The organism is Bradyrhizobium guangdongense (assembly GCF_006483445.1).
Lineage (GTDB): Bacteria > Pseudomonadota > Alphaproteobacteria > Rhizobiales > Xanthobacteraceae > Bradyrhizobium > Bradyrhizobium guangdongense_A.
The window spans coordinates 1-57,671 of sequence record NZ_PPPT01000021.1; the positions used below are offsets into that span (position 1 = coordinate 1).

The 57,671-nt window shown below is 64.8% G+C and carries 46 protein-coding genes (1 of these 46 running past the window's edge); 16 read left to right on the forward strand and 30 right to left on the reverse strand.

What is annotated here, in order from left to right:
• Window positions 1-1,792, reverse strand: a 1,792-nt coding sequence (locus C2U70_RS03215) for a PAS domain S-box protein (RefSeq protein ID WP_186294038.1), incomplete at its 3' end; no start/stop codon positions are given.
• Between the two features lie 439 nt (window positions 1,793-2,231).
• On the opposite strand from C2U70_RS03215, the gene C2U70_RS03220 reads away from it, so the two are divergent.
• Entirely contained in the window at window positions 2,232-3,416 is a 1,185-nt protein-coding gene (locus tag C2U70_RS03220; protein ID WP_140976417.1) for an ABC transporter substrate-binding protein, read from the forward strand.
• Window positions 3,417-3,435: 19 nt separating this feature from the next.
• Here C2U70_RS03220 and C2U70_RS03225 read toward each other — a convergent pair whose 3' ends face one another.
• Window positions 3,436-4,122, reverse strand: coding sequence for a DJ-1/PfpI family protein (locus C2U70_RS03225; RefSeq protein WP_140976418.1), 687 nt, complete (start codon window positions 4,120-4,122; stop codon window positions 3,436-3,438).
• A gap of 148 nt (window positions 4,123-4,270) precedes the next feature.
• On the opposite strand from C2U70_RS03225, the gene C2U70_RS03230 reads away from it, so the two are divergent.
• Window positions 4,271-5,209 carry a GlxA family transcriptional regulator gene (locus C2U70_RS03230; RefSeq protein ID WP_140976419.1) on the forward strand — a complete coding sequence of 313 codons (939 nt, stop codon included), beginning with the start codon at window positions 4,271-4,273 and terminating at the stop codon, window positions 5,207-5,209.
• Between the two features lie 40 nt (window positions 5,210-5,249).
• Here the strand turns inward: C2U70_RS03230 and C2U70_RS03235 are convergent, their stop codons facing one another.
• From C2U70_RS03235 to C2U70_RS03245, 3 genes are all read right to left on the reverse strand, one after another.
• Window positions 5,250-5,546 carry a hypothetical protein gene (locus C2U70_RS03235; RefSeq protein WP_140976420.1) on the reverse strand — a complete coding sequence of 99 codons (297 nt, stop codon included), beginning with the start codon at window positions 5,544-5,546 and terminating at the stop codon, window positions 5,250-5,252.
• Between the two features lie 213 nt (window positions 5,547-5,759).
• Window positions 5,760-6,761, reverse strand: coding sequence for an alpha/beta fold hydrolase (locus C2U70_RS03240; RefSeq protein ID WP_140976421.1), 1,002 nt, complete (start codon window positions 6,759-6,761; stop codon window positions 5,760-5,762).
• 81 nt (window positions 6,762-6,842) lie between these two features.
• Window positions 6,843-7,391 (reverse strand): carboxymuconolactone decarboxylase family protein, encoded by a 549-nt coding sequence (locus C2U70_RS03245; RefSeq protein WP_140976422.1) that lies wholly within the window; start codon window positions 7,389-7,391, stop codon window positions 6,843-6,845.
• Between the two features lie 119 nt (window positions 7,392-7,510).
• Between C2U70_RS03245 and C2U70_RS03250 the strand changes: the two genes are divergently transcribed.
• Window positions 7,511-8,425 carry a LysR family transcriptional regulator gene (locus C2U70_RS03250; protein ID WP_140976423.1) on the forward strand — a complete coding sequence of 305 codons (915 nt, stop codon included), beginning with the start codon at window positions 7,511-7,513 and terminating at the stop codon, window positions 8,423-8,425.
• A 176-nt stretch (window positions 8,426-8,601) separates the two neighbouring features.
• On the opposite strand, the gene C2U70_RS03255 is transcribed toward C2U70_RS03250, so the two are convergent.
• Both C2U70_RS03255 and C2U70_RS03260 read right to left on the reverse strand, forming a co-directional pair.
• On the reverse strand, window positions 8,602-9,549 hold the full coding sequence (locus C2U70_RS03255) for an alpha/beta hydrolase (RefSeq protein ID WP_140976424.1): 948 nt from the start codon (window positions 9,547-9,549) through the stop codon (window positions 8,602-8,604).
• A 26-nt stretch (window positions 9,550-9,575) separates the two neighbouring features.
• Complete coding sequence (locus C2U70_RS03260) at window positions 9,576-10,355, reverse strand: SDR family NAD(P)-dependent oxidoreductase (protein ID WP_140976425.1); 780 nt, start codon at window positions 10,353-10,355, stop codon at window positions 9,576-9,578.
• Window positions 10,356-10,587: 232 nt separating this feature from the next.
• Between C2U70_RS03260 and C2U70_RS03265 the strand changes: the two genes are divergently transcribed.
• Window positions 10,588-11,595 carry a DUF2155 domain-containing protein gene (locus C2U70_RS03265; protein ID WP_186294039.1) on the forward strand — a complete coding sequence of 336 codons (1,008 nt, stop codon included), beginning with the start codon at window positions 10,588-10,590 and terminating at the stop codon, window positions 11,593-11,595.
• Window positions 11,596-11,613: 18 nt separating this feature from the next.
• Here C2U70_RS03265 and aat read toward each other — a convergent pair whose 3' ends face one another.
• The 10 genes from aat to C2U70_RS03315 all read right to left on the reverse strand — a co-directional run bounded on the left by aat (window position 11,614) and on the right by C2U70_RS03315 (window position 21,506).
• Entirely contained in the window at window positions 11,614-12,294 is a 681-nt protein-coding gene (gene aat, locus C2U70_RS03270) for a leucyl/phenylalanyl-tRNA--protein transferase (RefSeq protein WP_140976427.1), read from the reverse strand.
• A gap of 37 nt (window positions 12,295-12,331) precedes the next feature.
• The gene (locus tag C2U70_RS03275; RefSeq protein ID WP_140976428.1) at window positions 12,332-13,447 is read right to left on the reverse strand and encodes a sensor histidine kinase; all 1,116 of its coding nucleotides are present in this window, start codon (window positions 13,445-13,447) and stop codon (window positions 12,332-12,334) included.
• Window positions 13,444-13,884, reverse strand: a complete 441-nt coding sequence (locus tag C2U70_RS03280; RefSeq protein ID WP_140976429.1) for a response regulator — start codon at window positions 13,882-13,884, stop codon at window positions 13,444-13,446. The genes C2U70_RS03275 and C2U70_RS03280 overlap by 4 nt, the downstream gene beginning before the upstream one ends.
• Window positions 13,881-15,413: a sensor histidine kinase gene (locus C2U70_RS03285; protein ID WP_186294040.1), complete on the reverse strand. Its 1,533-nt coding sequence runs from the start codon at window positions 15,411-15,413 to the stop codon at window positions 13,881-13,883. The genes C2U70_RS03280 and C2U70_RS03285 overlap by 4 nt, the downstream gene beginning before the upstream one ends.
• 114 nt (window positions 15,414-15,527) lie before the next feature.
• Window positions 15,528-16,877, reverse strand: a complete 1,350-nt coding sequence (gene accC / locus C2U70_RS03290) for an acetyl-CoA carboxylase biotin carboxylase subunit (protein WP_140976430.1) — start codon at window positions 16,875-16,877, stop codon at window positions 15,528-15,530.
• An 81-nt stretch (window positions 16,878-16,958) separates the two neighbouring features.
• A complete protein-coding gene (gene accB / locus C2U70_RS03295) occupies window positions 16,959-17,447 on the reverse strand; it encodes an acetyl-CoA carboxylase biotin carboxyl carrier protein (RefSeq protein ID WP_140976431.1) in 489 nt (162 codons plus the stop codon).
• A gap of 36 nt (window positions 17,448-17,483) precedes the next feature.
• The gene (gene aroQ, locus C2U70_RS03300; RefSeq protein WP_140976432.1) at window positions 17,484-17,951 is read right to left on the reverse strand and encodes a type II 3-dehydroquinate dehydratase; all 468 of its coding nucleotides are present in this window, start codon (window positions 17,949-17,951) and stop codon (window positions 17,484-17,486) included.
• A 272-nt stretch (window positions 17,952-18,223) separates the two neighbouring features.
• Window positions 18,224-19,030, reverse strand: a complete 807-nt coding sequence (locus C2U70_RS03305; protein WP_140976433.1) for a DUF1236 domain-containing protein — start codon at window positions 19,028-19,030, stop codon at window positions 18,224-18,226.
• Window positions 19,031-19,265: 235 nt separating this feature from the next.
• Window positions 19,266-20,033: a DsbA family protein gene (locus tag C2U70_RS03310; protein ID WP_140976434.1), complete on the reverse strand. Its 768-nt coding sequence runs from the start codon at window positions 20,031-20,033 to the stop codon at window positions 19,266-19,268.
• A gap of 72 nt (window positions 20,034-20,105) precedes the next feature.
• Window positions 20,106-21,506 (reverse strand): M48 family metalloprotease, encoded by a 1,401-nt coding sequence (locus tag C2U70_RS03315; protein ID WP_140976435.1) that lies wholly within the window; start codon window positions 21,504-21,506, stop codon window positions 20,106-20,108.
• Between the two features lie 163 nt (window positions 21,507-21,669).
• Here C2U70_RS03315 and C2U70_RS03320 point away from each other — a divergent pair, with 163 nt between their 5' ends.
• Both C2U70_RS03320 and C2U70_RS03325 read left to right on the forward strand, forming a co-directional pair.
• The gene (locus C2U70_RS03320) at window positions 21,670-22,857 is read left to right on the forward strand and encodes a pyridoxal phosphate-dependent aminotransferase (RefSeq protein ID WP_140976436.1); all 1,188 of its coding nucleotides are present in this window, start codon (window positions 21,670-21,672) and stop codon (window positions 22,855-22,857) included.
• Window positions 22,858-22,974: 117 nt separating this feature from the next.
• Entirely contained in the window at window positions 22,975-24,312 is a 1,338-nt protein-coding gene (locus tag C2U70_RS03325; protein WP_140976437.1) for a dicarboxylate/amino acid:cation symporter, read from the forward strand.
• Window positions 24,313-24,385: 73 nt separating this feature from the next.
• On the opposite strand, the gene C2U70_RS03330 is transcribed toward C2U70_RS03325, so the two are convergent.
• From C2U70_RS03330 to C2U70_RS03345, 4 genes are all read right to left on the reverse strand, one after another.
• Window positions 24,386-25,618, reverse strand: coding sequence for an NAD(P)/FAD-dependent oxidoreductase (locus C2U70_RS03330; protein ID WP_140976438.1), 1,233 nt, complete (start codon window positions 25,616-25,618; stop codon window positions 24,386-24,388).
• A gap of 5 nt (window positions 25,619-25,623) precedes the next feature.
• Complete coding sequence (locus tag C2U70_RS03335) at window positions 25,624-27,120, reverse strand: amidase (protein ID WP_140976439.1); 1,497 nt, start codon at window positions 27,118-27,120, stop codon at window positions 25,624-25,626.
• A 163-nt stretch (window positions 27,121-27,283) separates the two neighbouring features.
• Window positions 27,284-28,024, reverse strand: coding sequence for an FkbM family methyltransferase (locus C2U70_RS03340; protein ID WP_140976440.1), 741 nt, complete (start codon window positions 28,022-28,024; stop codon window positions 27,284-27,286).
• 186 nt (window positions 28,025-28,210) lie between these two features.
• Window positions 28,211-31,273, reverse strand: a complete 3,063-nt coding sequence (locus C2U70_RS03345; protein ID WP_140976441.1) for an Rne/Rng family ribonuclease — start codon at window positions 31,271-31,273, stop codon at window positions 28,211-28,213.
• Window positions 31,274-31,975: 702 nt separating this feature from the next.
• Here C2U70_RS03345 and C2U70_RS03350 point away from each other — a divergent pair.
• The 6 genes from C2U70_RS03350 (at window position 31,976) to C2U70_RS03375 (ending at window position 40,716) form a co-directional block, all read left to right on the forward strand.
• Window positions 31,976-33,280 (forward strand): N-acetylmuramoyl-L-alanine amidase, encoded by a 1,305-nt coding sequence (locus C2U70_RS03350; RefSeq protein ID WP_140976442.1) that lies wholly within the window; start codon window positions 31,976-31,978, stop codon window positions 33,278-33,280.
• A 222-nt stretch (window positions 33,281-33,502) separates the two neighbouring features.
• Window positions 33,503-35,998, forward strand: coding sequence for a penicillin-binding protein 1A (locus C2U70_RS03355; protein WP_140976443.1), 2,496 nt, complete (start codon window positions 33,503-33,505; stop codon window positions 35,996-35,998).
• 107 nt (window positions 35,999-36,105) lie between these two features.
• Window positions 36,106-37,237 (forward strand): peptide chain release factor 2 gene (gene prfB / locus C2U70_RS03360; protein WP_140976444.1). Its coding sequence is split into 2 segments (ribosomal slippage): window positions 36,106-36,174 and window positions 36,176-37,237, totalling 1,131 coding nucleotides; the frame shifts between segments, so codons are not numbered across the junction.
• A 2-nt stretch (window positions 37,238-37,239) separates the two neighbouring features.
• Window positions 37,240-38,112: an NAD(P)-dependent oxidoreductase gene (locus C2U70_RS03365; RefSeq protein ID WP_140976445.1), complete on the forward strand. Its 873-nt coding sequence runs from the start codon at window positions 37,240-37,242 to the stop codon at window positions 38,110-38,112.
• Window positions 38,113-38,274: 162 nt separating this feature from the next.
• Entirely contained in the window at window positions 38,275-39,294 is a 1,020-nt protein-coding gene (locus C2U70_RS03370) for a hypothetical protein (protein WP_140976446.1), read from the forward strand.
• Between the two features lie 516 nt (window positions 39,295-39,810).
• Window positions 39,811-40,716 carry a DMT family transporter gene (locus C2U70_RS03375; RefSeq protein WP_140976447.1) on the forward strand — a complete coding sequence of 302 codons (906 nt, stop codon included), beginning with the start codon at window positions 39,811-39,813 and terminating at the stop codon, window positions 40,714-40,716.
• Here the strand turns inward: C2U70_RS03375 and C2U70_RS03380 are convergent, their stop codons facing one another.
• Window positions 40,717-42,828 (reverse strand): carbamoyltransferase C-terminal domain-containing protein, encoded by a 2,112-nt coding sequence (locus C2U70_RS03380; RefSeq protein WP_246666653.1) that lies wholly within the window; start codon window positions 42,826-42,828, stop codon window positions 40,717-40,719. It abuts the gene before it with no gap.
• 192 nt (window positions 42,829-43,020) lie between these two features.
• Between C2U70_RS03380 and C2U70_RS03385 the strand changes: the two genes are divergently transcribed.
• Complete coding sequence (locus C2U70_RS03385) at window positions 43,021-44,265, forward strand: ABC transporter substrate-binding protein (RefSeq protein ID WP_140976449.1); 1,245 nt, start codon at window positions 43,021-43,023, stop codon at window positions 44,263-44,265.
• Window positions 44,266-44,299: 34 nt separating this feature from the next.
• On the opposite strand, the gene C2U70_RS03390 is transcribed toward C2U70_RS03385, so the two are convergent.
• Both C2U70_RS03390 and C2U70_RS03395 read right to left on the reverse strand, forming a co-directional pair.
• Window positions 44,300-45,661, reverse strand: coding sequence for a M23 family metallopeptidase (locus C2U70_RS03390; RefSeq protein ID WP_186294041.1), 1,362 nt, complete (start codon window positions 45,659-45,661; stop codon window positions 44,300-44,302).
• 111 nt (window positions 45,662-45,772) lie between these two features.
• Window positions 45,773-46,465, reverse strand: a complete 693-nt coding sequence (locus C2U70_RS03395) for a peroxiredoxin (RefSeq protein ID WP_140976451.1) — start codon at window positions 46,463-46,465, stop codon at window positions 45,773-45,775.
• Between the two features lie 195 nt (window positions 46,466-46,660).
• Between C2U70_RS03395 and C2U70_RS03400 the strand changes: the two genes are divergently transcribed.
• The gene (locus C2U70_RS03400) at window positions 46,661-50,506 is read left to right on the forward strand and encodes a YhdP family protein (protein ID WP_186294042.1); all 3,846 of its coding nucleotides are present in this window, start codon (window positions 46,661-46,663) and stop codon (window positions 50,504-50,506) included.
• 238 nt (window positions 50,507-50,744) lie between these two features.
• Here the strand turns inward: C2U70_RS03400 and C2U70_RS03405 are convergent, their stop codons facing one another.
• The 3 genes from C2U70_RS03405 to tyrS form a co-directional block, all read right to left on the reverse strand.
• Window positions 50,745-51,182 (reverse strand): DoxX family protein, encoded by a 438-nt coding sequence (locus C2U70_RS03405; protein WP_140976453.1) that lies wholly within the window; start codon window positions 51,180-51,182, stop codon window positions 50,745-50,747.
• Window positions 51,183-51,382: 200 nt separating this feature from the next.
• Complete coding sequence (locus tag C2U70_RS03410; RefSeq protein WP_140976454.1) at window positions 51,383-52,636, reverse strand: MFS transporter; 1,254 nt, start codon at window positions 52,634-52,636, stop codon at window positions 51,383-51,385.
• Window positions 52,637-52,693: 57 nt separating this feature from the next.
• Complete coding sequence (tyrS, locus tag C2U70_RS03415; RefSeq protein ID WP_140976455.1) at window positions 52,694-53,947, reverse strand: tyrosine--tRNA ligase; 1,254 nt, start codon at window positions 53,945-53,947, stop codon at window positions 52,694-52,696.
• Window positions 53,948-54,106: 159 nt separating this feature from the next.
• On the opposite strand from tyrS, the gene C2U70_RS03420 reads away from it, so the two are divergent.
• Together C2U70_RS03420 and C2U70_RS03425 are read left to right on the forward strand one after the other, a co-directional pair.
• Window positions 54,107-55,210 carry an anhydro-N-acetylmuramic acid kinase gene (locus C2U70_RS03420; protein ID WP_140976456.1) on the forward strand — a complete coding sequence of 368 codons (1,104 nt, stop codon included), beginning with the start codon at window positions 54,107-54,109 and terminating at the stop codon, window positions 55,208-55,210.
• Between the two features lie 101 nt (window positions 55,211-55,311).
• Window positions 55,312-55,989: a glutathione S-transferase family protein gene (locus tag C2U70_RS03425; RefSeq protein ID WP_140976457.1), complete on the forward strand. Its 678-nt coding sequence runs from the start codon at window positions 55,312-55,314 to the stop codon at window positions 55,987-55,989.
• Between the two features lie 161 nt (window positions 55,990-56,150).
• Here the strand turns inward: C2U70_RS03425 and C2U70_RS03430 are convergent, their stop codons facing one another.
• The 3 genes from C2U70_RS03430 to C2U70_RS03440 form a co-directional block, all read right to left on the reverse strand.
• Window positions 56,151-56,663: a DUF1697 domain-containing protein gene (locus C2U70_RS03430; RefSeq protein WP_140976458.1), complete on the reverse strand. Its 513-nt coding sequence runs from the start codon at window positions 56,661-56,663 to the stop codon at window positions 56,151-56,153.
• 7 nt (window positions 56,664-56,670) lie between these two features.
• Entirely contained in the window at window positions 56,671-57,318 is a 648-nt protein-coding gene (locus tag C2U70_RS03435) for an alpha/beta hydrolase (RefSeq protein WP_140976459.1), read from the reverse strand.
• A gap of 328 nt (window positions 57,319-57,646) precedes the next feature.
• Window positions 57,647-57,671: the 3' end of a LytTR family DNA-binding domain-containing protein gene (locus tag C2U70_RS03440; RefSeq protein ID WP_140976460.1), read on the reverse strand. 926 nt of this gene lie beyond the right edge of the window; the window shows 25 of its 951 coding nt (coding positions 927-951); its start codon lies off the right edge, out of view — the gene reads right to left on this strand; it ends in the stop codon at window positions 57,647-57,649.

Below are 57,671 nucleotides of genomic sequence, written 5' to 3' on the forward strand. Positions count from 1 at the left end.
CGAGCACGACGTTGCCGCTCTCGAACATCAGCTTGCCGCCGTGGGGCATCGCGTCGCGGGCATTGATCGCGAGGTTGAGAAGCGCGGTCGCGAGCTGCGACGGATCGACGGTCGCATGCCACGCCTCCGCCTCCAGCCGCAGCGTGATCTCGATCTGCTCGCCGAGCGTCGGTCGCAGCAGTTTTGCCGTGTCCGCGATCAGGAAGTTGACGTCGACGTCGCGCGGCTCAAGCGGTTGCTTGCGCGAAAACGCCAGCAATTGCTGCGTAAGGTTCGCGCCGCGCGTCGCCGCGTCGTCGATCATCCTGGCGATCGCCGCAAGGCTGGGGCGGTCGGAAACGCCGTCGGCAAGGATCTCGATGGTGCCGACGATCACCGTCAGGATGTTGTTGAAGTCGTGGGCAACGCCGCCCGTGAGCTGGCCGATCGCATCCATCTTCTGCGCCTGCCGCAACTGCTCCTGGGCGGCCTTCTGCTCGGTGATATCGCGCACCGTGACGACGAACCGGCGCCCTTCATGATCGCTCGCGATCTCGCCGACGGCCCATTCCATCGGAAAGGCCGAACCGTCCCTGCGCCGTCCCTCGCGTTCGCGGCGGGCGTCGCCGATCCAGGAGTCCGCCGCCCGCGCGCCGTCGGCCGACTGGCCCGCAATTGCCCGATCCGGCAGGAGCAACAGTCCTCCGATCGCCTGGCCGACGACCTCCTCGGCGCGATAACCGAAGATGCGCTCGGCTGGTGCGCTGAAGTTGAGCACTATTCCGTTCTGGTCGATCAGAATGAGACCGTCGACGGAGTAGTCCATGATGGTCTTGAGCTCTTCGCGCGCACGGGCCTGAATGCGTTCGGCGGTCTCCGCAATGACGCGGGCGCGCGCGGCGCGCTCCTGATCGGCGCGAGCCGCTGCGACCTGATTTTGCATCCGGAACTGGCGTGCGAGCAGAAAGCCGCCGATCGCAAGCAGAAGGATCGCCGCGGTCGTGACCCCCGCGATCAATGCCGCGAGCTGGCGCCAGGACGACAGCACGGCGTCCTCTGCTTCACTGACGGTGACGACGAGCGGGTATCCCTGAACCGTGTGAAGTGCGACGACCGCGGCGGGGCTGGCCTTTCCGTCGGCGCTCGTGCGCAGCCTGCCTTCCTCCGCCCCTGCAATCGTCTTCTCGAAGAAGGCCTTGAGCTGCGGATTCAACTCGCCTGCGTCCTCCGGCGGCGGCTGCTGAACCAGCAGCATGCCGTCCCGCCGGTACAGCGAAATCGCTCCCTGCCTGCCCGGCAGCAGCGAGGCGAAGATCTTCTCGAACCGGTTTTTCGAGACCGTTCCGAGCATGACACCGAGAAACGTGCCGTCGGTCGCGCTGATGCGGTGAACGAGGAAAAGCGTCTGCTGACCGGTGACGCGATTGGTCTGCGCTTCCGTGATGATGTAGCCGCGATCCGGTTCGTCTCGGAGCTGCTTGAATTGATCGCGGTCGGCCGCGTTGACGTCCGGCGGCGGCCACGAGCGCGAGGAGTTGATAAGCTGCCCGCGGCTGTTGAGGACCGACAGGGCGTCGATGTCGGACGACACGGCGACCATTTCGCGGAGGACGTCGAAGATCGCAGGCGTTGCGACAAACTGCTCGAGTTGCTCGGGCGTTCGAATGCCGGCAGCCGAGAACCGCTCCTCGAGATTCGAAAGGTTGAGATCTGTGCTGAAGAAGATGCGGTGTGTATGGGTGGCGATGGCAAGGCTCAGCCGCGAGAGATTTTCAGCGGCGTCCGATAGCGCCTTCTGACGGGTCGCGAACATCGCAAGGCTCGCCACCACGCTCAGGCCGATCGCAAAGGCGGCGCAAATGGCTGCAACCCAGAGAATTGGTGCTCGTGCCCGCGATGGAGCCGGCTTGGCCTCGGTCGCCTCGGCGCAACGCGGAGGCTCCCCGACGGCTTGCGTTGACAGATTAAGCGCCGACATCGCGCCGCATTTCGTGAGGCTCCGGGCGAGAGACCACCTGACAGGACGCGCGGCTTGCCTGATCCTGGCCGCGAGTCGCAGTCTCACTTATTTGCACGGTTCGCCCGAAAGGCTCAATCGGCGCAACCAGTGCGCGCCTGGACGACATTCTGCCCAAGTATGATGATACCAAAGCCGAGTTGCGGCGGGTGGTTGAAGCGCCGTCAGCCGGACAGCCCGTCGCCAGCCAATCCGCCCGGTGCTATCGAGTGGTGCTGCGACGGGGCGGAATCACATGAGCCGAATTTCCGATGTGCTGGCAAAGCTGGTGCTTGCCCTGGCTTGGGGACTCCTGCCGTGGGCCACGCAATCAGCCGTCGGCGCCGACATCACCGTCGGCGTGATCGCCGGAGTTTCAGGCCTTGGCGCCTCCTATGGCGCGGGGATCGTGCAGGGTGCCGAAATGGCGGCGCGGGAGATCAACGCGGCCGGCGGCATCAACGGACGACAGATCAAGCTCGTCATTGCCGACGACACGACGACGCCGGCGCGCTCAGCAATCGTCATGCGGCGCCTGATCACATCAGGAGTCGACCTGATTGTCGGGGGATGGGGAAGTCCGCAGGTGATGGCCAACATGGACATCGCCGAGCAGGCAGGCGTGCCCTACGTCGTGGTGGGCGCAACCAACCCTGCCATTACGAATCCGCGCAACAGGTGGACGTTTCGGGTCATCCAGACCGATGCGGCGATGAGCGAGCACCTCGCGCAAATCCTGACCCGAGATCTCCGCCTCAAGCGCATCGCGGTCATCAGCGATTCCAACGATTACGGCACCGGCAATCGCGACATCTTCCTGGCGGCGCTCGACCGGCAGGGGCTGAAGCCTGTCGAGACGCAGTCCTATCAGAGTGCGGACAAGGATTTCTCGGCACAGCTCATCAGGATTCGCAGCGCTGCACCCGAGGCTATCGCGATTTTCGGGACCATTCCGGCCGCGCCTGCCATCATGAACCAGGCGCGCGAGCTCGGATTGAAGGGCCGCTTTGCCGGCACCGGCGGTCTTGCCAACGAGCTGCTGCTGTCGCTTGCGCCGACCGCTTCCAACGGCACGGTGGTTACGACCTATTTCAGCGAGGAGGTCGATGCCGACGCCGATGCCTGGGCCGCCCGCTACCGCAACGAGTTTTCCTCCGGTTCGGCGCCGGCCCGGCCGGTGCTTGCGGCCTGGGAGTATCGGGCGATCACCAGCATCGTTGCGCCCTGCCTGAAGAAGACCGGTGCCGAACGCGTGCCGTTGCGCGACTGCATCGCAGGCTGGCGGGGACGCGTGTTCGGTGTCCCGGCCGATCTGCACTTCGACCAGACCGGGCAGCTTGTTCAGCCGTCGGTCGTGGTCGAAGTTCGCGACGGAGATTTTCACTTGCTGAAGTCGCTTCGCGAGCCCGCGGCCGAGGCGGCCGGGACCTCGGCAAAGTGAAGAGGTCGCTGTTCCGCCTTCACATCACCCGTGCGGCCGCGCGCTTGTTGGCTTCCATGCGGCGGGCCTGCGACGCTGCGATCTTCTCCTTCATCAGCGCGACCACTTCGGCGGGGGCAGTGTCCGGCGAGCCCGCATTGAAGGGCGGTGCGGGATTGTATTCGAGCCGGAGCTGGATCGCTTCGGCGAGTGTGCGGTTGACGAGCAGTGACACCAACGTCAGCGCAAAGTCGATGCCGGCGGTGACGCCGCCGCCGGTGGCCCGGTTGCGGTCGATGCAGACGCGCGACTTGGTCGGCGTCGCCCCGTAGAGTCCCAGCGCCTCCATCGCGCTCCAATGGGTGGTGGCGCGGTAGCCCTTCAAGAGACCGGCGGCGCCGAGCACCAGCGATCCCGTGCAAACGGAGGTGACGAATTTGGCGCCCCCGGCCTGCTTGCGCAGGAAGGCCAGCGTCTCCTCGTCATTGACGAGGTCGTCGGTGCCGAAGCCGCCGGGCACGCAGATCACGTCGAGCTGCGGGCACTCGGCATAGGTCGTGGTCGGCGTCAGCGTGAGCACGGAATCGCTCGGCACCGGCTCGATGCGCTTCCAGATCAGATGCACGTTTGCGCCGGGCACGCTGGAAAACACCTGCACGGGGCCGGTGAGATCGAGCTGGGTGACGCGGGGAAATACGAGAAGTCCGATCTGAAGCGGCTGCGACATCGGTGGGCTCCGGGAACGTTGGCCTGAAGACAATCGGCTCGAAAGAATTTGCCTTGACGGAAACACGATGCCATGGTGCCATCCTGTCCGAAATGGCATAATTCCCTCATTTTAGGACATATCGTTTCAAGGCTTGGCGGACATTCCCATGATCGGCGTCCTGATCTTTCCGGACTTCCAGTTGCTCGATGCAGCCGGGCCCATCTCGGTGTTCGAGATTGCCGCGCGTTACACGGGCAAGGTGCCCGCGATCCGCGTGCTCGCGGTGAAAGCCGGCCCGGTGCGCAGCTCATCCGGAGCTGAGATGCTCGCGCGCGATCTCAAATCGGCCGGCGCCATCTCGACGCTGATCGTGGCGGGCGGCGAGGGGGTCAACATGGCGGCGCGCTGTCCGATCACGCTCGCCTTCGTGCAGCGTCTCGCCAGGCGCGGCGTTCGCGTCGCGAGCGTCTGCTCGGGCGCCTATGTGCTCGCCGAGGCGGGATTGCTCGACGGCAAGCGCGCGACCACGCATTGGGGACGGACGCGCGATTTCGTCGCGCGCTATCCCGGGATCAAGTTCGAGCCCGACCAGATTTTTACCCGTGACGGCGGCGTGTGGACCTCGGCGGGCATCTCCGCCGGCATCGACCTCGCGCTCGCCATGGTCACCGAGGATCACGGCGAAGCGGTCGCGCAGGACACCGCGCGCCAGCTCGTGCTCTATCATCGCCGCAGCGGCGGGCAGTCGCAGTTCTCCTCGCTGCTCGAACTGAAGGCGCCGAACGGCCGCTTCGGCCCGTTGCTCGCCTGGGCGCGCGAAAATCTCGACGCAAGGTTGACGGTCGAAGACCTCGCCGACCGCGCCGGCATGAGCTCGCGGCATTTTGCCCGCGCCTTCACCGCCGAGACGGGCACGACGCCCTCGAAGGCGATCGAGCGCCTGCGCATCGAGGTGGCGCGCGAGCGCGTGCAGTCGTCGAGCGAGGCGATCGAGCTCGTGGCGCAATCGACCGGCTTCCGCGATCCGGAGCGGATGCGCCGCGCCTTCATCCGCGCCTTTGGCCAGCCGCCGCAATCGCTGCGCCGCGCGGCGCGGGCGGTCTGACCGGCGGGGGGCGGCAGGGCCGCCCCCAAAGGCGTCTTGCTCAATTGTGCTTCTTCACGAAGATGCGCGCGCTCTGGACGGACTGAGCGGTGTGGATGCGTGCGCGTTCCAGCGGCGTGACGACGCCATCCGCCTTGGTCTGATTTTCCAGGTTCTGCACATGGGCCTGACCTTGAACCAGCTTCTGCGTTTCGCCATAGGTCAGGCGCCCCGAAGCAACGCCGTTGTAGATGCGGTGGGACTGCGCGTTTTGCCGCGCATTGATCCAGGGCGTTCCCGCAAAACTGGTTCCGGAGGTCACGGCAAGAACCAGCGTGGCAATGACGAGGGACTTCATGATCGTTCTCCTTTTTTGCGCTTCGCCGCTGAGGACGACACGTCCGCACTGTCGGCGAACGCATCGAGGATAGGGCCGTTGCTCACCCCGACTGTGCACGCCGTCACGTTCCCTGCAGTGTTCCGTCGTGCGTGAACTCCGGTTCCGCCAGCGCGCAGGGCTCGGCGATGGTCCGCCGCCAGCGCGCGCCGGCGGCGGCCTTCGAGCGATCGACTACTTCTTCGACTTCACGTTCTTGTCGTAGAAGGACACGATGTGCTCGGCGATGTAGGGAAGGTTGTCTTCGGTGGCGAAATGGCCCGCGTTGAGCCGGTGCATGTCCGCCTTGGGCAGATCCTTCAGATAGGCTTCGCCACCTTCCGGCGTGAAGAAGGGGTCATGCTCGCCCCAGAAGATCAACGTCTTCGGCTGGCGATCCCGCAGGAATTTCTGCCATTGCGGGTAGAGCTCGACATTGGTCCGGTAGTCGTAGAAGAGGTCGAGGTTCAACCGCAGGCCGTTCGGCTTGCGCATGAAGCCGTCGTCGGATTCCCAGGCGTCCTGGCTGATCAGCTCGGGGTGAGCGGCGCCGGCCAGATACACACCCTTGATGCCGTCATGGGTGTTGAAGGCCGCGAGCGGCGCTTCGGTCTCGGCGGATCGATTGACCCACAGCGCCTTCCGAAACGCGTCCCAGGCTGGCGAGAAGCCTGTCTCATAGGCATTGGTGTTCTGGATGATCAGCCAGTCGAGCGCCTGCGGATTGCGCCCGACGATGCGGAAGCCGACCGGCCCGCCATAGTCCTGCATGAACAGGCCGTAGTGGTCGAAGCCCTTGGCGGCGAGAAACTTCTCCATCGTCACGGAGATGGCTTCGAACGAGTAGCGGTAGGTCGCCGGGTCCGGCCGGTCGCTGTTGCCAAAACCCTGGTAGTCGGGCGCGATCACGTGGAAGCGCGGCGCGAGTGCGACGATGAGATCGCGGTACTGATGCGACGAGGACGGCCAGCCGTGCAGCAGCACGAGCTTCGGGTTCTTCGGATCGCCGGCCTCGCGATAGGCGATGTCGAGCCCGTCGACGGCGATCGTGCCGTATTTGACCTGATTTGCGGCGACCGTGGTCGTCGTTGCTGCGGTCGATGTTGCCCCGTGCGCCGGAGCGATGATCGCGAGCGAGCCGGCACTTGAGACGGCGGCGGCGAACAGCGCCGCAAGCAAGCGGAAACGGTTTGTCATGGTCTGATGCTTCATGTTCGAGAGGGGGAAGGGGTGGCGGTCACGATGCCGACACCCGGCCGGTTCGGCTGCGGCGCGCGTTCAGGCCGCGCGGGTCGCAACGACGGGAAAGTCGATGTCGGTCTTGAACACCTCGTTGAAATAGTTGGTCCAGGTGTTCAGTGCGACGTGAAGGACGATCTCGATCGCCTGGGCATCGCTGTAGCCGGCGAGCTTCACCGCTGCGAGGTCCGCCTCCGCGACGTGTCCGCGCGCGCGCGCCACCCTGGCCGCGAAGCGGACCGCGGCATCAGCCTTCGGGTCGTTCGATGCGCCATTGCGGTTCGCGGCGATCTCGCTGTCGTCGAGGTGGGCGGCGTTCTTGCCGAAATAAGTGTGCGCCGAGAGGCAGTAGCTGCAGCCGTTCACCTCCGCGACGGCGAGCGCGATGCGCTCGCGGGTGGCGGCCGGCAGCGTGCCTTTGCCGAGCGCGCCGGAGAGGCCGAGATAACCTTCGAGCGCCTGCGGGCTGGTCGATATCAGGCGGAACATGTTGGGCACCGAGCCGACTTGCTTGTTGACGGCTTCGAGCAGTGGCCGGGACTTTTCGGGGCCGTCGGCGATCGTGGCGGGGGTCGGGATGCGGGACATCTTGCGGTTCCTGTTGGTGAATTGGCCTGCTGGGCCAGTGCCGGGAACCTAGTGGCTTCCATTTTTGATAAATAGTGGCTATTAATTGGAGGGAACATTCCATTATTTGAAAGATTGAAATGGATCGTCTCGATGCCATGGCCGCGCTGATCGCGGCGGTCGATGGCGGCAGCCTGTCGGCAGCGTCGCGCGCCCTGGGCATGCCGTTGCCCACGGTAAGCCGGAAAATCTCGGAGCTCGAAGCTCACTTGCGCACGCAATTGCTGGTGCGGACCAGCCGCAAGCTCGTTCTCACCGAGGCGGGTCTTGCCTATGTCGCAGCGAGCCGACGCATTCTCGATGAGATCGAAGATGCCGAGCGCACGGCCTCGGGCGAGTATCGCGCACCGCGCGGTCATCTCACCATCACGGCACCGGTCGTGTTCGGCCGTTTGCACGTCGAGCCCGTCGTGCTCGACTTTCTCAAGGCCTATCCCGACATTGATGCGCGGCTGGTTCTGGCCGATCAGTTCGTCAACCTGGTCGACCAGCAGGTCGACGTCGCGATTCGAATTGGTGTGCTGCCGGACAGCAGCATGATCGCGACGCGCATCGGGCAGGTCGGCTGGGTGACATGCGCGAGCCCGCACTATCTCGAGATGAGGGGCACGCCGGAAACGCCGGCGGCGCTCGACCAGCACGACTGCATCATGTTCGAAGGTGTCTATTCGAACAATCTCTGGAATTTTGGACGCGGGAAGAAGGCCACGGTTCTGCCGGTTCGTCCGCGCTTTGCCGTGAATACCGCGGATGCCGCCATCGCAGCGGCGTTGGCATCGGCCGGCATCACTCACGTCTTGTCTTATCAAGTCGCCGGGGCCATCGCCTCCGGCGCGCTGCGCCTCATCCTGCGCCCGCATGAGCCGGAACTCCTGCCGGTGCACATCGTCTATGCCGCACAAACGCTGATGCCGCTAAAACTTCGCGCGTTTCTCGATTTCGCCGCGCCCCGGCTCAAGGCTTCGGTCCCAGATTTCGGCGGTCGAGGCCACTGAAGCGATCAATATCGATCGCGTGCGGGAATCGACATGAAGGATGGTGGGCTGGCTGGCATCTGATTTTCTATTGGGAAAGTTGTAGCCCGGATGGAGCGCAGCGCAATCCGGGGGCGTCACAGCATTGCGCGCGTTCCCGCATTCCGCTTCGCTGCATGCGGGCTACGACAGCGGTGCTAATTCAACCCCTTCAGCCACGCCCCGATCTCGCTCGCTGCGACATCGGCCTGCGGCAGCAGCTTGCCCATGGTGAAGAAGCCGTGGAATTGGCCGGGGAAGTGCCTGATGGTGACGGGCACACCGGATTGCTTCAGGCGCGCGGCGTACTCGGCGCCTTCGTCGCGCAGGGGATCGGCGCCGGCGGTCAGCACATAGGCCGGGGGCAGACCGGCCAGGGTAGCGGCGCGGGCGGGCGAAGCGCGCCAGTCGTCGACGTCGGCATCGTGCCGGAGATAGTGGTCGCGGAACCAGCGGATGACGGAGTGGGTCAGGAGCACACTGGTCTCGGGCTCGCTGTGCGAGGGATGTGTCCGCGCCAGTTCGGTGGCGGGGTAGATCAGAACCTGGCCGGCGAGGGCCGGGCCGTTGCCGTCGCGCGCGGCCAGCGCGACCACGGCAGCGAGATTGCCGCCGGCGGAGTCGCCGCCGACGCACAGGCGCCGCGCGTCGATGCCGAGCCGCGCTGCGTTTGCCGCGATCCATGCGGTGGCGGCGATGGCGTCGTCGACCGCGGCGGGAAATTTGTGCTCGGGCGCGAGACGGTAGTCGACGGAGATCACGATCAACTCGCCCGCGTCGGCGAGCTTGCGGGCTGCGACGTCATGGCTGTCGAGATCGCCGATCACCCAGCCGCCGCCGTGCAAAAACACCAGCGCGGGCGAAAGATCGTCCTGCTTGCGCAGTTGCTTCGGCACATAGATGCGCGCCGGAATGTCGCCCTGCGACGCCGATATCGCGAGCGCCTCGACGCGCGCCAGCTCGGGCGGCTCGGGATTGGTCGCAACTCCCGAGCGGGCATAATCGGCGCGTGCCTCGGCGGCGGTCAGCGTTTCGTAGGGCGGACGGTCGGCCTTGAGGAACGCCTGGTAGACCGCAGCAGCATCGGGATCGAGAACGACGGGCATGGGGCAGACCTGTGATGCTGGAGGGCTCAAGAGGCGACGCGCCCGCCATCGACCGTATAAGCCGAGCCCGTCACGTAGCTCGCTTCGTCCGAGGCCAGGAACGCGACGATGGAGGCGACCTCGGAGGGATCGCCGAGCCGGCGCGCGGGGATGCGCTCGGCGAGCTTTTCGTTCGGGATCGGCGCCTTGCCGGCATTGCGGCCGTTGACGATCGCGCTCAGCATGCGGCTCTCGATCAGTCCGGGGCAGACGCAATTGACGCGCACGCCGGTGCCGGAACATTCGATCGCGGCGCTCTTGGTGAGGCCGATCACCGCGTGCTTGGAGGCGCTGTAGACGGCAACCTCTGGCGTTCCGAGCAGGCCGGCGATGGAGGCGGTGTTGATGATGCTGCCCTTGTTGCGGCCGAGCATGACCGGCAGCACGTGCTTCATTCCGAGGAATACCCCGACCACGTTGACGTCGAGCACCCGGCGAAAGCTTTCGAGCGGATAGTCGGTGATTTTGCGGATGTCGCCCTCGATCCCCGCATTGTTGTAGAACACGTCGATCTTGCCGAAGCGGTCGACGCTGGTGCGGACATAGTCCTTCACCTCGTCCTCGCTGGTGACGTCGGCGGCGATGGCGAGCGCCTCGGCGGAAGCGGGTAGGTCGGCGATTGCGCTCTTGAGGTCGGCTTCGCGGCGATCGACCGCGACGACGCGGGCGCCGCGCGCGGCGAGCAGTTTTGCGGTGGCGCGGCCGATGAAGCCGGCGGCGCCCGTGACGACGGCAACCCGGCCGTCGAGACGAATGCGATCAGGCATGTGTCCCCCTTGATCCTGCTCCAGTTGGCCCGGAGACGCCCCGGGGTCCGTTAGCGGGCCCCTGGAGGACAACTATTCCATCAGCAGGGCGCTCTGGCCACCCGGCGGCGGTGCGGGGCAGGGTTGCCGCCCTTTCCCCGCCGTATTCCCCGTGTTAACCGGAAGGTCTGCGAGCGGCGGTAACCCCCTGTACAATGTCCCGAAACCCGATTCGCTGTTGAAGCCGCGCGAGATGTCTCGAAACCTTGTCCTGACCGGTCTTGCGGCCCTGCTCGCCGCCACAGCGATGACCATTGCTCCGCCTGCGCAGGCGCAGATCGGCACGATCTTCTCCGATCCGCCGCCGCGGCCGCCGGGTGCGATCCCCCGTGGCAATCAGCCACCCCAGGCCGCGCCTGACGACGACGAAGAGGTGCCGGAGTTGCCGCGGCAGGGCCGGCTGCTGCCGACGCGCCCGGCGCCACCGCCCTCCCAGCAGGGTGCGCTTCCCGGTGCCGTGCAGTCGCAGCCTCTGGCGCCGCCGCCGGGCACGACCGTCGTGCCCCAGAATCAGCCGCCGTCGGTTGCGGTTGCGCCGCCCAGCCCGCAAGCCGCGCCTCAGCCCGGCGCCAATCCGCTGCCGGGCCTGCCGCCGGGCCAGCGCCAGCCCAAGGGTGTACCGGGCCAGGTCCCGCAGACACCGGCGAGCCTGCAGCCGGGCGATGAGGTGGTCACCGAGCCGCCGGCGCAGAAGATCGTGAACAAGAAGGCGACCTTCTCCGGCCTCGACAAGATCACCGGTCGCATCATCAATTTCGACGAGGAGATCGGTGAGACCGTGCAGTTCGGTGCGCTGCGCGTCAAAACCGATGCCTGCTATACGCGCCCCGCGACCGAAGCCGCCAACACCGACGCCTTCGTCGAGGTCGACGAGATCACCTTGCAGGGCGAGGTGAAGCGGATCTTCTCGGGCTGGATGTATGCGGCGAGCCCCGGCCTGCACGGCGTCGAGCATCCGATCTACGACATCTGGCTGACCGACTGTAAGGAGCCACAGACGACGATCGCCACCGCGGCGCCCGATCCGGCGGTCAAGCCACCGGCCCCACCGCCGGCGCAGAAGAAGTCCGCGCCGCCGAAGCAGACCGTGCAGCAGCAGCCGCGTCCGCCGCAGCCGCCGCCCCAGCAACAGCCGCCACCTCCGCCTCCGCCGCCTCAGCAGCAGCCGGGCCTGTTCGGCTTCCCCGGCTTCGGCCGGTAACCAAGACGCTTCGCCCGATTATCGTCGCGTGGCGATGATCTCGAGCGCACGTGCGCCCGATATCGGCTGGTCCGGGGGCAGGCGCAGGAAATCCGCCGCTTCGCCCGCAAGCGCCTTGTCGAGCAGGGCGGTGTAGCGCCGCCGCGAGATCTCGACCGCGCCAAAGCTCTTCAGATGCTCGGTGACATATTGCGTGTCCAGCAGCTCGAATCCGCCGGCGATCAGGCGCGCCACCAGATGCACCAGCGCGACCTTCGAGGCATCGCGCACGCGGTGAAACATGCTCTCGCCGAAGAAGGCGCGGCCGAGGCTGACCCCGTAGAGCCCGCCGACGAGATCGTCGTCCTGCCAGACCTCGACCGAGTGGCAGTGGCCGAGCGCATGCAGCCCGCCATAGAGGTCGCGGATGCGCTTGTTGATCCAGGTGTCCTCGCGCCCGGCCTGCGGCGCGGCGCAGCCGGCAATGGTCGCCTTGAACGCGGTGTTGACGGTGACGCGAAATGCGTCCGAACGCACGGTCCGCGCGAGCCGCGAGGTAATGCGAAACCCGTCGAGCGGGATGACGCCGCGCAGCTCCGGCTCGACCCAGAACAGCGTCGGGTCGTCGGCGCTCTCCGCCATCGGAAAGATACCGCAGGCGTAGGCGCGCAACAGGACGGCGGGTGTGATTTCAGACGAGGCGGAGTCGCGCGAGGTCATCCCCAGAGAATAGCAGGATCGCGGCGCGCTTGCGAGATCAGCTCGCGGCGGCGTTGTTCGCCGCGCTCGACGGTGCGGTGGTGCGGCGGAACTTCAGCACGATCCGGGTGCCGGAATGCGCGCCATCGCGTTCGACGCTGGCATCGAGCTTGCTCGCCATCGCCGCGACGATGCGCTGGCCCATGCCGGTCGAGCGCGGATCGGCCTTGACGGCGTCGCCGACGCCGTCGTCGGCGATCGAGAGCAGCACTTCGTCGTCCCGCGCGATGAGCTCGACGTGAATGGGCCCGGCGCCGTCGGGGTAGGCGTACTTGACCGCGTTCATCACGAGCTCGTTGACGATGATGCCGACGGCAACGGCGCGGTCCGGATCGATCTCGACCGGCTCGGCCTTCAAGGTCAGGCGCGACATCCGGTTGCCCTCGGCGGAGCGGCGGAGATCCTCGAGCAGGGAATCCAGATACTGGTTCAGGACCACGCTCTTCAGATCCTGCGAGGTGTAGAGGCGCCGGTGCACCTGCGCGACGGCGGCGACGCGGCCCATCGCGTTGGTGAGCGCGGCCTTGACCTCGTCCTGGCCGGCGGAGCTAGCCTGCAGATGCAGGAGCGAGGCGATGATCTGCAGCGAATTGCCAACGCGGTGGTTGACCTCGCGCAACAGCAGCTCGCGCTCGGCGGCAAGCGCCGCATAGCGGTCGCGCGAGGCGTGGATCTCGGCTTCGGCCTCTTCGCGCGCCTTTTGCAGCTCGGCCTGGCGCAGCGCGCCGTCGGCTGCGACATGCAGGAGCGGGATGAAGTCGCCCTTGACGTCCTTGACGAGATAATCGGCCGCGCCGGCCTTCAGCGCCGTCACCGCGATGTTGGAATCCTGCGAGGCCGTCACGAAGACGACCGGCGGCGCGTGCGGGATCGCCATGATCTGCTCGAGCGTCTCGAGGCCATCGAGGCCCGGCATGTACTGGTCGAGCGCCACGACGTCGATGCCGCCTTCAACGTTGCCTTGAACGTTTCCTTGGCGGATGCGCTCGAGGCCTTCCTCGCCGCTCGAGGCAAGGATCACGTTGTAGCCGCGGCGCGTCAGGCCGCGTTCGACCAGCCGCGCGAGCGCGGCGTCGTCGTCGATATAGAGCAGCGTCGGTATGGTCTGGCTCATGTTGCGGCCGGCGGGACCTGGATCACGGAGAAGAACAGGCCGAGCTGCCGGATGGCATTGGCAAAATTCTCGTAGTTGACGGGCTTTGTGATGTAGACGTTGCAGCCGAGCTCATAGCAGCGCTTGATCTCCTGGGAATCATCCGTCGTGGTCAGCACCACCACGGGCGAGGCCTTGAGATATTTGTTCTCCTTGATCTGCCTGAGGATGTCGATCCCACTCATGTCGGGCAAATTGAGATCGAGCAGGATGAGCAGGGCGTTGCCCTTCTGCACCAGCCCGCTGCCGTCGGCGCCGAACAGGTGCTTCATGGCGTCGGTGCCGTTGCCGAACGGCACGATCTCGTTGTTCACGCCGGAACGGCGGATGTTGCGCTCGATCAGGCGCGCATGTCCCTCGTCGTCCTCGATCATGATGATGGTCACGGGTTGCGTCATCGGTCTCCTGTCCGTTTGCTGGCGGTCCAGTGGATCGGCAGCGTGATGGTGAAGGTACTGCCTTGGTTGAGCTCTGACGACACGGACATAGTGCCGCCGAGGCGCCGTACCAGTGCGCGCACATGGGCAAGCCCGATGCCCTGACCCGGTCTATCCTGGGTTCCGGCGCGGCGGAACAGGTCAAAAATGCGTTGATGGTCCTTGGCATCGATGCCGCGGCCGTTGTCGGCGACCTCATAGATCGCGTAGCCGAGCTTGGTGCGGCCGCGCACCGTGATCTCGCCGGGTTCGCCGCTCTTGAGATACTTTACGGCGTTGTCGATCAGGTTGGAGAAGATCTGCTCCAGCGCCAGCCGATCGCTGGTGATATCGGGCAGTTCGCCGATGCGGATTTCGGCGTTCGCTTCCGAAGCCTGATGGGCCACGGTGGATGCGATCGCCTCCATCAGTTCGCGCATGTCGATGCGGACAGGCTCGAACTCGCGCCGCCCTTCGCGGGTGAGGTTGAGGATCGCCGAGATCAGGCGGTCCATCTTGGCGATCGACGATTTGATGAAGCCCAGCGCCTCGGAGAAATCCTGCGAGAGCTGCTTGTCCGGCTCCTCCAGCGGGATGTCGCCGATGTCGGCAGCCGCGACTGGCGAGCCACCGGCGGGAATATGCGTGAGGCTGCCGATGCGGCGGAAGATGTCGCCGCCCATTTCCTCGAGCTCGCTGGTAAATCCCATGATGTTGACGAGCGGCGAGCGCAGGTCGTGACTGACGATATAGGCAAAACGCTGGATTTCGTCATTGGCCTCGCGCAAATCGGCGGTGCGCTCGTCGACCGTGCTCTCCAGATTGAGATTGGCGTCGCGCAGGCGTGCCTCCGCCTCGTCGCGCATCTGCGCGGACCGTCGCACCAGCAGGATCGAGATCAGCGCGAGCACCACGACGAGGCCGGAGCCGATACCGGTCAACGAAGCCGCGAGCGTCTGGCTGCGGTCGGCATTGAGGGTGCGCTGGGCAAACAGCCGTTCTTCCTCGCGCATCATCGCTTCCGCCGTGTCGCGGATCGTGGTGGTGGTATCGCCGGCGGCAGCCTCGCGGACCAGCGCCGTCGCCTTGTCCGGCTCATTGCGCGAGACGAAGTCCATCTCGCGCGAGAACTGCTCGAGCCGCGTGTCGACGGCAGCGCGGAGCCTCGCCATGCTGTTCCGTTGCTCCGGATTGTCTCCGATCTGCCGCGCGAGCTTGTCGAGCGCGGGCGGGATGGCTGCGACCGCCTTCTCATGGTCGGCGCGGAACTCATCGCCGCGTGTCAGGAGATAACCGCGGGCACCGCTTTCGGCACGGCGGACCTCGAGCAGCAGCGAATTCACCTGGTTCTCCACCTCGATGGTGTGGACGACCCATTTGTTGTCATCGCGGGCCTTGTTGACGAGGTAGACCGAGCCGGCGCTGATCGCGGTCAGCACCAGAAGGCCCGCCGCGAGAAGCAGGATCTGCCAAAATGCGCGCCGCCGCCTCAGATCGGGCGTTGGGGCCAACTCAGTTCGACGCTTAAGAATTTCCACTCCCCCGAGCGCACGAAACGACCGACAACGCCGCTGACGGCGTTGGGTTCCATGGGGGCGGGGAACTTTTCGAGCGCGTTGCCGGACTTAGTTGCCGGATTTGCCGGCCAGATACTGTTCCAGCCAGTGGATGTGGTAGTCGCCGTTGATGATGTCGTCCTCGCGCACCAGCGCGCGGAACAGCGGCAGCGTGGTCTCGATGCCATCGACCACCATCTCGTCCAGCGCGCGGCGCAGCCGCATCAGGCATTCGGCACGTGTCTTGCCGTGCACGATCAGCTTGCCGACGAGGGAATCGTAATAGGGTGGGATCGTGTAGCCCTGATAGACGGCGGAATCGATCCGGACGCCGAGCCCGCCGGGCGGGTGATATTGCAGAATCCGGCCGGGCGAAGGCCGGAAGGTTTGCGGGTTCTCCGCGTTGATGCGGCACTCGATCGCGTGGCCGATGATCGCGATATCCTGCTGCCTGGCCGGCAGATCGCCGCCCGCAGCGATGCGGATCTGCTCCAGCACGAGATCGATGTCGGTGATGCTCTCGGTGACGGGATGCTCGACCTGGATGCGGGTGTTCATCTCGATGAAGTAGAACTCGCCGTCCTCGTAGAGGAATTCGATGGTGCCGACGCCGAGATATTTCATCTCGCGCATCGCTTTCGCGCAGGTCTCGCCGATCTTGGAGCGCGCGGCTGCCGAGAGGACGGGTGAGGGGCCTTCTTCCCAGACCTTCTGGTGGCGGCGCTGCAGCGAGCAGTCGCGTTCGCCGAGATGGATCGCGCCGCCGCGGCCGTCACCGAGAATCTGGATTTCGATGTGGCGGGGCTTCTGCAGGTACTTTTCCAGGTAGACGGAGGCGTCGCCGAACGCGGACTTGGCCTCGTTGGCGGCGGTCGATAGCGCCAATTGCAGGTCGGCCTCGCTCTGGGCGACCTTCATGCCGCGGCCGCCGCCGCCGGCGGCAGCCTTCACCAGGACGGGAAAGCCGATCTCTCTTGCGATCGCCATCGCATCGTCCTCGGGGCCGACGCCGCCGTCGGAGCCGGGCACCACGGGGATGCCGAGCCGCTTGGCGGTCTTCTTGGCCTCGATCTTGTCGCCCATCAGGCGAATGTGCTCGGCCTTGGGGCCGATGAAATGCAGATTGTGCTCGCCGAGGATTTCGGCGAAGCGCGCGTTCTCCGACAGGAAGCCGTAGCCGGGATGCACGGCGTCGGCGCCGGTAATCTCGCAGGCGGCCAGCAGCGCGGGAACGTTGAGGTAGCTGTCCTTCGACGGTGGCGGTCCGATGCACACGCTCTCGTCCGACAGGCGCACATGCATGGCGTCGGCGTCGGCGGTGGAATGCACGGCGACGGTCGCAATCCCGAGCTCCTTGCAGGCCCGCAGGATGCGAAGGGCGATCTCGCCGCGATTGGCTATGAGGATCTTGTCGAACATGATGTCCTGTCGCGAATGGCGAGTGGCGAATAGCGAGTAGGGAACGGATAGGCCATTCGCTATTCGCTACTCCCCATTCGCCTACTCAATGATCACCAGAGCTTCGCCGAACTCGACCGGCTGGCCGTCCTCGACCAGGATCTGGGTCACGGTGCCGGCACGGGTCGAGGGGATCTGGTTCATCGTCTTCATGGCTTCGATGATCAGCAGCGTCTGGCCGACCGTGACCTTGGAGCCGACCTCGATGAACGGCTTTGCGCCGGGCTCGGGCGCCCAATAGGCGGTGCCGACCATCGGTGAGGTCAATGCACCCGGATGCTTCGACATGTCGGCCGGCGCCGCGGCCGCCGACGCGGAGGCGACGAGGGGCATTGCGGCCGCCGTTGCGACCGGCATGGGCATCGTCGCGGCGACGCTGATATTGCGGGCGACACGCAGGCGCAGGCCTGCGCGCTCGATCTCGATCTCGGTGAGGCTCGTCTCATCGAGCAGCAGCGCGAGCTCGCGAATGAGCGCGGAGTCGTCGCTGGAAAATTTTGCGGCTGATTTTTCGTCTGGCTGGCGCGCCATGATCTCTAATCCGAACCTTCTGTTGAAAGGGGGGCGTCAGGCTTTGGCCTTGACGCCGATTTTGGCGGCAAGACCCTGGATGGCGAGGCGGTAACCCTCGATGCCGAAGCCGGCCAGCGACGCGAAGGCGGCGCGGGCGGTGTAGGAGTGGTGACGAAAACTCTCGCGGGCGTGGATGTTGGTGACGTGCACCTCCACGGTCGGAATCTGCACCGCCATCAGGGCGTCATGCAGCGCGATCGAGGTGTGCGAATAGCCGCCGGCATTGATGATGATGCCGCGCATCTTCCGTGCATGCGCCTCGTGGATGAAGTCGATCAGCTCGCCCTCGCGGTTGGACTGCCGGCAATCGGCCTTGAGGCCGAACTGGGCCGCGGTCGCGCGGCACAGCGCCTCGACGTCGGCCAGCGTGGCATGGCCGTATTTCTCCGGTTCGCGCGTCCCCAACATGTTGAGGTTCGGCCCGTTGAGAACGAGGATCGTGTCGGTCGCTGCTTCAGCCATTCCTATCCCGCAAAAGGTGCTTCTTGAAAAAGGTCCTTGGGTGGCGGGGGTTATAGGTAACAAAGGGCTTGAGGGGAAGCCTTGAAGGGCCTCGGAAGGGGCTTCAAACAGCTCATCCGGCTTGCAAAAACCTGTGCGGAAGCTACGGAAATTGCTTGTTAACCAGTCCAAAGCATGGCTGCCGGACCCAGCCGATGGGTGTGGCCGCCCAACAGGCCAAAAGCCCCTGCCGATTTCTCGGCAAGGGCTCATTTGGACGTCAGCGAAGCGGCTTAGCCTTCGATGATGTAGACGATCTCGCGCGTCTGCGGACGGACGATGATGTACCGGCCGTGCACGTAGATCACGTCATAGCCGCGCCATTCCGGGTAGATTTCGACGATCCGGGGCGGAAGCGGGTGGAAACGGACGCTCGACGGGATTGTCGTGCCGACCGCAATGTTGAAGTTGACGTTCGTTGTCTCTTCGATCTTCGTGGACTTGATGGCCGTCGAGATCTCAGTCCGCTTCTCCGGCGGCGGAGCAGCGGTTGCCGCGTTGCCGGCAGTGCCGACCGTGGTCTGAGACTTGGTATCAGCACCCTTGGTTTGAGCCGTATCAGCGCCCTTGGTGGTGTCCGCACCCTTGGTCTGAGCGTTCATGTTCCCGCTCTTGGTGTCAGTCTGCGACGTCGTGCTCTTGGACTTGGAGTCGGTTTCCGAGCTCATGCTCTTGGACTTGTCCTGCGCGCCCTGGGCGTGTTCACCCTTGGTCATGCCGGCCTTGTCTTCAGCGGCGTTCTTGTTCATCGCGCCGGACTTTTCCATTCCGCCCGACTTTTCCATCGCGCCGGACTTCTCCATGGTGCCTGCGCCGGATTTCTCCACCGCGCCACCGGCCTGGCCGACCGTGCCCTTCTCCTTGGTCAGGGCGCCGCCAGCGGCACCGCCCGAGGGCTGCGCGTGCTGTGCCGGCTGCTGTTGCGCCGGCTGAGCGCCGGTCGCACCGCTGTCGCGGCCCATCTTATCCTGTGCGTTCGCCAATCCGGTGCCGGCGACAAGCGCAAGCGCGGCAACCGAGATCATAAAGCGGTTAGACATTGAAATTCTCCTCACGTGGTGATGTGCGTCATTGCCCGCGCCAACAACGAAAGGAGATATCAGGAGTTCCTGGACTTTCTGGGTTCCCCGACATTTGTTTGTTGAACGCCAGATGAACGGTCCCGCCGCGTTCGCGACACATTGCGAGCCGGAACGAGCGCGACAAGCCGCGACAAACAAAAAGAGGCCGGCGTTTCGGCCGGCCTCTCGAAAAAGCTTGCGATGTCGTGTGACGTCAGCAGGTCGCCTTGCCGCAGCGTGCGATGCCGATCTTCTCCTTGAGACCGTCGACGCCGATGGCGCCAACGACGATCTGCTTGCCGATCACATAGCTCGGCGTGCCATTCATGCCCATCGCTTCGGCGAGCTTGAAATTCTCTTCAATGGTGGTGCGCACCTCTGCGCTCGAGAGGTCCTTCTCGATCCGGGCGGTGTCGAGGCCGGCTTCCTTCGCTGCTGCCATCGCGTGGGCCTTGTCGGCCTGGCCACGACCGCCGAGCAGCTTCTGGTGGAAGTCGAGATATTTCTTGCCGGTCGGATCCTGCATGCGCACGGCAACCGCGACCTGCGCTGCTTCCACCGAGCCCTGGCTCAGCACCGGAAATTCCTTCAGCACGACCTTGAGCTTGGGATCGGCCTTCATGATCTCGAGCATGTCGTTCATGGCGCGTTTGCAGTAGCCGCAATTGTAGTCGAAAAACTCGACGAAGGTGACGTCGCCGTCCTTGTTGCCGAGGTTGACCTGGCGCGGCGAGTTGAAGATCGCCTGCGCGTTCATCGTGATGCTCGCCTCGTGCTTCTGGGCCTCGGCCGCGGCCTGGCGCTTGGTGAGCTCGGCCATCGCTTCCTCGAGCACCTCGGGATGGGTGATGAGGTAGTTCCTCACGATCGCCTCGATGTCCGTGCGCTGGGTGTCGGAGAAGTTCTGGGCCGAGGCGGGGCCCGTGGCGCCGAACATTGCGAGCGCAAACAGCGCGGAAGCGAGCAGGCGCAGCGAAGGCATTGGCAAATCCTCTTGTCGAAAGCGGTTTCGGAAAACTGTCCCTTCGGGGACGTAGTGATGTTCGGTTTAACTCTAGTTACCGCGCGGCGGCTTCGCCGTCACGATGTCGTCAGCCTTGACCCATCCGGGCGTCCCGATGGCGAAGCGGGTCTTGGCGCGCGTGGCCAGTTCGCGCGCGGTCTTGTTGTCGCCGCGCAGGTAAGCCGCCTGCGCCGAGGCCAGATCGGCCTCCGCATAGTCGCCCTTGCGGCCATAGGCCATCGCGAGCTGGGTGAAACCGATCGGCGCCTCCGGCTCGCGTGCCACGGCGGCACGGAGAATCCGGATAGCCTCGTCCGTGTGAGCCTTATTATCGGTTCCAACAAGAGCCTGCCCAAGTAACATCTCGATGAGCGGGGCGTTGCCGGAGAGCTGCACCGCCTTTTGCAGCGGAGCAATGGCTTCGGCCGGCTTGCCGCTCTCCAGCAGGGCCTGGCCGCGCACCTCGTAAAAGTACGGGTTGGCCGGCTGGACCTGGATCAGTGCGTCGATCTGTGCCAGCGCGCTGCGCAAATCGCCGTGCAGATAGGTGGTGATGGCGCGGGCATAGCGCGCCGGCATGCTGTCATTGGACTGCGGATAGCGGCGGTAGACCGTTTCGGGCCGTTCCATGAAGGCCGAGATCTTGGCGCGCGCCATGTCGTGGCGCAACTGCAGCGCCGGGTCGTCCTTCTTGTCCCAATAGGGACTCGAACGGGCAAATTGCGCCAGCGCCTCGACGCGCTCGGCGGGCATCGGATGCGACTGCAGATAGGGGTCGGAACCGCGGGCGGCAAACAGGCTTTCGCCGGTGAAGCGCTTGAAGGTCTCGTACATGCCGCGCGGCGACTGGCCGGTGGCGTTCAGGAATTTCACGCCTGCGCGGTCGGCATTCTCTTCCTGCTGGCGCTGATAGGACAGGAGCGAACGGCGGATCATCTCCTGGGGACCGCTGATCGCGGCGGCGCCGACATTGGCAAGGCCGTTGTTCGGGTTGCTGCCCCTGCTGGCCCCCGCGGCTAGCGCGCCGGCGCCGAGCAGCATGGCGATGATCATCTGGGTCTGCGCATTGGCGAGCTGCTCGCGCAGTTTTGCGAGATGGCCGCCGGCCAGATGCCCGGTCTCGTGCGCGAGCACGCCGATCAACTGGTTCGGCGTGTCCGACTGCATGATCGCGCCGTAATTGACGAAGATGCGGCGGCCATCGGCGACGAACGCGTTGAACGAGCTGTCGTTGAGGATGACCATCTGGATGTTCTGCTTCTCCATTCCCGCGGCGCGCAGGATCGGGCGCGTATAGTCGCGCAACAATTGCTCGGTCTCGGTGTCGCGCAGGACGGGGGGGCCCTTGGACTGCGCCCGCGCCGCAGGCAGCGGCGACAGCACGAGGCCCACCGCCGTCACCAGAGCGGTCAGTGCGGAGGCCTTCTTGCGCGAAATGAGCTGGAGCAACATCGATCGGTCTTGAAATGCAGTTTCGTGTCTGGTTTTGGCGATTGGCGGCGGACCGGTTACGGGATATGCCCTAATGAGCCGCACAATGCGGCCAGTCTGGGGCGCATTGGCCCTGTTTCCCGGCCCCGGAGGGGGCCGGCGGGTAGCGAAATAGCAGAAATCGATGGTTGAGGCGACCTTGAGAAACCGGCTGGGACAATGGCTCGAGCCGTCCCGGCGCAGCGATGTTCCCCCGTTCATGGTGATGGACGTGATGGCCGCGGCAGCGCGAATCGAGGCGGCCGGCGGCCATGTCATCCATATGGAGGTGGGACAGCCGGCAGCGTCCGCTCCCAGGACGGCGATTGCGGCCGCGCACAGGGCCCTCGACACCGGGCGGATCGACTACACCTCCGCGCTCGGGATCCCCTCGCTCCGCGAGCGCATCGCTCGGCATTACCGCGATGCCTATGGCTGCACGGTCAGCCCCGACCGGGTGGTCGTCACGACGGGGTCCTCGGGCGGATTCATCCTGGCCTTCCTGTCGATGTTCGAGCCCGGCGACCGCGTCGCGGTCACGGTGCCCGGCTATCCGCCATACCGCCACATCCTGACCGCGCTCGGCTGCGAGCCGGTGCTGATCGAGACCACGAACGAGACGCGCCATGCGCTGACCGGCGAGGCCTTGCTCGCCGCCCATCGCAAGGCGCCGCTGAAGGGCGTGCTGGTCGGCAGCCCCGCCAATCCCACGGGAACGATGATGTCGCGGGAGGCGCTGTCGAGCCTGATCGCGGCGGCCGAGGGCGCGGGTATCCGCTTCATCTCGGACGAGATCTATCACGGCCTCGACTATGCGTTTCCGGCCGTCACGGCAGCCGCGCTGTCCGAACAGGCGCTCGTCATCAACTCCTTCTCGAAATATTTTTGCATGACCGGCTGGCGCGTCGGCTGGATGGTCGTTCCGGAAATCCTGGTCCGGCCGATCGAGCGGTTGCAGCAGAATCTCTCGATCTCGGTGCCGGCGCTGTCGCAGATCGCGGCCGAAGCCGCCTTCGACGGTGCGGCCGAGATGGAAGAGATCAAGCACGGGTATCAGGAGAACCGTCGCATCCTGATCGAGGGTTTGCCGAAGGCGGGGCTGACCAGATTCCTGCCGGCGGACGGCGCATTCTATCTCTATGCCGACGTCTCCGATTTCACGTCGGATAGTCTTGCCTTCGCCCAGGAGATGCTGGAGAAGGCCAACGTCGCGGCCACCCCCGGCATCGATTTCGATCCCGTGCACGGTCGCTCGTTCATCCGCTTCTCCTATGCCCGCTCGGCCGAGGAGATGCGCGAGGCGGTCGAGCGCATTGCCCGCTGGTTGCGATAGCGCTGTCAATTTAAGTGCAAGTCCGACTTCCGGCCGCAGTCGGCATTGACTCTGTCCGCCTAATGGAATTTGGGTGTGCACAAGGGACAATTTGTCACGCGGGGGAGGAACGATTTTATGGCTGAAGCGATCGCAACCGGAGCGCCTGCAGTGCGAGAGCCTGCGGCAAAGCCCTGGTACAAGGTTCTCTACGTTCAGGTGCTGATTGCCATCGTGCTCGGCGCCATCGTTGGCTGGCTGTGGCCGACCCTTGGCACCAACGAGTGGGTCAAGGCGATGGGCGACGGCTTCATCAAGCTGATCAAGATGGTGATCGCGCCGATCATCTTCTGCACCGTGGTATCCGGTATCGCGCATATCCAGGATGCCAAGAAGGTCGGCCGTATCGGCGTCAAGGCGCTGGTCTATTTCGAGGTCGTCTCCACCTTCGCGCTCGTCATCGGCCTCCTGGTCGGCAATCTCGTCAAGCCCGGCGCTGGATTTGGCGGTGCGGCTGCGAACGCGCAGGCCGTTGCCAACTACGCCAAGCAGGCGGAAGGGCAGAGGTCGGTCGACTTCATCCTGCACATCATTCCCGATACCGTGGTGGGTGCGTTCGCACAGGGCGAAATCCTCCAGGTGCTGCTGTTCTCCGTGCTGTTCGGCTTCGCGATCATGAGCCTAGGGGAGCGCGGCCACACCATCCGCGCCTTCATCGACGACGCTGCCCATGCCGTGTTCGGCGTCATCTCGATCGTGATGCGCGCCGCCCCGATCGGCGCGTTCGGTGCGATGGCCTACACCATCGGCAAGTTCGGCACCGGCGCGATCCTCAACCTGATCGGATTGATCGCGACGTTCTATTTGACGGCGGCGCTGTTCGTGTTCGTCGTGCTCGGCATCATCGCGCGCATGGCGGGGTTCTCGATCTTCAAGTTCCTCGCCTACATCAAGGACGAGCTCCTGATCGTGCTCGGCACCTCGTCCTCGGAAAGCGCGCTGCCGTCCTTGATGGAGAAGCTCGAACGGCTCGGCTGCTCCAAGTCGGTGGTCGGCCTCGTCGTGCCCACGGGTTACTCGTTCAACCTCGACGGCACCAACATCTACATGACGCTGGCAACCCTGTTCATTGCGCAGGCGCTCGGATTCGATCTCTCCTTCAGCCAGCAACTCACGATCCTGGTCGTGGCGATGCTGACCTCGAAGGGGGCGTCCGGCATCACCGGCGCGGGCTTCATCACGCTGGCGGCAACGCTGGCGGTGGTCGATCCCAGGCTCGTTCCGGGCATGGCGATCGTGCTCGGCATCGACAAGTTCATGAGCGAATGTCGCGCGCTGACCAACCTCTGCGGCAACGGCGTCGCCTGCGTGATCGTCGCCTGGTGGGAGGGCGAGCTCGACCGCGACAAGCTCAACGCCAACCTCGCCAAGCAGGTCGATCCGACCGACATGGAGACGGCGATCACGACGGACTGATCCGACCGCAATCGCAACTGACGAAAGCAGGGCCGGTCGGCGACGTCGACCGGCCCTTGCTGTTTCTGTGCGCCTAGAAGCGATCGACGCGATAAGGCCCGGGATCGATCGAGGTGGCGCCGCCATTCATCATCTCGGCGAGCAGGCGGCCGGTGGCGGGCCCGAGCGTAAAGCCCTGGTGGCCGTGGCCGAAGTTGAGCCACAGACCGCGATGACGCGGCGCAGGTCCGAGCACCGGCAGCATGTCGGGCATGCAGGGCCGCGTGCCGAACCACGGTTCGGGCTCGACGCGCGTTCCGAGGTCGAGCAAGGTTTTCGCGGCGGCTTCCGCACGGCCGAGCTGGATCGGTGTCGCCGGTGCGTCGGGGCTCGTCAGCTCGGCGCCGGTGGTGATGCGAACGCCCTTGGCCATCGGCGCCATGGCATAGCCCAGCGCGGTGTCGACCAGCGGCAGGTCGAGCGAGCTGCCGCCCTGATAATGCATGTGGTAACCGCGCTTGCGCACCAGCGGCACGCGGTAGCCGAACTTTTGCAGGAGTTCTGGCGACCAGGGGCCGAGCGACACCACGGCAGCCTCGGCATCGATCGGGCCGTCGTCGGTATCGACCGACCAGCCTGATTGGCTCGCGCGCAGCGTCTGCGCGTCACCGCGCAACAGCCTGCCCCCGAGGCGCTGGAACAGCCGCGCATAGGCCGCGACCAGTCCGCCGGGATCGGACACGGTCCAGGGATCGAGCCAGTGGATGGCGCCGGGCAGGTCGTCACGCAGCAGCGGCTCGGCCTTGGCGAGTTCGCTACCGTCAAGCACACGGAACTGCACGCCATAGTCGCGCTGGTTTTCCTCCGCCGCCTTGATCGCCTGCGCGAAGGCTGTGGGATCGCGATGCATCAGCCGATAGCCGGCGCGGCGCACGAGATTGTCGGCGTGCGCCTCGCGGATCAGCACGTCATGCTCGGGCGTGGCGTAGGCGATCAGCCGCGCCCAGGCGGCCGTGGCCTCGCGATGACGCTGTGGCGCGGAGTGCCACCAGTAGCGCAGCAAGGGCTCGACATGCTGGGAGAGCGAGGCGAGGCGATAGCGCACGTCGTTGGTGCGGCCCATCGCGATCCGCAGCAAGGTGCCGATGTCGCGCGGCATCGGATAGGGGCGCACCGCTTCGCTCTGAACGATGCCGGCATTACCGTAGCTGGTTTCCTGGCCGGGCTCCCGGCGGTCGACCAGCGTGACGGACCAGCCGTTGCGTTGCAGGTGCAGCGCTGCCGATACGCCCACCATGCCGCCGCCGAGGATGATTGCACTTTTCATTGCCGTTACTCCCAGGCGCGAAAGCCTGCTGACGACGACAATGGCGGTGCGACTGCGAGCCGCGCCAGATCGGGCACTGGTCGGCGCAGGCCAGGATCGCCAGCGAAGGCCGCCTCGAGGCTTGCGGCGACACCAAGCACGATCGCGTCGCCGCCGCGCGGGCCGACGATCTGGAGACCGAAGGGCAGGCCGGCCTCGTCGACGCCAACCGGTAGGCTCAAAGCGGGATGGCCGGGCAGCGTCACCGCATAGGCGAGCGCGAGCCAGTGAAAATAGGATTGCGTCGGCACGCCGTCGATCTCGGCGGGATAAGGCTCCGACCACGGCCGTGGGCTCAGCGTGATCGCGGGGCTGATCAGCACGTCGCAGCTCTCGAAGAAGGTCTGGTAGGCGCGATAGATTCTGGTCTGCGTGGTCGCGGCACGCGTGTAGTCTTCGAGCGTGTAGCGCAAGCCCTCTTCGACATTGGCTCTCACATTGGGGCCGAGCATCTCGGGGCGTTCCCGGTAGTTCTTGCCGTGCATCGCCATGAACAGAGCGGCGCGCAGCACGGCGAAGGCGTCGTCGGCGCCCGCGCAATCCGGTGCGGCCTCGCGGCATTCGGCAACGAGCGGCGCAAGCTTCGCCACGCGATCGCGGAAGACGCGACGGATGGCGCGCTCGGTCGGCGCGAACCCAAAATCCTCGGTGAAGGCGACGCGCAGCTTGCGCAGATCGACCGGACGCGGCGGGCTCCAGCGTTCAGGCCGCGCGCGCAGCGGTTCGTCCGGCAATGTGTAGGCGAGCGGATCGCGCGCATCGTCGCTTGCCATCGCCGACAGCATCAGCGCGGTGTCGGCGACGTTGCGTGCCATCGGTCCGTCGGTCGACAGATTGGACCAGCCGAAGGCGCGCCGCTCGCTGGCGACGAGCCCGGAGGAGGGCCGCATGCCGACGATGCCGGCATAGGCGGCGGGATTGCGCAGGCTGCCGCCGGTGTCCGAGCCCGAGGCGAGCGTGGCCATGCCGCAGGCGAGCGCGACCGCCGAGCCGCCGGACGAGCCCGCCGCCGAGCGCGCGGGATCGAAGGCATTGCCGGTCGCGCCATGCACGGGATTGCGAGTGTTGCCGCCGGCCGCCCATTCCGGCGTGTTGGTCTTGCCGAAGATGATTGCGCCGGCTGCGCGCAGTCGCGCGACGGAAGCCTGGTCAGCGCCGGGGACGTGATTGGCAAACAGCGGGCTGCCAAACGTTGTGCGCAGCCCCGCCGTCTCCTGGGTGTCCTTGATCAGGACCGGAAGGCCATGCAGGGCGCCGCATTCGTCACCGCGCAAGATCGCGGCCTGGGCGGCCTTGGCGGCGGCGCGGGCACCAGCCTCGTCCAACGTCACCACGGTGTTGACGGCCGGGTTGATCACGGAGATGCGCGACAGGCAGGCATCGAGCAATTCGACGGGCGAGATCGCACGCTCGGCCAGCAGGCGGCGCAGTTCGACGGCAGTCTGCTCGCAAAGCTCACTCACGCAACGGTCCTTTCGCAAAATGGTCTAGCACACAAAAAACCGCCCGGGTGGACCGGGCGGGCGGGCGCACATGCCCCGTGAGGGCGCATCCATCGTAGCAAGTCTGATTCCGCGCGTCCTGCGCTTGGCCGGGAATTTATCATGGTCCGCGTATGCAGCCACATCATGCGCGCGCAGGGGCGGGGGCCGCAGGCGCAAATATAAAGTTGTGGCAATAGCCAGGCTGCTTCCAGAACCATTCGCCATCCTGACGCTGATGGACGTCGACATCGAAGCTCTCGATGGGCAGGACCCGGTTGCCGTCGATGAAGTGACCGTTATAACCGAGCGCGCGAAGATAGGAGAAGACGCCTTCGATGCCGCCAACCGCGTGGTGACGGTTTTCGCATTCGACGACGATGAGCGGTCGGCATCGCCGCAGGATGTTTTCCGCTCCCTTCAGAACGTGCAGCTCGGCACCTTCGACGTCGATCTTGAGCGCTGCAATACGAGTCGCTTCGCCGAAATAGCCGTCAAGCGTAACGGTGGGCACGCGTATGGTGGTGAACGTGCCGGCTGGACTGAGGAGGGTTGCACCGGGTTGATGGCTGTCCGGCACGAATAATTCCTCGACGCCTTCGAGCGAGTAAACCGCCTTCGGCTCGACGGTCACATTCGAGAATCGGAGCACCGTGCAAATTTCGGCTAATTGGCGCGCGAGCGATGGTTGCGGTTCGAAGGCGACGACGCGGCCGTCGCCGCACCATCTCGCAAGCCAATAGGTGTAGCTGCCCTTGTTCGCGCCGATGTCGCAAACGATATCCCCCGCGCGAATATGCCTGCGAAGGGCGCGCAGTTCGATCTTTTGATCGCGGTAGCGGGCTCGCAATACGCGAATTGCGAACCGAAGGAGTTGGTCCAGCACCGCCTTGCACTCCCTAGCCGTCACTTTTGTAATCGCACGCCGCTAGGCGTGCAATCTTCGCAGCTTCCCGCCCGCCGGTGGCCGGTCGTGTTCCGCGGTAGCCCGGGATGGGGCAAACGGTGCTATCTCGACGACAAACAAAAACGCCCGGCATGGCCGGGCGTTTTCTTTGGTCGATGTAACCGTTTATTCGCCGCCGCCGAAGCGGCGCGACCACCAGCCGGCACGGCGTGGTGCAGCCGGCGTTTCAGTCGTCTCCGCAGTCGGCGCAGGCGCGACAGGCGGCTCGACCTGCGTCGGTGCCTGCGTGACCGGCTCGGCCTGGCTGCTGGTCGTGAAGCTCACCTTCTCGCGCACCGTGGAACGGCGGCGGGCGGCCTTGTCATTGTCGGATGAAGCTTCTTCCATCGTGGAAGCCGCGGCCGGTTGGGGCGACGCCGGCTCCGGCTCGACGAGCACCGGCGGAGCCGTCACCTCGGCGACCGTCTCGGTCTGCGCGATCGAAGGCGAAGCCTCCGGCGCAAAGCCGTCGAAATCGGCAACAGCTTCGGTCGCCTCGGACGGCGCGCTACCGCTCAGCTCGTCGGAGATCGAGCCTGCAAGCCCTTCGTCCGGTCCGCTGCCGCGCCGGCGGCGTCCGCCACGGCGCCCGCGACGGCGGCGGCGATCGCTGCCCTGCTGGTCGTCGCGCGCGAGATTGGGCTGCTCCTCGGACTCTTCGCCGTCCTGCTCGGATTCGCCTTCCTCCGACTCGCCGGCCGCCAAAGCCGCCTCGGGAAGGGTGGGAGCCGTGTCCTCGCGCAACTCGCCATCGCGCTGGCCACCGCGGCCGCGCCTCCGGCGGCGGCGCTTGCGGCGTTGACCGTCCTGCTCGGGCGTCGCGTCGCCCGCGGCCTGTTCCTCGGCAAGACCTTCGGTCTCGTCGGTCTCGACCTCGGATTCGGTCTCGATGTCGAACTGATCCTCGTCGTCATAGGCCTCTTCGACCAAGGGCGGCGGGCTCGCGGCAGCCTGTGCCGCCAGCAGCGCTTTGGCGGCTTCCAGCGTATGCACCTGCTCGCCACGGTCGATGAGGAAGGCCTGCGGTCCGCTGACGCTGGGATCGGCAATGACAGCCAGCGTCACCTTGAAGCCGTTCTCGAGGTCGCGCAGATGGCCGCGCTTGTGGTTCAGCACGTAGAGCGCGACGTCGGTGCGGGTGCGGACCACGAGATTGTGGGTCGCGCCCTTCATCAAAATCTCTTCCAGGCCGCGCAGGAGCTGCAGCGCCACCGAGGAGACCGAGCGGACATGGCCGGTGCCGCCGCAATGCGGGCACGGATCGGTCGAGGATTCCAGCACGCTGGCCCGGATGCGCTGGCGCGACATCTCCAAAAGGCCGAAATGCGAGATGCGGCCGACCTGGATGCGCGCGCGGTCCTGCCGCAGGCAATCCGACAGCTTGCGCTCGACCGCGCGGTTGTTGCGCTTCTCGTCCATGTCGATGAAGTCGATGACGATCAGGCCGGCGAGGTCGCGCAGGCGAAGCTGGCGGGCGACCTCTTCGGCGGCCTCCAGATTGGTCTTGAGCGCGGTGTCCTCGATATGGTGCTCGCGCGTCGAGCGGCCGGAGTTGACGTCGATCGAGACCAGCGCCTCGGTCTGGTTGATTACGATATAGCCGCCGGAGCGCAGCTGGACGGTCGGCGAGAACATCGCATCGAGCTGGCTTTCGACGCCCATCCGCGAGAACAGCGGCTGGCCGTCGCGATACTGTCTCACCGCGCTGACATTGGCGGGCATCAGCATCTTCATGAAATCGCGCGCTTCGCGGTAGCCGGCTTCGCCCGCTACCTGGATCTCGTCGATCTCCTTGTTGTAGAGGTCGCGCAGCGAGCGCTTGATCAGCGAACCTTCCTCGTAGACGAGGGTCGGGGCCTGCGACTTCAGCGTCAGGTCGCGCACCGTCTCCCACATCCGGATCAGATATTCGAAGTCGCGCTTGATCTCCGGCTTGGTGCGGGAAGCACCTGCGGTGCGCAGGATGATGCCCATGCCCTCGGGCACGTCGAGATCCTGCACCACTTCCTTCAGGCGCGAACGATCCTGCGCGCTGGTGATCTTGCGGCTGATGCCGCCGCCGCGCGCGGTGTTGGGCATCAGGACGGCGTAGCGGCCGGCGAGCGACAGATAGGTCGTGAGCGCCGCGCCCTTGTTGCCGCGCTCTTCCTTGACGACCTGCACCAGCATCACCTGGCGGCGCTTGATGACTTCCTGGATCTTGTACTGGCGGCGCGGACGGAAGGTGCGCTCCGGCACTTCCTCGAGCACGTCGTCGCCGCCGACGGATTCGACGACCTCGTCCTCGGCCTCTTCGCCGTCGTCCTCATCGTCATCGCCCTCGGCTTCCGCCTCGGTCGATTCCATCTGTGGCGTCTCGCCGTCGTGGTCGGCCGCGTAAACGGCCTCTGCGGGCTCGACCGCCGCGGTCACGGCCTCGGCGAGGGCGGCGGCATGGTCCTCATGCGCCGGCGCTTCCGAGACGGTGTCGTGCGGCTGCGCGGCAGCAGCGTCGGTTCGAATGTCTTGAGCGCTCTCTCGCGCGGGCTCGACGTCCGCGACCGCAACGGTTTCTGCGGCCTGCGGCTCGGCGGCGTGCTCGTGGTGCTCATGGTCGTGATGATCGTGGTCGTCGTGATGATCATGATCGTGATGATCATGATGCTCGTGACCGTGGTCGTCATGATCATGATGACCGAATTCGTGATGCTCGCCCTCGGCGTGCAGATGCGCACCGTCCTGGATGGCGGCTTCGCCGCCTTCCGCCCGCAATTCGCCTTCGACCGGCTGCGGGCTGGCATCGAGCCCTTCGACGATGTCGCTGCGGACGCGCTCGCCATGGCCGCGGCGGCGCGAGTTGCGATGACGCGAGCGACGGCGATTGTGGGAACGGTTCTCGTTCTCCTCCTCGGCTTCGCGATGGGCCTGCTCTTCGGCCTCGATCAGCGCCTGCCGGTCGGCGACCGGGATCTGATAGTAGTCGGGATGGATTTCGCTGAAGGCGAGGAAGCCGTGGCGATTGCCGCCATATTCGACGAAGGCGGCCTGGAGGGACGGTTCGACCCGCGTGACCTTGGCGAGGTAGATATTACCGCGCAATTGCTTGCGTTGCGCGGTCTCGAAATCAAACTCTTCGACGCGATTGCCGCGGACCACGACGACCCGGGTCTCCTCCGGGTGGGTGGCATCGATCAACATCTTGTTGGGCATATTCTGACTCTTGGCGGCGGCGGGCGCTGATCACCGTGGGCGCGTATCGCGCCGCCGGGTGACGCGACGGTCCACCTGATTCGGGGGTGAGGGGAAGGCCAAAACGCCCTCGCTCGCGCCGCTCCGAACGGGAAGCCGAAGGCGCAATGCGACGCGTGGAGATGTCGCTCCGCAGCGTCGCGAATTGTCCTTCAGATTTCGTCGGCACAGTCTGGCGCATCAAGCGTCGGCCCGTATGAAAACTTGGGCGGCGAGGGGGCCGCCCCTTAATTAGTCGCTGCTGGCCAGGCGCCGAAGCGCACGCCTGAGGATCAACAAACCGGCCCCGTGCTCGGGACTGGGGTTAGAGGCTGCGCCGCTGGTCAAAACCGTCCCTGGACCGTGAATGGTAACCCGGGACCGTCGCCGCCGGAGCTGGAACCCGCCCACACCTCGCTGCCGCGCGCCGCGCTGGCCTTGAAGGGAGACGGAAAACGCTGGAATTCCCAAACCTTGGGAGCTCCGGCGCTGCACCGGGAGGCTGATTGCGACACAACCGGAAATATTGGCCGTCAGCATCTCGTACATACGTGGAATGCGACCTTCGTGCAAGGGAGCGTCGCTTGACAGTCACAGTCGGCGAGATTTGGTAGGGGAACGTTAAGAGCTGATTAACCCTGTGGTTCTATTGCGTTAAAAGGGCTGCTCGGAGGCACGGAATCGGTGGCGAGCCGCGCAAATCAACTGACTTTGCTGGGGTGCGCGCTGCTGTGCGGCGCAGCATTGGCGTGTGCCGATTCGATCGGGTTGAATGCCGCTGAAACCGCCCCGCAAGCACCGGTGGCAGCTTCGAATTTCCCTGTTGCGACGGGTGCGCGCCTCGCGGGCGATGCCAAGCAGACCCGTTTCATCCTCGACCTCGACCAGACCGTCACCTTCCGCGCCTTCACGCTCGGCGATCCCTACCGTGTCGTGGTCGACATTCCCCAGATCAACTTCCAGCTCCCCGCCGGCGTCGGCGCCACCGGGCGCGGCTTGGTCAAGGCGTTCCGCTATGGCCTCGTGATGCCCGGCGGCTCGCGCATCGTGGTGGACCTGAACGGGCCCTCCAAGATTGCCAACTCCTACGTGCTCGAAGCGGCTAACGGCCAGCCGGCGCGGCTGGTGCTGGAGCTCGAGGAGGTCGATCGCGCCGCTTTTATCCAATCGCTGGCGCCTGACAGCCGCCTTGCGTTGCGCAGCGGAACGGCGGAGGCGCCGCCGGCAACGGTCGCCGCGAAGTCCGAGCCCACCCAACAACAGAAGCCTGCGGCACCGGCCGACTCGCGGCCGGTCGTGGTCATCGATCCCGGCCATGGCGGTCTGGATAATGGGACGCAGTCGAGCGGCGAGAGCGAGAAGAATCTGGTGCTTGCCTTCGGCCTGGCGCTCCGCGACCGGTTGGAGAAGAGCGGCAAGTACAAGGTCGTCATGACCCGTGACGACGACACGTTCATCCCGCTGAACGATCGGGTGAAGGTTGCCCGCGGCCTCAACGCCGCGCTGTTCGTCTCGATCCACGCCGACGCGCTGCCGCGGGCGGAAGGCGATGCCCAGGGCGCCACGATCTACACGCTGTCGGACAAGGCTTCGGACGCCGAGGCGGAGCGGCTGGCCGACGCCGAGAACCGGGCGGACGCGATCGGCGGCGTCAAGCTGACCGAGGAGCCGGTCGAGGTCGCCGACATCCTGATCGACCTGGCGCAGCGGGAAACCCGCACCTTTTCAAACCGCTTCGCCCGTCTCCTGATGGGCGAGATGAAGACCACTGTGCGGATGCACAAGCATCCCCTGAAATCGGCCGGGTTCCGGGTGTTGAAGGCGCCCGATGTGCCGTCCGTGCTGGTGGAACTCGGCTATGTCTCGAACAAAGGCGACCTCGAGCACCTGGTCTCGGAGAACTGGCGGTCAAAGACCGTCACCTCGATGGCGCAGGCGATCGACGCGTTCCTGGCCAAGCGGCTGGCCACGGCCGGGCAAGGCAACTGAAAAGGGAGCCGGGCAAGCCGTCCAAAGCCCTAGTTTGGCCACAGCGGGCGCCTTATAAAATCTGGATGGGGGACCCGGAATCGGTGAGATCCCCCGGCAAGCGTGTTTAGGGCCAGGCGTGTTAGGGCTTCGTGCCCTGTTCGGCCGAAGACTTCGGTTCATGAGGAAAGCGCCTTTTGCGGCGCCAAAGGTTATTCAAGGGCTGGGACGGATAGACAGATAATGCGCTTGCTGGTGCGGTTTTTCGGTTTCCTGTTCGCCGCGGGAACAGTTGTCTTCCTGGTTGGTGTCGGCGCCGTCGCCGGACTGATCTGGCATTTCTCCAAGGACTTGCCGGACTACTCTCAGCTTCAGGATTACGAACCGCCGGTGATGACTCGCGTTCACGCCGTCGACGGCTCGCTGGTTGGCGAATATGCCAAGGAGCGGCGGCTGTATCTGCCGATCCAGGCCGTGCCGAAACTCGTGATCAACGCCTTCCTCGCGGCCGAGGACAAGAACTTCTACGAGCACGGCGGCATCGATTACACTGGCATGGCACGTGCCGGCGTCGCCTACATCCAGAATTACGGCTCCAACCGCCGTCCGCAGGGTGCGTCCACCATCACCCAGCAGGTCGCCAAGAACTTCCTGCTGACCAACGAAGTCTCGTTCGCCCGCAAGATCAAGGAAGCCTTGCTGGCGATGCGCATCGAGCGCACCTACTCCAAGGACAAGATCCTCGAGCTGTATCTGAACGAGATCTATCTCGGCCTCGGCGCCTACGGCATTGCGGCTGCATCGCTGGTGTATTTCGACAAGTCGGTGAACGAGCTCACCATCTCGGAGGCCGCCTATCTGGCGTCGCTGCCCAAGATGCCCGCCACTTTGCATCCGGTTCGCAACCGCGACCGCGCCATCGAGCGCCGCAACTACGTGATCGACCGCCTGGTCGAGAACGGCTGGGTCAAGCAGGCCGACGCCGACAAGGCGCGCAAGGAGCAGCTCGTCGTCGCCAGCCGCGGCAACGGCGCCCACACTTTCGCCGGCGAATATTTTGCCGAGGAAGTCCGCCGCGACATCTTCGAGCGCTACGGCGAGAAGAAGCTCTATGAAGGCGGCCTGTCGGTCCGCACCACGCTCGATCCAAAGATCCAGGTGATGGCGCGCAAGACCATGGTGACCGGCCTCGTCAATTACGACGAGCAACAGGGTTATCGCGGAGCCATCAGCAAGCTCGACATCTCCGGCGACTGGGGCGTGAAGCTCGCCGACGTCAAATCGCTCGGCGATATCTCGCCGTGGCGGATGGCGGTCGTGCTGGAGACCAGCGACCAGTCGGCGCGGATCGGCTTCCAGCCGGGCCGCGAGCTCGGCGGCGCGATCAGCAAGCAGCGCGAGACCGGCCTCATCACGGTCGATGGCGTGAAATGGGCGCGCGCGGCGTCCGGCAATGCGAAGGGCCGCACACCGGGCTCGGTGGCACAGGTGCTGCAGCCCGGCGACGTGATCTATGCCGATCCGCTCTACAAGGACGGCAATCCGGTTGAAGGCCAGTACCGTCTGCGCCAGATTCCCGAAGTATCCGGCGCCATGGTGGTGATGGACCCCTGGACCGGCCGCGTGCTCGCCATGGTCGGCGGCTTCTCGTTCGACCAGAGCCAGTTCAACCGCGCTACCCAGGCCTATCGGCAGCCCGGCTCGTCGTTCAAGCCGATCGTCTATTCGGCCGCGCTCGACAACGGCTACACGCCGTCGACCGTCGTGGTCGACGCGCCCATCGAAATCGACCAGGGGCAGGGCGCCGGCGTCTGGCGTCCCGAGAACTTCGACGCCGGCAAGTACAACGGCCCGATGACCCTGCGCAACGCGCTGCGGCTGTCGCGCAATACGGTGACGGTGCGGCTTGCCCAGGACATCGGCATGCCGCTGATCGGAGAATACGCGAGACGCCTGGGTGTCTACGACGAGTTGCCCAACTATCTGTCCTATTCGCTCGGCGCCGGCGAGACCACGGTCATGCGGATGGTCACGGCCTATTCGATGATCGCCAATGGCGGCCGCCGCGTGAAGCCGACCCTGATCGACCGCATCCAGGATCGCTACGGTCACACGGTCTTCAAGCACGACCAGCGCGAATGCCGCGGCTGCGACGCGCCGGGCGGCTGGAAGAACCAGGCCGAGCCGCAACTGATCGACCGGCGCGAGCAGGTGCTCGACGCCATGACCGCCTATCAGATCACCGAGCTGCTGGAAGGCGTGGTCCAAGCCGGTACGGCCACCGTCATCAAGGAAGTCGGCAAGCCGATCGCGGGCAAGACCGGCACCACCAACGAGGCCAAGGACGCGTGGTTCGTCGGCTACTCGCCCGACATCGCGGTCGGCGTCTATATGGGCTTTGACAAGCCGCGTCCGCTCGGCCGGGGCAATGCCGCGACCGGCGGTCATCTCGCGGCACCGATCGTGCGCGATTTCCTCAAGCTCGCGCTCGCCGACAAGCAGGCGGTTCCGTTCAAGGTGCCGGCCGGCATCAAGCTGATCCGCGTCGTCTCCAAGACCGGCATGCGCGCAGGTCCGGGCGAGACCGGCGGCACCATCCTCGAAGCCTTCAAGCCGGGCACGGCGCCGCCCGACAACTACTCGGTCATTGGCGTGGCCGATGCCGATGGTCGTCTGCCGCAGCAGGCGCCGCCGGATTCCGGCTTCTTCATGCGTCCCGGCACTGGCGGATTGTACTGACGCCAATAAGGCCTTGATCACGGTTCCGGCGGTTGCGCTTTGCGGCCGCCGCCGCTACATCCCCCTTTCATTCGCACGCGGAAAATTCCGCGGGATCAGAGAACGACATGCGCGCCGAAATCGAACGGTTGGTAGAAGAGATCAAGCAGTCTGTCGGGCTGCTGAGGAGGCATCTTTGACGTCGAGAAATCGACGGCGCGCCTCGCTGAGCTGAACAAGCTCGCAGAAGATCCCAATCTCTGGAACGATCCCCAGAAGGCCCAGAAGCTTATGCAGGAGCGGACCTCGCTGGAGGATTCGCTGTCGGGCATCGGCAAGGTCGAGCAGGAGCTCGAGGACAATATCGGCATGATCGAGCTCGGCGAGGCCGAGGGCGATGACGGCGTCGTGGCCGAGGCCGAGACCGCGCTGAAAAACCTCAAGAAGGAGGTCGCGCGGCGCGAGCTTGAAGCGCTGCTCTCGGGCGAAGCCGATCGTTTCGATTCCTATCTCGAGGTCCATGCCGGTGCCGGCGGCACCGAGAGCCAGGACTGGGCGCAGATGCTGTTGCGCATGTACACGCGCTGGGCCGAAACGCATGGCTTCAAGGTCGAATACCTCGAAGAGTCCGAGGGCGAAGAAGCCGGCATCAAGTCGGCGACCATCCAGATCTCCGGTCACAACGCCTATGGCTGGCTGAAGACGGAAGCCGGCGTGCACCGCCTGGTGCGCATCTCGCCGTTCGACTCCAATGCGCGGCGGCACACCTCGTTCTCGTCGGTGCAGGTCTTCCCTGTCATCGATGACAGCATCAAGATCGACATCAAGGAATCCGACGTCCGGACCGACACCATGCGTTCGGGCGGCGCCGGTGGCCAGCACGTCAACAAGACCGAGTCCGCGGTGCGGCTCACGCATATCCCGACCGGCGTCGCGGTGGTCTGCCAGGCCGGCCGCTCCCAGCACAAGAACCGGGCCCAGGCCTGGGACATGCTGCGCGCGCGCCTTTATGAAATCGAGCTGAAGAAGCGTGAGGAGAAGGCCGCCGCCGACCAGGCCGCCAAGACCGATATCGGCTGGGGCCACCAGATCCGCTCTTACGTGCTGCAGCCCTATCAGATGGTGAAGGACCTCCGCACGGGCGTGCAGACGTCGGACACGTCGGGCGTGCTCAACGGCGACCTCGACGAGTTCATGGCGGCGACGCTGGCGCAGCGCGCCTTCGGCACCACCGGTGCCGACATCGAGGACGTCGATTAGTCATGGCGCGCATTGCCTTCATCGGGCTTGGACGGATGGGCCATGGCATGGCCGGCCGCTATCTTGATGCCGGCCACACCGTCGCGGTCTGGAATCGCAGCAAAGCCAAGGCTGAGGATTTGATCGCGCGCGGCGCGCGCTGGGCGACGTCGCCCGAGGATGCTGCTGTTGATGCCGACGCGGTCGTCACCATGGTTGCTGACGATGACGCCTCGCGTGCGGTCTGGCTCGGCGCCACCGGCGCGGCCAAGACGATGAAGGCCGGCACGATCGCGATTGAGTGCTCCACGGTCTCCTACGATCACGCGCGTGCGCTCGGGCGAGAGCTCAATGGCCGCGGCTTGATCTACATCGACTGCCCCGTGACGGGCCTGCCGGATGCGGCCGCAGCTGGAAAGCTGACGCTGCTGGTCGGCGCCGACGCAGCCGATCTCGAACGTGCGCGGCCTTTTCTTGAACCGATCGGCTCGACCATCCGCCATTTCGGCGCCATCGGATCGGGGACGGTCTACAAGCTCATCAACAATCTCATGGGCGCGATCCAGATCGCCGGCCTTGCGGAAGGTCTCGCAATTGCCGAACAGGCCGGGCTCGACATGCAGCTCGTGCTGGAAGCGATCCAGGGTGGGGTCGCCGCAAGTCCGCAGGTGCTGCGTCATTCAAAGCGCATGGTGGCGCGCGATTTTGCCGGTGCGACGTTTACGGCATCGCTGCGCCACAAGGATGCGGCCTATGCCGTGAAGCTCGCCGAGAGCCTGCTCGCAGGCCAACCGCTGGTCGCCCGCGCTGCGGTCGAGGCCTACGCAAAGGCCAAGGCGGTGATGCCCGATGAGGACGAAGGCCGCATGATCGAGCTGGTGTCGCGGCCGAAATAGGGGCTCCCTTTCCGCACATGGAGAAACAAAGAGTCGCGCTGCGGCCTCTAAACGAAATTTAGCTGCTCTCGACTAGTTTATTTGACACGCCCCTCCCGCGTCGGTTGCAATAAAGGAGTCCTGGAATACGTTCTTTGGATAGGCCAGAGGGAGAACCTACTGGTGGTGCCCTTCGACAAGTCTGTAAAGCGGGCTTGGCGCATCGGTCTCAGGGCCGGTGATGTGGCGCGCTTTGTCGCCAATGTCTTCATTGTCGTGGGTAGTGCTGGGCCGATTCTCTGGCTCGGGAGCGCGTATCTTCGCGATCATCACACTACGCTACTTGCGATCGCTGGCGGGGTGACGACGTCCGGCCTAGCGATCGCTCTGGCCGTGATACGCATCCGCACTCGGCGAAAGCAGACCATGATCGACAAGGCGTGGTCAACGCTGCGCGCGGCGGAGGATGAGTTCTACCGGAAGGCACATGAACTCCTGAATCTCAGACTTAGCGGCAAGCGAATGCCGCAGAAGAAACTTGGAGAGCTAAAGAGCATCCATCGCGACTACCTCAGGCAGATCTGTGTGTCCGCGACCGAAATCTTTTCCGCGATGAAAGGGCCGAAGATCGCGTTCGAAGCGAATATCAAGCGCATCGATCTCATGGCAGAGAGTGACAGCGGTCGGTTGCTTCCACACTATCGACCTCTCGTTCGCTCTTACGCCGACTTCACGCGGATTCGTTACGACGACTGGCTGGAGAGGAATCCGATCCCGATTGGACACAATGCCGCATACCGACAAATGATCCCGAGTGATCCGGTCTCACGCGGTTATTACGTGCCGAAGAAGGATCACTTCGCGTGCGGGGACGTTGCGGAATTTATCACCGAACTTGAGGCGCGAGGTGAGCAATTCGTCGAACCCAATAGGGTCGTGACGGGGCAGTTCTATCGGTCGTTCCTCGTAGTTCCGATCTGCGGGCGTACGGAAGCGGCAAGTCCCGGATGGCTAAAGGTCGATGGATTGGTCGTGCCAGCGCTGATTTGTATCGATACGCGGAAGGCACACGTATTCGATGGTCAGGGCAGTATTTCGCTTACGGTAGACCTGCGCGTGATGCACCAACTAGCTGGCGATGCCTTCAAGACCTTCGAGACGCTTGGGATAATCTTGAAAGGTGAACGAGTGGAATATGCTTAGCCGGACGGCCCGCCGGTGGCCTGAAGATCATCGGTGGGCACAACGCGATCTCTTCCGCAGCTCTTCGATATGCTCTTCGCGGTCAATACGGGCGATGTCCGCCAAATAGTCTTGAACAGATGGCTCCGCCCCGCCATTGCCGGACCCATTACGCGGAGTTGGTGAATTGAGAGATGCCGCTGGCTCCGCGGACCACATCGAAACGGCTTGCTTGAGCATGTCGTATCCGATCGAAAAAATTGCGCTACTGATACAAAAGGATGGCCTCTTAGCAAAGTAGAAACGTGCAGTGAGCAACTTATTTTGAATGGTGTGGACTGAAGGTCGCATTCTCGCAGTCGAGTGGGAATGTACGTTCGGCGCGGCGGTATTCTTTTGCTCTTTAGAGCCCATCGTGCGGGCCGCGCTGGTCAGTTCTGTGTCACCCTGAAACAGTCCGCAAAGTTTCGTCCAGGAATCGGGTGGCCGCTGCTACCGCTTCGCGTTAGGCGGTGCGCTTGGTCGCAGCGAGACGCCATGCTTCCCACCGATGACAGGATCGACGCGCGCGACTGGCTGCTGCTCGGCTTCCTCTCGGTCCTGTGGGGCGGCTCGTTCTTCTTCAACAGCGCAGCGTTGCGGGAGTTGCCGCCGCTGACGCTGGTGCTGCTGCGGGTCGGGCTGGGCGCGGCGTTCCTGCTGCCGCTGCTGCGGCTCTATAAGATCAGTCTTCCCAGCGATATCGTTGGCTGGCGCCCGTATGTCGTCATGGCCTTTCTCAACAATGTGCTGCCGTTCTCGCTGATCGTGACCGGTCAATTGTTCATTTCGAGCGGGCTCGCATCGATCCTCAACGCCACCACGCCGCTGTTTGGAGTCGTTGTGATGGCGGCTGCCGGAGAGGAGAAGCTGATTGCGCGGCGTGTCGCCGGCGTCGTCGTGGGGCTCGTGGGCGTGATCATCCTGCGCGGGGCGGGTGTCGAGCTGTTGACCGGGCAGGGGATCGGGATCCTGCTCTGCCTTGCGGCCGCGCTCAGCTACGGATTTGCAGGCCTGGTCGCGCGGCGCTGGTTGTCGACATCGCCGCCGCTTTCGACGGCGGCGTGCCAACTAATTGCGTCAACGGTCATGATGACCGTACTGGCCTCCATCATCGATCAGCCATGGCGCCTGTCGATGCCTGGGGTGACGACGTGGCTCGCCGTGCTCGGCTCGGCCGGCCTCTCGACCGCGCTCGCCTATCTCGTTTTCTTCCAGATCCTGCGGCGCTCGGGCGCGACCAATGTGATGCTCGTGACGCTGCTCATCCCAGTCACCGCGATCCTGCTTGGCTATCTCGCGCTGAGCGAACCGATCTCGCTGCGCGAGATCGTCGGCGCTCTCGTGATCGCGAGCGCGCTGCTGGTGATCGACGGGCGTGTGCTAACATGGCTGCGGCGATAGTCAGCCGCGTGCCGCCTGCCATTCCTCAAGCCAGGTCTTGAACCGTCCGCTGTCGCGCTCGCCGCCGTGCCAGGCCGCGTAGACGCTGCCGTCGGCGGCGACAAGGATCACGACATCGAGGCCTTTCGAGCGGCGCAGCGTGTCGATCGCCTGTTGCGGCGTTTGCGCGATGGGGCCGGCGACATTGAACGACGTATTGACCGACATTTCGACGCCGATACGACGGCCCAGCGCCTTGAGGTAGGCGTAGGTGAGGGGATCCTCGTCAGGACCGACGACCTGGATGCGGCCGGTGCCGTCGGCGTGGATGACGGCCGGAATCTTCTCACGTGCGCCCGGCTTCGCATGAGCCGTGATCACCATGTAGTTGTAGGCGTTGTAGCCGCCGTCGGCGACGCCGTCCTCCAGCACGAAATATTGCTGGGCGGCCTCCAACGTCGCCATTGGCGCCAGCGGCCGGATGGCCTCGCGGTATTTGACGCGCGCGTTGAGGTTTTCGCGGGCGGCGGGATCGCAGGGGTTGGCGAAGATCGAGCGATGACCGAGTGCGCGCGGGCCGGTTTCCGCCGCGCCCTGATAAAGCGCGATGACGCCGGATTGCGCGACGATCGACGCCATGAGGTTGGCGATGGCGTCGCGGCCCGCAGGCGTGGCGATATCGCCGAGGCGCTGTGATGCGATGTCATCGGCCGCGAGCGCGGTCTCGATATCGCTCCGCGCCGGCGGCAGGCCGCAATAAAAGGCATGGCGTAGAGGCGGGCCGCGGCGGGCGCCGGCCAAGTGAGCAAACAGCCAGGCGGCACCGATGGTGACGCCGGGATCGCCTGGCACCGGCGGTACCCAAAGATGCAGCCGCGCCTTTTGTCCCAGTGCTTTGGCGAACCAGCCTTCGCCAAAATGCTCGAGCAGCCGCATGTTGCCGACCGCATTGAGCGCGACGCCGCCGGTGAGCACCACGCGGTTTGTGCCGGTCGTGCGCAACAGATGATCCACGACGTGGATCATGGCGTCCTCGAACACGAGCTGCGTCGCGGCGGCCTTGTCGAGACGATCCTGCGTGTCGGGCCGGTGCTGGATGTCCTCGACCCGCAAGACAGCGTCGGGGTTCCAGAGCTGGTCCGGGCGTAGTGGTTCGCCCAGAATGTCGATCAGCGGCTGCTTGTAGGGATGGTCGAAGGGGTCGCAATACCAGTTCGCCATCGCGCGGTTGATCTGCACCGTGCCGCCGTCGCCGAGATGCAGCACCTGCCTCAGACACGCGTAGTAGGGATTGCTGGCGCGATCCATGTCGCCCCAGGCGGCGGCGCCCATGTAGCGGCCTTCGCTCGACAGCCAGGTCCAGCCGCCCTGCGTCGATGAGATCACGCTGTAGAAGGCGCCGAGCGAGTCGAACATGCTCTCGTTGCAGTACAGACGCTGCATCTCGCCGTTCTCAACGACATAGAGCGAGATCGAGCCGAGGTCGCCGGTGCCGTCGAGCACAGCGATGGCGACCTTCCCGTCGCCCTCGGCAAAGGGCGAGGCCGCATAGGAGAACCAGGAGTGGTTGTCGTGATGCGGCATCGTGATCAGCGGCACGCGTTCGCCGAGCCCGAGCTGGTGGGCCAGCTTTTTTGGCGTGCGCGTCATCTCGTCGAGACGGCGGCCGTCAAAGCCCGCGGCTTCGGTGTTGCGCGCGAGGCGCAGGCTTTGCGGCGCTTCCTCTAACAGGGAGCGCACCAGCGTGCCCGTAAGCGCCGGATAGTCCCATGAGGTGAGCCAGGCAAAGATATCGCCGGCATCGCGGCCCATTGCGCGCAGCGCTGCGACCATCGCGTCGATCGACTGCGCCGGATATTCGGTCGTGTGCTTGTTGCCGGAGAAGCGCTCTTCCTCGTTGTTGAGGATGAGGCGCGGTCCCGTCGCAGCGCTCACTTCAACTAGGGCCACACCGGAATTATGCGTGCCGGGGGCGCCGAGGCCCGCGAGATAAAGCGTTTCGCCGCGTGCGAGTTTTTCGCGCGCCAGCGCCAGGCGCTGCTGCGCGAAGGCCGAGTCGATCTGGTGGAAGTCGGCGCGCGCAAAGACCTTTGTGGCGAGCCATTTCGCAAGGCGGAATCCGGCTGCGCCCAATCTCGGATGTCGCGGTCCAATTCGTTTTGTCAGTTCCAATGCGCGGGCCCGTCCGAATCTTCGCCGTGCATCAAACATAATTGGCTGAAGACAACAATGGCATTTCGCAAAGCGGAAGATGCAAAGGCTTGCCAGTCGCGGGATGCCTTGCGACACTTGCGCACAACAAGATTACAAAAAGGGGAGAGAACGATGCCGGGTCGTCGCGGAAGCCTTGTCGTCAGAAGCCTTGCCCTCATGCTTGCGGCCGGAGTGCTCATCGCGAGCCCAGCCCTGGCCCAGAAGAAATACGATCCCGGCGCCAGCGATACCGAGATCAGGATCGGCAACATCATGCCCTATAGCGGGCCGGCATCCTCCTATGGCGTGATCGGCAAGTCCGAGGCCGCCTTCTTCAAGATGATCAACGACGAGGGCGGGATCAACGGCCGCAAGATCAATTTCATCTCCTATGACGACGCTTACAGCCCGCCCAAGGCGATCGAGCAGGCGCGCAAGCTGGTCGAGAGCGACGAAGTGCTGCTGATCTTCCAGTCGCTGGGCACGCCGTCCAACTCCGCGATCATGAAGTACATGAACACGAAGAAGGTGCCGCAGCTCTTCGTGGCCTCGGGCGCGACCAAGTTCGGCGATCCCAGGAACTTTCCCTGGACGATGGGATTCCAGCCCAATTACCAGAGCGAAGGACGCATCTACGCAAAATACATCCTCGACAAATTTCCCAACAGCAAGATCGCGGTGTTCTGGCAGAACGACGATGCCGGCAAGGACCAGGTCAAGGGTCTGCGCGACGGGCTCGGCGACAAGGCGAGCATGATCATCGCCGACAAGTCCTACGAGGTGAGCGACCCCTCGATCGACTCGCAGATCGTCGCGCTGCACGATTCCGGCGCCGACATCTTCTTCTCCTGGGCCGCACCAAAGGGGTCTGCGCAGGCGATCCGGAAGGTGGCCGAGCTCAAATGGAAGCCAAAATTCTTCCTGGCCAACACCGCCACATCGGTTGCCTCCGTGCTGAAGCCCGCAGGCCTCGAAGCGTCCAAGGACATCATCTCGACCGCCTATCTGAAGGACCCGACCGATCCGGCCTGGGACAAGGATCCGGCCGTGCAGAAATGGCGCGCCTTCATGGACAAATACTATCCCGACGGCGACAAGGCGAATGCCAACAACATCTACGGCTACGTGCAGTCGGAGGCGATGGTTCAGGTCTTGAAGCAGTGCGGCGACACTCTCACGCGCGAGAACGTCATGAAGCAGGCCGCCAGCCTGAAGAATTTTCACTCCGACCTGATGCTGCCGGGCATCATGGTCAACACCTCGCCGGACGACTATTTCCCGATCGAGCAGATGCAGTTGATGCGTTTCAACGGCGAATCCTGGGAGCTCTTTGGCGACGTCATCACCGGCGAAGTCGGCCACGAGCGGAGCCAGTAGCTCCGCCTATTGGGCCGCCGCGGCCGATGGCAAGCTAGCCCGCGCTCAACCGCACGCCGGCACGCAAGAACTTCTGCGGATCGACGGCGTCGCCATCGATGCGGGTTTCGTAGTGCAGATGCGGACCGGTGGAGCGGCCGGTCGAGCCGACGGCGCCGATCACCTGGCCGATCTTGACGATCTCGCCGACCTTGACGTGGATCTCGGAGAGGTGGCCGTAGCGCGTGGAGAGTCCATTGCCGTGGTCGACTTCGACCATGCGGCCGTACCCGCCCGACCATCCCGATGACACCACCTTGCCGTAAGCGGTGACGCGGACGGGATCGCCGGTCGCGGCGCGGAAGTCGAGACCGGTATGCATCGCGGGCCGGCCGAGGAAGGGATCGCTACGCACGCCAAAACCCGAGGTGAACTCGACCTCGCCGATGACAGGCTTGCGATAGGGCACCAGCGCCAGCGTGCGGTTCAGGCGATCCAGCTCGGCGCGCGTGATGTTGATGCGATTGAGCTGCTTCTCGAACGGTCCGGCATTGGCCGGCAGCCTGACGGGCACGAACGGTCCGCCCATCGCGCTACGCGGCACGGCGGCTTCGAGATCGGCCAGGTTAAGGCCGAGATCGCTGACCACGCCACGCATGCGGCGGACCCGCGATTCCATGCCGTCCTCGACGGCGCTGAGTGCCGCGATCTGGCGCCGCTCGACATTGTCGAGCGAGGTCGTCAGGCGAACGAGAACGTTGTCAAAGCCCTGAACCTTGGCGAACTGGTTCGGCTGCGGGCTTGCCATGACCGGCGTGCGCGATTCGAGCCGGGCCTCGCGATCCGGCGGCGCCACGAAGATCACGGTGTCGCTGATCGGCGACGGTTTTGGTGTGCCCTGCGATTGGCTTGCATCAGGACCGCGCTGCGGCGTCGCGCGCGGTATCGATCCCGTCACGTCAGGCATGGCGCCGAGCGCCGTGGCCCGGGACTCCAGCGCCGTCTGGCGCTTCATGATCTGGTCGAGCTTCTGGTCGAACTGCTCCTGGTCGAGCAGTTGGCGGCTGGTGGTGCGGTCGACCTTGGCGCGCAGCTCGGCGATGCGGTCCTCATAGGCGTATTGCATTTCGGCCTGGCGGGCGATGAGCCGGGTCAGGACGTCGTCGCGGAAAGCGAAATAGGTGGCGGTTGCGGCCGACCACAGGCCGAGCAGCACCACGGTACCGACCACGATCCAGAATACGACGGGAGCGAAGCGCACCTGCTTGCCGGCATGCACGATGGTGTAGCCGTCGTTCTCGGCGGGGGCGAGAGCAGCGGCAGCTTGGGCGCTCACCGGGCGGCGGTTGAAGGGCCGGCCGTGGTCATGCGGGTGATGCTGGTGGTACTGCGAATACAGAGCAGAACTTTTCGACATCGGCACTCCCGCGCCGGTCGGAAGGGTTCCGTTCGGCTTAATTGCCGCAGCAATCTGGGCCGGTCATGGTTAATTTTCCGGAAACGGAACCGGTCGAATTCGTCGGACTGGTTAAAGGTCTGTTGCGGCTGCTAACACCGCGTCGGCGTGGCCGTCGACCTTCACATGGCGCCATATCTTGGCGATCTTGCCGTCGGCGCCGACCAACACCGTGGTGCGAATAATCCCGAGGAAGGTCTTGCCATACATGGATTTTTCGCCCCAGGCGCCATAGGCCTCCAGCATCTCGTGCTGCTCGTCCGAGATCAGCGGGACGCCGAGGCTGTGCTTGTCGCGAAACTTCTCTTGGGCTTTGAGCGGGTCGGCGGAGATGCCGAGCACGGCGGTATCGCTGGCAGCGAAGGCATCCCTCAGCCGGGTGAAGTCGATCGCTTCCCGCGTGCAGCCCGGCGTATCGGCGCGGGGATAGAAGAACAGCACCAGCTTCCGGCCGGCATAGTCGGACAGCGTGGCCACGCCGCCACCGTCGCGGGGCAGGCGGAAGGCCGGGGCCTTGTCGCCCTCGGACAGCACCGCCTTGGCCGTGGTTTTGCGGGGACTTGCGGATTCGGAAGATTTTAACTGTTTCGATGCGGCGTTATGCGATGCTGGCTTGGCTGTGTTCTTGCGTGATTTGCTTGCCGTCGCCCGCAGCGTTTTTGCGGGCTTTGTTTTGGACTGGGCTGTCGATTTCGCTGCCGTTTTTCTGGGTGCTAGGCTGCCGGAGGTCGTCTTGGACGTTTTCTTACGCGATTTCTTGGACATACGCCTTCCTTTCGACGCTTTCGGCGGGTCAACCAGAACGCTATTGCAGCTTCCATCCGGGTTGCCGGATTCGGGCCCTAGGCTGGGCAAGTCTGGCGGCGCCGGAGTATGGTTACAAGGAATTCCACGCACCACCCCACTGCTCGTTGAACGCGCTCCCGGGGCGAAATGACGAACAGCAGGAACATCCAAGGAATGGCCGCGGTGCCGGTGCAGGGGCGTACAATCCCTGTCGACGGTTGCGGCCCCGGTGGCGGTCAATCTTACGATGGGCGCCTGTATCGAGAGGCAATGGCTAGGAATACGTCGCCCCAAGGTTCTGACCATGGATATGGCCATGGATCGGATTCTGACCGGGACTACGATCGGCGCGGCGCGCACCCCGCTCCCCAGGAATGGGACGAGCCCGATTGGGATCCGGATCAGGAAGAGGCGGCGGGTCGTCGGGCGCGCCGGCTTTTGTCCCGTTCCAGTTCGAGCGTTCACCGGCTGGGTGACGGTTTTGGCTCGCTCCGGCGCTGGCTGGTGGCGGATCGCTGGGTCAAGCGCCTTGCCATCGGCGTCGCCATGGTCGTCATCATCTTCGTCGGCTGCTTTGGCGCATTGTGGTGGCGGTTAGGTGCCGGCCCGATCAATCTCGACATCGCGACGCCATGGCTCGCCGAGGCGATCGAGGAGAACATCGGCCACGGCAACACCGTCGAGGTTGGCGGCACCCAGATCGAACGCGCCGGCCGCGTCCGCATCGCCGTGCGCATCCGCGACATCGTGGTGCGCGACCGCGACCACGCGATTGTGGCCGTCGCGCCGAAGGCCGAGGTGAAGCTCTCAGGCACCGCGCTCCTGATGGGGCGGTTGCGCGCCGAAAGCCTCAATCTCGTCGATGCCGAGCTTGCGATCCGCATCCTGCCTGACGGCACGGTCACCGTGTCGGCCGGCGACACTGCAAAACCGCTCGCAACCGGCGTCGCCTCCAAGAAAGAAGCCGGCCTGCCGCCGACATTCCCGCGCTCGAGCCCGGGCCTGCCGCCGACCGCGTCCGCACCGAATGCGCCCAATGCGGCGACCGGCACGCCTGCGGCAGCGCCACCGGCCAGCGCGCAGAGCGGGCTGCTCGCAAGCCTCGACTGGCTCGACAGCCTGAGCATGACCGGCCTCGACGGCCAGAACCTCAACGAGATCGGCCTGAAGAATGGCAATCTGATCGTCGACGATCAACAGCGCGGCGGCAAATGGTCGTTCGAAAACATCAGCCTCAGCCTGCGCCGGCCCAGCAGCGGCGGCGTGACGCTGAGCCTCGGCGAAGAGGGCGCCAAGCCGTGGTCGCTGCGCGTCACGGTCGGGCCCGCCGAGAACGGCGTGCGCTCGGTCGACATCCGCGCCGACAAGGTTTCCACCGCCAACATCCTCCTGGCACTGCGCCCGAAGGACCTGACCTACAATGCCGAGCTGCCGCTCACGGGCGAGCTCAAGGGCGAACTCGGGCGTGACGGCCTGCCGACCTATTTCCGCGGCAAGATCATCGCAGGCGCGGGCACCATCATCGACACCGACACGCCGGACTATCCGATGGGGATCGACTCGGCCGAGATCAATGTCGAGTGGGATGCCGGGCGTCGCGTGCTGGTCGCGCCATTCAAGGTCATCGCGGGCGCCAATCGCGTCACGCTGCTGGCGCATCTCGAGCCGCCCAATGGCAGCGTCACGGACTGGCAGCTCGGTTTCAGCGGCGGCTCGATCCTGCTTGCCGGCATCGACAACGAGCCGCCGCTGGTCTTCAACCGCATCGCAATCGGCTTCCGCTTCGACACCGACCACAAACGTGTGCTGTTGACGCAGGCCAATATCAGCAATGGCGAGATTGGCGTCGCCGGCACCGCGACCGTCGACTATTCGAACGAGCCTCAATTGACGCTGGGTTTCGCGGGCACGCCGATGTCGGCATCCGCCTTGAAGCGGATGTGGCCGACACTCGTCGTGCCCGAGCTGCGCGAGTGGGTGCTGGAGCGGATCGAGCGCGGCTCGCTGCAGCGCATCGAGGTCGCCCTCAATTCGCCCGTGCGCAATCTCTCGCGCAAGGGACCGCCGATCCCTGACGACGGTATGTCCGTCAACATCGTCGCCAACGGCGTGACCGTTCGCCCCGTCGATGGCATGCCGGCGGTGCATGATGCCGATCTCAGGGCGCGCGTCACGGGGCGCACCGCGACCGTGAATATCGGGCAGGGGATCGCCGACACGCCGGCGGGCCGCAAGATCGCCTTTTCTGATTTCACGTTCGAGGTGCCGGACATGGCACCAAAGCCGTCGCCGTCGCGCAGCAAATTCCGGGTCGACGGACCGGTGGCGGCAGCAGCCGAGATTCTCGCCAATGATCGCCTGAGCGATCTGTCGGCGACCTTCGTCGATCCCAACACCAGCAAGGGGACGTTCAATGCGAACATCTCGCTTGCGATGCCGGTCAAGGGCGAGCTGACGAAAGCCGATACTGTCTACGCCGTCACCGCCGACCTCAGCGGCTTTTCCGCCGACAAGCTAGTGATGAACCAGAAGCTCGAGGCCAACACGCTCAAGATCGTCGCCAACAACCAAGGCTATCAGGTCAAGGGCGACGTCAAGATCAACGGGCAGGCGGCGTCGCTCGATTATCGCAAACCGGCCGAGGGTGAGGCCGACGTCAAGCTGCAGACCACGCTTGACGATGCCAGCCGCGCGCGCCTCGGCTTCGATCTGAGCCCGGCTGTCGTCGGCAATCTGCCGGTCAAAATCTCCGGCAAGATCGGCTCCAGCGCCGACCAGACCACGCGGCTCGGCGTCGAAGCCGACCTGACCTCGGTGCGGCTCGACAACATCCTGCCGGGCTGGGTGAAGCTGCCGGGCAAGTCGGGCAAGGCCAGCTTCAAGGTAGTGCCGACGGCGCAATCGACGCGGCTCGAGGATATCGTCGTCGATGGCGCCGGCGTCTCGATCCGCGGCTCGCTCGAGGTCGACCAGAACGGCGACCTCATGAACGCGAACTTCCCGGTCTATTCGCCGTCAGACGGCGACAAGGCCTCGCTGCGCGTCGAGCGCGGCGCCGACGGCGTGGTCAAGGGCACGATGCGCGGCGAAGTGTTCGACGGTCGCGGCTTCCTGAAGTCGGCGATCTCTGGCACCAGCAAGGACGACAACAAGAGCAGCAAGCTGAAGAACGTCGACTTCGACATCGACGTCAAGCTCGGCACGGTGGCCGGCTCGAACGGCGAGACGATGCGCAGCGTCGACGCCAAGATGTCGCGCCGCAGCGGCGCCATCAAGGCGTTCACGCTGAGCGGCAAGGTCGGCAGCAACACGCCTGTCACGGCCGATTTGCGCGGCCGCGGGCAGGGCAGTCGCGAGGTGATCTATCTCCAGACCAACGACGCCGGCGCTTTCCTGCGCTTCACCGACACGACCAACAAGGTTTATGGCGGTCAACTGGTGGTGGCGATGGAGCCGCCGACGTCGGAGCCGACGGCCAGGGAAGGCCTGATCAACGTGCGCGACTTCTCCGTTCGCGGCATGGATCAGCTCGATCGCGTCGCGGCGGGTGGCCCCAACGGTGCGCAGAACGGCGTGGCGTTCTCGGCATTGCGCGCGGAGTTTACCCGGCAAAACGGTGCGCTCACGATTCGCGACGGTGTGGTGAAGGGGCCGATGATCGGCGCGACGATCGAAGGCTCGATCGACTTTCCCGGCAACCAGGTGTGCATGAGCGGCACCTTCGTGCCGATGTACGGCGTGAACAACATCTTCGGCCAGATTCCGTTGTTCGGCATCTTCCTGGGCGGTGGCAACAATGAGGGGCTGATCGGCGTGACCTACGAGGTCGTCGGCACGCCCGTTGCGCCTGTCATGCGCGTCAATCCGATCTCGGCCATGGCGCCGGGCCTGTTCCGAAAAATCTTCGAATTCAACACCGGCAAGCAGAACTCGCCGATCGAGGATCTGCCGACGCAGCAATCGGGCGACGCCCCATCACGCGCGCCTCTCTCCAACGGCTGCAATCTCGCGCGGCGATAGCCGGGTCCAAGTCAAGCGCCGGCGCGAGCCAGCGATGGCTTGCTTCAGTTCATGGACTTCGTGAAAATCGGTCTCAGGCCATGTGGCGATAGAGCCGGGCCTGACCGAGTGTTCAATGAACCGGCTTGTTCACCGCATCATCATGGCCGTGCTGCTGGTGGCAGCACTGGCGATCATCTGGAATGTGCTGGGTGCACGATGAGGGTGGCGCGGCGGCGCCACCCCGAGCGTCGAGCGATCAGCGCCGCGCGAGCGCGCCGCTGGGCTCGTCGCCTTCCTTGCGCACCAGCGCATCGACGCTGATCGGTCCGCCGCCGGCTGCCGAGAGGTAGAGGCAGGAGAAGCAGAACAGGATCGCCGCGGTGCCGCCGTTGAGCAGCGGCAGGAACACCGGCGTATCCTTGCTGAACATGTGGCCCATGAAGTAGGCGAAGGCCATTTCACCCGACAGCACGAAGGCGGAGATCCGCGTGAACAAGCCGATCATCAGGGCAGCGCCCAGCACGAGCTCAATCGAGCCGGCCGCGAAGATCAGCGGCTTGAGTTCAGCGAAGTAGGGGAGCACCGGAAACTTGAAGATTTTGGCCACGCCGTATTGAAACAGCAGGAGACCCGTGACGAAGCGAAACAGGCTCAAAAGAACCGGTTGATAGCGAGCGAGAAAAGTGAAGTTCATTGGTTGTCCCTCCGTTCCAATGCAGCGACTTGGATCGCATTCGGTTTCAGCTCGCAAGCGGCCCCGGCTCACTTCGCGCTGACATTTTCGTCATGTAGGACAAAACACCGCAGGCCGGGGTTTAAGCCCACGGTTTCTCGATTTTGAATCTCCGTAATTTGACGGGTTACGCCGGGGGTTGCAGGTAACCTCCAGCACACCTAGCGCCGCAGTGCGGGCACGACCAGGAACGGAATCATGCCGAGCACGACGCTCGCAAGTGCGAACGCGAGCAGCAGATTGTAACCTTGCGTTGCATCATGGATTAGGCCACCGGCCCAGGAGCCGAACGCTGAGCCGAGTCCACTACCGATCGAAATGGTTCCGTAGATCGTGCCGACCCGCTTGCCGCGAAAGATCTTCATGGCGGTCGCGGTGATCAGGGGCCCGCGCGAGCCCATCATGCTGCCGAAGCAGATGACGAAGCCTGCGAGCAGCCAGACGTTCGGGTGATACGGCAAGAGCCAGAGCAGGAAGATGCCGATGATCGAGATCGCGTAGCTGAGGAGCACCGAGGGCCGGCGGCCGATCACTCCGTCGAGCGCTGAGACCCCGAGCATGCCGAACACCAGCACCACGCCGGAAAATCCCCAGGCGGTTGCGGCCTGCAGCGGCGGGAATCCGGCGTCGATCAGGTAGGCGACGATCTGCGCGGCGATCGCGTACATGCCGACGGCGGTGAAGAAGAAGGTCGAGAACAGCGCCCAGAAGGCGTGATGACGCATCGCGCTCAGAAGCGTCCAGCCCTGGTCGATGAAGTCTGGGTCGGTCTTCTTTAGGATAAGGGGCGAGCCTGACGCGAACAGCCGCCACGGCAACAGCAACAGCGGCACCAACAGCGCGAACGTCGCAAAGCCAAAGATCTGATAGGCGCCGCGCCAGCCGACATGGTCGATCAGCACTTGCGAGACCGGCAGCAGCGCGAGCACGCCGCCGCCCATCGCCGAATAGACCACGGCCATTGCGGTCGGCAGCCGCGGTCCGAACCAGCGGCCGAGCAGGATCGAGTTCGGCACGTTGCCGATGAAGGCGACGCCGATGCCGACGCACAGGCCAATCGAGAGTTGGAACTGCCAGAGATGCTCGGCGCGACTGGCAACGAGAAAGGCGGAGCCGAGCAGCAAGAGTCCGAGCGAATAGACGATGCGCGGACCCGAGCGATCGAACAGGCGCCCGACCAGCGGCGCAGTCAGTCCGCTAATCAGCCAGGTCAGCGAGTAGATCGAAACGATCTGCGCGCGGTCCCAGCCAAAGTCTTCCGAGATCGGCTTGAGGAAGACGGTGAAGCTTTCGCTGAGGCCGCGCCCGAGCACCGCAAGCGTGAAGCACAGCGCGAGCACGACGAGGGCGGTGCGCACCGGCTCGCGCGATGTGGCGCTTCCCTTGACCGTTTCCCTGGGCGTGTTCTGGTCCATTGCTCGTCAGGGAGCGCGCTTCCGCTGCCGCTGGCAAGCAGTGAAAAGCGAATACGCCTATGCAGGCTTGAGAAGGACGTGGCGCTTCTTGCCGAGCGAGAGCTTGATCACGCCTTCCGGCGTGAGCAGGGCCGGCGTCATATTCATCTTCTCGTCGGTGACGGGCGTGTCGTTGACGCGCAGGCCGCCGCCCTTGATCTGACGGCGCGCCTCGCCATTCGAGGCGACGAGACCCGCCTTGACGAAGGCATTGAGCACGCCGATTCCGGCGTCGAGTTCGCCACGCGGAATTTCGACCGTGGGCAGGCTCTCGGCGAGTGCGCCTTCCTCAAAGGTCCGCCGCGCGGTTTCCGCGGCTTCGTTGGCGGCGTTGCGGCCGTGCAGCAGCGCGGTGGCCTCCGTCGCGAGCACCTTCTTGGCCTCGTTGATCTCCGAGCCCGCGAGCGCCTCGAGCTTAGCGATTTCGCTGAGCGGCATCGTCGTGAAGAGTTTTAAGAACTTGCCGACGTCGGCGTCCTCGGTGTTGCGCCAGTACTGCCAGAAGTCGTACGGCGAGAACTGGTCGGCGTTGAGCCACACCGCGCCCTGCGCAGTCTTGCCCATCTTGGCGCCCGAGGCGGTCGTCAGCAGCGGCGTGGTCAGCGCGAAGAGCTGCGGCGTTCCCATGCGGCGGCCGAGATCGACGCCCATGATGATGTTGCCCCACTGGTCGGAGCCGCCCATCTGGAGCCGGCAGCCGACGCGCCGCGACAGCTCGACATAGTCGTAGGCCTGGCAGATCATGTAGTTGAATTCGATGAAACTCATCTCCTGCTCGCGCTCGAGGCGCAGGCGCACAGAGTCCATCGTCAGCATGCGGTTGACCGAGAAATGCTTGCCGACGTCGCGCAGCATCTCGATCCAGTTCAGCCTGGTCAGCCATTCCGCATTGTCGAGCATGACGGCGTCGGAATGCCCATCGCCATAGCGCAGCACCTTTGAGAACACGCCGCGGATCGAGGCCTTGTTGGCTTCGATCTCGGCGACGGTGCGGATCGCGCGCGTCTCGTCCTTGCCGGAGGGATCGCCGACCATCGTGGTGCCGCCGCCCATCAGGGTGATCGGCTTGTTGCCGCTCTGCTGCAGCCAGTGCAGCATCATCATGGTCAGGTAGTTGCCGATGTGCAGGGACGGAGCGGTACAGTCGTAGCCGACATAGGCCGTCGCCTGGCCCTGGGCGGCGAGCGCGTCCAGGCCCTCAAAATCGGAACATTGGTGGATGAATCCCCGTTCCCTTAAGATATTGAGGAAATCAGATTTAAATGCAGTCATCTGTCGGCTGACCTGATCATTCTTATTTTACGGTAATTGCGGCAAGTTGCGGAACCCGTGCGGATCGGGCTGCCGCCGCGATAGGCGCTGTGGCATTATAAGATGTGCTTGTTTGATACAAGCCAGGCGTCGGGCTAGGGGGCGTCGAGGCTTACCGGGATGATGTTGACTGCGCTCGGTCTGATGAGCGGGACCTCGCTTGACGGGGTCGACGTTGCACTGATCGAAACCGATGGAAAGCAGGTGAAGGCGTTTGGGCCGTCCGGTTACCGGCCGTACAGCCATGCCGAACGCAACCTCTTGCGCCAGGCCCTGACCGAAGCCGTCCATTTGCCGCAACGCGACGCCAGGCCGGGCATTCTGGCCGAGGCCGAACGCGCGGTGACGCTCGCCCATGCCGAGGCGGTCGCCGCCTTCACCGCGCAGAACCGCATGGTGCCGGAGGAGATCGACATCGTCGGATTCCACGGCCAGACCGTGCTGCACCGCCCCGAACGGCGCATGACGGTGCAGATCGGCGATGCGACGGCGCTGGCCAAACTGATCCATATCCCCGTGATGCATGATTTCCGCGCCGCCGACGTCGAGGCCGGCGGGCAGGGCGCGCCCTTCGTGCCGGTCTATCATCGTGCGCTGGCGCAGTCGCTCGACCGAGAAGGCCCGATCGTCGTCGTCAATATCGGCGGCGTTTCCAACATCACCTATATCGACGGCAACGAGGCTCTGATCGCCTGCGATACCGGGCCGGGCAACGCGTTGCTCGACGACTTCATGTTTCGCACCATGAGCCAGGCCTTCGACACCGAGGGACGGTTCGCGGCACTCGGCAAGGTCGACGAGGCCTGGGTTGCGCGTGCGCTGGCGCTGCCGTTCTTCTCAGCTCCGCCGCCAAAATCGCTCGACCGCAACGACTTTGCCGCGCTCAAGCTCGGCGATGTGGCACCAGCCGACGGCGCCGCGACGCTGACGGCGTTCACAGCCGCAGCCATTGCCCGCGTCGTGCCGCTGCTGCCGAAGCGTCCGCGGAGCTGGATCATTGCCGGGGGCGGTGCCCGCAACCTCACCATGATGCGGATGCTGCGTGAGCGGGTGGCGCCAGCGTCCGTCGAGGCGGCCGAGACGCTGGGCTGGTCGTCGGACGCGCTGGAGGCGCAGGCATTCGGCTTCCTGGCTGCCCGCGGGCTGAAGGGGCTGCCGCTGTCCTATCCCGCGACCACCGGGGTGCCGATGCCCATGACCGGCGGGGTGATCGCCAGGCCGTGATCTGATCACGGCTGGTTGATGCATATGCATCGATCTTGACGAGTACATGCAAGTGCATCTATATTGATGCAATCGCATCTAACCGTCGGGATCCTTCAGTCATGGCCGCGCCGCTCAAACTAATCAGTCACAAGCTTTGCCCCTATGTGCAGCGCGCGGTGATCGCGCTCAACGAGAAGGGCGTACCGTTCGAGCGGATCGATATCGATCTCGCCAACAAGCCGGACTGGTTCCTGAAAATCTCGCCGCTCGGCAAGGTGCCGGTGCTGGTCGTGACGACCGAGCAGGGTGAGGTCGCGCTGTTCGAGAGCAACGTGATCTGCGAATACATCGAGGAGACGCAAGGCGGCGTGAAACTGCATCCCGCCGATGCGCTGAAGCGCGCCGAGCACCGTGCCTGGATGGAGTTCGGCTCCGCGATCCTCGGCGATCTCTGGGGACTTGAGACGACGACCGACGCCGCCACGTTCGAGGCCAAGCAGCAGGCGCTTGTCGCAAAGTTTTCGCGGGTCGAAGCTGCGCTCAGCGCCGGTCCATTCTTCGCCGGTCAGGCGTTCAGCCTCGTGGACGCCGTCTTCGCGCCGATCTTCCGCTATTTCGATGTGTTCGATGATGTCGCCGAGCTCGGCATCTTCAAGGATTTTGCGAAGGTGCGTGCGTGGCGGGCTGAACTTGCGAACCGCGCGAGCGTGAAGACAGCCGTCGGCGCCGACTATCCGCAGTTGCTGCGCGCCTTCCTCGTGCGCCACGATGCGCATCTGCTGAAGCTCGCAGCGTGACGGAGTTGCTGTGGGGTGGGCAAAGCTTCCGGCCTCGCTCGAAGAGCGCGGCGGAAGCGTGCCCACCGCGTCTGCTGCAATTTTCGATAGATGGTGGGCACGCTGCGCCTTCGCTCTTCGAGCCGCGGCTTCGCTTTGCCCACCCTACCAATTCTGAAGTTTCACAGCTCCGCCGCCATCTTCGTCAGCGTCGCGATCGTGTTCATGTTGCGCGCGGTGCCGGTCTTGGCAGCGGGAATGACGAGCTTTGACGTCCCCATGCCGTCGCCGTAGTGGACGTAGATCTCGCGGCGGCCGAGGCTGATCTCTTCGTCCTTCCGGCCGCGCAGAGCTGCGAGCGCGTCCGCTGGCGGCGTCTTGTCGAGGAAGATCGCAACCGTGCGGTTGGGCGCGGCCTTTGGAAACGGATTGTCCGCAAGCACCTTCGCCATCTCGGCGGCGCTGCGCACGAGCACGCCGATCGGTGCGCCGGCATAGGCGTGCAGGCGCTTCTCCAGCGCGGACTTGATGGCGGCTTCGGACTTGCGGCTGGTGAAGACCACATTGCCGCTGGCGATGTAGGTGCGCACGGCGGCAAGACCGACCTCTTCGCACATCGCCTTGAGCTCGGTCATCGGCAGCTTGCCGGTACCGCCGACATTGACGGCTCGCAGCAGGGCTACGAACGCGCCCATGACTTGACTACCGCACGTTGGCGAGACGCATGTCGAGATAGGCCGTGATGGTCTCCATCAGCGGCTCTAGCTTTGAGTCGAAGAAGTGGTTGGCGCCGGGGATGACCTGCTGGTCGATCACGATGCCCTTCTGCGTCTTCAGCTTCTCGACCAGCGTGTTGACGTCCTTCGGCGGCACCACCGCGTCCTTCTCGCCATGCACGATCAGGCCCGAGGACGGGCAGGGCGCAAGGAACGAGAAGTCGTAGAGGTTGGCGGGCGGCGCGATCGAGATAAAGCCTTCGACCTCCGGACGGCGCATCAGGAGCTGCATGCCGATCCAGGCGCCGAAGGAGAAGCCGGCAACCCAGCACGCGCGCGCCTCGGGATTGATGGTCTGCGCCCAGTCGAGCGCGGCCGCCGCGTCAGACAATTCGCCGGTGCCATGATCGAACGAGCCCTGGCTGCGGCCGACGCCACGGAAATTGAAACGCAGCACCGAGAAGCCGCGATGCGCAAACGCATAGTAGCACTGGTACACAATCTGATGATTCATCGTGCCGTGAAACTGCGGATGCGGATGCAGGATCATCGCGATCGGCGCGTTCTTCTGCTTGGCCGGGTGATAGCGGCCTTCGAGACGGCCCGCGGGGCCGGCGAAAATAACTTCGGGCATGGATGTCTCTTGATTGATCCCTTGAAGATGATCCTCAGCAATCAACCGATTGTTCAGGCCTCCTCGGCGGCAAGCCGATGAAGCGAATGAAGGGGGAGAGGGCGCGCCTCGCGGTGATGCGCTCAAATGCGCGCGGTGAACTGACGCGCGCGTTCTAACATGAGGCGTGGGTCAAAAAGCAAGCATCTTGAACATCGTCCAACGAGTTCAAGAGGTTAGCCGGCCACCTTGGCGTCGCAATCCGGACCGATGCAGATGGGCTGAGCGCGGCGATGCGGGCAACCAATTGAAATCACGACGATTTAGCGGACGTGTCGGGTGGCCCGGTTCACGCCGGTGCCGGGCGATTCCCG

What these genes read in the sequence shown, in the direction of transcription:
- C2U70_RS03310 (WP_140976434.1), bottom strand. Translation starts at nt 20,033, where the DNA reads ATGCCTTCGCTGCGCCTGCTCGCTTCCGCGCTGTTTGCGCTCGCAATG.
- C2U70_RS03425 (WP_140976457.1), top strand. Translation starts at nt 55,312, where the DNA reads ATGGCCGCGCCGCTCAAACTAATCAGTCACAAGCTTTGCCCCTATGTG.
- C2U70_RS03385 (WP_140976449.1), top strand. Translation starts at nt 43,021, where the DNA reads ATGCCGGGTCGTCGCGGAAGCCTTGTCGTCAGAAGCCTTGCCCTCATG.
- accC (WP_140976430.1), bottom strand. Translation starts at nt 16,877, where the DNA reads ATGTTCGACAAGATCCTCATAGCCAATCGCGGCGAGATCGCCCTTCGC.
- C2U70_RS03365 (WP_140976445.1), top strand. Translation starts at nt 37,240, where the DNA reads ATGGCGCGCATTGCCTTCATCGGGCTTGGACGGATGGGCCATGGCATG.
- C2U70_RS03420 (WP_140976456.1), top strand. Translation starts at nt 54,107, where the DNA reads ATGATGTTGACTGCGCTCGGTCTGATGAGCGGGACCTCGCTTGACGGG.
- C2U70_RS03410 (WP_140976454.1), bottom strand. Translation starts at nt 52,636, where the DNA reads ATGGACCAGAACACGCCCAGGGAAACGGTCAAGGGAAGCGCCACATCG.
- C2U70_RS03275 (WP_140976428.1), bottom strand. Translation starts at nt 13,447, where the DNA reads ATGAGCCAGACCATACCGACGCTGCTCTATATCGACGACGACGCCGCG.
- C2U70_RS03400 (WP_186294042.1), top strand. Translation starts at nt 46,661, where the DNA reads ATGGCCGCGGTGCCGGTGCAGGGGCGTACAATCCCTGTCGACGGTTGC.
- C2U70_RS03305 (WP_140976433.1), bottom strand. Translation starts at nt 19,030, where the DNA reads ATGTCTAACCGCTTTATGATCTCGGTTGCCGCGCTTGCGCTTGTCGCC.
- C2U70_RS03230 (WP_140976419.1), top strand. Translation starts at nt 4,271, where the DNA reads ATGATCGGCGTCCTGATCTTTCCGGACTTCCAGTTGCTCGATGCAGCC.
- C2U70_RS03325 (WP_140976437.1), top strand. Translation starts at nt 22,975, where the DNA reads ATGGCTGAAGCGATCGCAACCGGAGCGCCTGCAGTGCGAGAGCCTGCG.
- C2U70_RS03220 (WP_140976417.1), top strand. Translation starts at nt 2,232, where the DNA reads ATGAGCCGAATTTCCGATGTGCTGGCAAAGCTGGTGCTTGCCCTGGCT.
- C2U70_RS03265 (WP_186294039.1), top strand. Translation starts at nt 10,588, where the DNA reads ATGTCTCGAAACCTTGTCCTGACCGGTCTTGCGGCCCTGCTCGCCGCC.
- C2U70_RS03430 (WP_140976458.1), bottom strand. Translation starts at nt 56,663, where the DNA reads ATGGGCGCGTTCGTAGCCCTGCTGCGAGCCGTCAATGTCGGCGGTACC.
- C2U70_RS03245 (WP_140976422.1), bottom strand. Translation starts at nt 7,391, where the DNA reads ATGTCCCGCATCCCGACCCCCGCCACGATCGCCGACGGCCCCGAAAAG.
- accB (WP_140976431.1), bottom strand. Translation starts at nt 17,447, where the DNA reads ATGGCGCGCCAGCCAGACGAAAAATCAGCCGCAAAATTTTCCAGCGAC.
- C2U70_RS03280 (WP_140976429.1), bottom strand. Translation starts at nt 13,884, where the DNA reads ATGACGCAACCCGTGACCATCATCATGATCGAGGACGACGAGGGACAT.
- aroQ (WP_140976432.1), bottom strand. Translation starts at nt 17,951, where the DNA reads ATGGCTGAAGCAGCGACCGACACGATCCTCGTTCTCAACGGGCCGAAC.
- C2U70_RS03250 (WP_140976423.1), top strand. Translation starts at nt 7,511, where the DNA reads ATGGATCGTCTCGATGCCATGGCCGCGCTGATCGCGGCGGTCGATGGC.
- C2U70_RS03345 (WP_140976441.1), bottom strand. Translation starts at nt 31,273, where the DNA reads ATGCCCAACAAGATGTTGATCGATGCCACCCACCCGGAGGAGACCCGG.
- tyrS (WP_140976455.1), bottom strand. Translation starts at nt 53,947, where the DNA reads ATGACTGCATTTAAATCTGATTTCCTCAATATCTTAAGGGAACGGGGA.
- C2U70_RS03395 (WP_140976451.1), bottom strand. Translation starts at nt 46,465, where the DNA reads ATGTCCAAGAAATCGCGTAAGAAAACGTCCAAGACGACCTCCGGCAGC.
- C2U70_RS03330 (WP_140976438.1), bottom strand. Translation starts at nt 25,618, where the DNA reads ATGAAAAGTGCAATCATCCTCGGCGGCGGCATGGTGGGCGTATCGGCA.
- C2U70_RS03315 (WP_140976435.1), bottom strand. Translation starts at nt 21,506, where the DNA reads ATGTTGCTCCAGCTCATTTCGCGCAAGAAGGCCTCCGCACTGACCGCT.
- C2U70_RS03235 (WP_140976420.1), bottom strand. Translation starts at nt 5,546, where the DNA reads ATGAAGTCCCTCGTCATTGCCACGCTGGTTCTTGCCGTGACCTCCGGA.
- C2U70_RS03355 (WP_140976443.1), top strand. Translation starts at nt 33,503, where the DNA reads ATGCGCTTGCTGGTGCGGTTTTTCGGTTTCCTGTTCGCCGCGGGAACA.
- C2U70_RS03405 (WP_140976453.1), bottom strand. Translation starts at nt 51,182, where the DNA reads ATGAACTTCACTTTTCTCGCTCGCTATCAACCGGTTCTTTTGAGCCTG.
- C2U70_RS03390 (WP_186294041.1), bottom strand. Translation starts at nt 45,661, where the DNA reads ATGTCGAAAAGTTCTGCTCTGTATTCGCAGTACCACCAGCATCACCCG.
- C2U70_RS03375 (WP_140976447.1), top strand. Translation starts at nt 39,811, where the DNA reads ATGCTTCCCACCGATGACAGGATCGACGCGCGCGACTGGCTGCTGCTC.
- aat (WP_140976427.1), bottom strand. Translation starts at nt 12,294, where the DNA reads ATGACCTCGCGCGACTCCGCCTCGTCTGAAATCACACCCGCCGTCCTG.
- C2U70_RS03255 (WP_140976424.1), bottom strand. Translation starts at nt 9,549, where the DNA reads ATGCCCGTCGTTCTCGATCCCGATGCTGCTGCGGTCTACCAGGCGTTC.
- C2U70_RS03320 (WP_140976436.1), top strand. Translation starts at nt 21,670, where the DNA reads ATGGTTGAGGCGACCTTGAGAAACCGGCTGGGACAATGGCTCGAGCCG.
- C2U70_RS03240 (WP_140976421.1), bottom strand. Translation starts at nt 6,761, where the DNA reads ATGACAAACCGTTTCCGCTTGCTTGCGGCGCTGTTCGCCGCCGCCGTC.
- C2U70_RS03435 (WP_140976459.1), bottom strand. Translation starts at nt 57,318, where the DNA reads ATGCCCGAAGTTATTTTCGCCGGCCCCGCGGGCCGTCTCGAAGGCCGC.
- C2U70_RS03225 (WP_140976418.1), bottom strand. Translation starts at nt 4,122, where the DNA reads ATGTCGCAGCCGCTTCAGATCGGACTTCTCGTATTTCCCCGCGTCACC.
- C2U70_RS03260 (WP_140976425.1), bottom strand. Translation starts at nt 10,355, where the DNA reads ATGCCTGATCGCATTCGTCTCGACGGCCGGGTTGCCGTCGTCACGGGC.